Annotated in this window: 59 protein-coding genes (2 of these 59 only partly in view); 13 read left to right on the top strand and 46 right to left on the bottom strand. The window is 63.0% G+C overall.

Features of this window, described 5'->3' with window-relative positions:
- Window positions 1–705, bottom strand: the 5' portion of a protein-coding gene (locus P0D70_RS11325; protein WP_408184542.1) for an SURF1 family protein. Its footprint begins 12 nt before the window's first position; 705 of the gene's 717 nt are visible here — the first part of the coding sequence; the start codon lies at window positions 703–705; its stop codon lies off the left edge, out of view.
- Window positions 706–816: 111 nt separating this feature from the next.
- Between P0D70_RS11325 and P0D70_RS11320 the strand changes: the two genes are divergently transcribed.
- Complete coding sequence (locus P0D70_RS11320; protein WP_007179452.1) at window positions 817–1,026, top strand: twin transmembrane helix small protein; 210 nt, start codon at window positions 817–819, stop codon at window positions 1,024–1,026.
- Between the two features lie 162 nt (window positions 1,027–1,188).
- On the opposite strand, the gene P0D70_RS11315 is transcribed toward P0D70_RS11320, so the two are convergent.
- The 8 genes from P0D70_RS11315 to P0D70_RS11280 all read right to left on the bottom strand — a co-directional run bounded on the left by P0D70_RS11315 (window position 1,189) and on the right by P0D70_RS11280 (window position 8,408).
- Complete coding sequence (locus tag P0D70_RS11315; RefSeq protein ID WP_091796856.1) at window positions 1,189–2,046, bottom strand: cytochrome c oxidase subunit 3; 858 nt, start codon at window positions 2,044–2,046, stop codon at window positions 1,189–1,191.
- A 131-nt stretch (window positions 2,047–2,177) separates the two neighbouring features.
- Window positions 2,178–2,387 (bottom strand): DUF2970 domain-containing protein, encoded by a 210-nt coding sequence (locus P0D70_RS11310; protein ID WP_091796857.1) that lies wholly within the window; start codon window positions 2,385–2,387, stop codon window positions 2,178–2,180.
- 35 nt (window positions 2,388–2,422) lie between these two features.
- Entirely contained in the window at window positions 2,423–3,037 is a 615-nt protein-coding gene (locus tag P0D70_RS11305) for a cytochrome c oxidase assembly protein (protein ID WP_408184541.1), read from the bottom strand.
- Window positions 3,038–3,079: 42 nt separating this feature from the next.
- Window positions 3,080–3,214, bottom strand: a complete 135-nt coding sequence (locus P0D70_RS11300) for a cytochrome oxidase small assembly protein (RefSeq protein ID WP_091796859.1) — start codon at window positions 3,212–3,214, stop codon at window positions 3,080–3,082.
- 115 nt (window positions 3,215–3,329) lie between these two features.
- On the bottom strand, window positions 3,330–4,943 hold the full coding sequence (gene ctaD, locus P0D70_RS11295; protein WP_091796860.1) for a cytochrome c oxidase subunit I: 1,614 nt from the start codon (window positions 4,941–4,943) through the stop codon (window positions 3,330–3,332).
- 44 nt (window positions 4,944–4,987) lie between these two features.
- Window positions 4,988–6,589, bottom strand: a complete 1,602-nt coding sequence (gene coxB, locus P0D70_RS11290) for a cytochrome c oxidase subunit II (protein ID WP_408184540.1) — start codon at window positions 6,587–6,589, stop codon at window positions 4,988–4,990.
- Between the two features lie 66 nt (window positions 6,590–6,655).
- Complete coding sequence (locus P0D70_RS11285) at window positions 6,656–7,129, bottom strand: DUF2244 domain-containing protein (RefSeq protein WP_091796862.1); 474 nt, start codon at window positions 7,127–7,129, stop codon at window positions 6,656–6,658.
- Window positions 7,130–7,442: 313 nt separating this feature from the next.
- A complete protein-coding gene (locus P0D70_RS11280) occupies window positions 7,443–8,408 on the bottom strand; it encodes a methyltransferase domain-containing protein (RefSeq protein ID WP_091796863.1) in 966 nt (321 codons plus the stop codon).
- 84 nt (window positions 8,409–8,492) lie between these two features.
- Here P0D70_RS11280 and P0D70_RS11275 point away from each other — a divergent pair, with 84 nt between their 5' ends.
- Window positions 8,493–9,278 carry a phosphoribosyltransferase family protein gene (locus P0D70_RS11275; protein WP_408184539.1) on the top strand — a complete coding sequence of 262 codons (786 nt, stop codon included), beginning with the start codon at window positions 8,493–8,495 and terminating at the stop codon, window positions 9,276–9,278.
- Between the two features lie 18 nt (window positions 9,279–9,296).
- Window positions 9,297–9,767 (top strand): tRNA (uridine(34)/cytosine(34)/5-carboxymethylaminomethyluridine(34)-2'-O)-methyltransferase TrmL, encoded by a 471-nt coding sequence (gene trmL / locus P0D70_RS11270; protein WP_091796865.1) that lies wholly within the window; start codon window positions 9,297–9,299, stop codon window positions 9,765–9,767.
- On the opposite strand, the gene P0D70_RS11265 is transcribed toward trmL, so the two are convergent.
- From P0D70_RS11265 to P0D70_RS11245, 5 genes are all read right to left on the bottom strand, one after another.
- Window positions 9,740–9,865: a hypothetical protein gene (locus P0D70_RS11265; protein ID WP_286161996.1), complete on the bottom strand. Its 126-nt coding sequence runs from the start codon at window positions 9,863–9,865 to the stop codon at window positions 9,740–9,742. The genes trmL and P0D70_RS11265 overlap by 28 nt on opposite strands.
- A 97-nt stretch (window positions 9,866–9,962) precedes the next feature.
- Window positions 9,963–10,961, bottom strand: a complete 999-nt coding sequence (locus tag P0D70_RS11260) for an NAD(P)H-dependent glycerol-3-phosphate dehydrogenase (RefSeq protein WP_091796866.1) — start codon at window positions 10,959–10,961, stop codon at window positions 9,963–9,965.
- 22 nt (window positions 10,962–10,983) lie between these two features.
- Complete coding sequence (secB, locus tag P0D70_RS11255; RefSeq protein WP_007179465.1) at window positions 10,984–11,454, bottom strand: protein-export chaperone SecB; 471 nt, start codon at window positions 11,452–11,454, stop codon at window positions 10,984–10,986.
- A 151-nt stretch (window positions 11,455–11,605) separates the two neighbouring features.
- Window positions 11,606–11,869, bottom strand: a complete 264-nt coding sequence (grxC, locus tag P0D70_RS11250) for a glutaredoxin 3 (RefSeq protein ID WP_007179466.1) — start codon at window positions 11,867–11,869, stop codon at window positions 11,606–11,608.
- On the bottom strand, window positions 11,866–12,291 hold the full coding sequence (locus P0D70_RS11245; RefSeq protein WP_012431601.1) for a rhodanese-like domain-containing protein: 426 nt from the start codon (window positions 12,289–12,291) through the stop codon (window positions 11,866–11,868). The genes grxC and P0D70_RS11245 overlap by 4 nt, the downstream gene beginning before the upstream one ends.
- Before the next feature lie 137 nt (window positions 12,292–12,428).
- Here P0D70_RS11245 and gpmA point away from each other — a divergent pair, with 137 nt between their 5' ends.
- From gpmA to P0D70_RS11230, 3 genes are all read left to right on the top strand, one after another.
- Complete coding sequence (gene gpmA / locus P0D70_RS11240) at window positions 12,429–13,175, top strand: 2,3-diphosphoglycerate-dependent phosphoglycerate mutase (protein ID WP_408184538.1); 747 nt, start codon at window positions 12,429–12,431, stop codon at window positions 13,173–13,175.
- 342 nt (window positions 13,176–13,517) lie between these two features.
- Window positions 13,518–15,104: a S41 family peptidase gene (locus P0D70_RS11235; protein WP_091796868.1), complete on the top strand. Its 1,587-nt coding sequence runs from the start codon at window positions 13,518–13,520 to the stop codon at window positions 15,102–15,104.
- Window positions 15,105–15,266: 162 nt separating this feature from the next.
- Window positions 15,267–16,025 carry a HesA/MoeB/ThiF family protein gene (locus tag P0D70_RS11230; RefSeq protein ID WP_091796869.1) on the top strand — a complete coding sequence of 253 codons (759 nt, stop codon included), beginning with the start codon at window positions 15,267–15,269 and terminating at the stop codon, window positions 16,023–16,025.
- Window positions 16,026–16,090: 65 nt separating this feature from the next.
- On the opposite strand, the gene ptsP is transcribed toward P0D70_RS11230, so the two are convergent.
- From ptsP to P0D70_RS11195, 7 genes are all read right to left on the bottom strand, one after another.
- Entirely contained in the window at window positions 16,091–17,839 is a 1,749-nt protein-coding gene (gene ptsP, locus P0D70_RS11225; RefSeq protein WP_091796870.1) for a phosphoenolpyruvate--protein phosphotransferase, read from the bottom strand.
- Window positions 17,840–18,133: 294 nt separating this feature from the next.
- Complete coding sequence (locus P0D70_RS11220; protein WP_007179472.1) at window positions 18,134–18,403, bottom strand: HPr family phosphocarrier protein; 270 nt, start codon at window positions 18,401–18,403, stop codon at window positions 18,134–18,136.
- A 94-nt stretch (window positions 18,404–18,497) separates the two neighbouring features.
- Window positions 18,498–19,028 carry a PTS sugar transporter subunit IIA gene (locus tag P0D70_RS11215; RefSeq protein WP_091796871.1) on the bottom strand — a complete coding sequence of 177 codons (531 nt, stop codon included), beginning with the start codon at window positions 19,026–19,028 and terminating at the stop codon, window positions 18,498–18,500.
- 341 nt (window positions 19,029–19,369) lie between these two features.
- Window positions 19,370–20,326 (bottom strand): glutathione synthase, encoded by a 957-nt coding sequence (gene gshB, locus P0D70_RS11210; RefSeq protein ID WP_408184537.1) that lies wholly within the window; start codon window positions 20,324–20,326, stop codon window positions 19,370–19,372.
- Window positions 20,327–20,428: 102 nt separating this feature from the next.
- Window positions 20,429–21,718 (bottom strand): glutamate--cysteine ligase, encoded by a 1,290-nt coding sequence (gene gshA / locus P0D70_RS11205; RefSeq protein ID WP_408161807.1) that lies wholly within the window; start codon window positions 21,716–21,718, stop codon window positions 20,429–20,431.
- 236 nt (window positions 21,719–21,954) lie between these two features.
- Window positions 21,955–23,463 carry an ammonium transporter gene (locus P0D70_RS11200; protein WP_408184536.1) on the bottom strand — a complete coding sequence of 503 codons (1,509 nt, stop codon included), beginning with the start codon at window positions 23,461–23,463 and terminating at the stop codon, window positions 21,955–21,957.
- Window positions 23,464–23,507: 44 nt separating this feature from the next.
- Complete coding sequence (locus P0D70_RS11195; RefSeq protein WP_006048089.1) at window positions 23,508–23,846, bottom strand: P-II family nitrogen regulator; 339 nt, start codon at window positions 23,844–23,846, stop codon at window positions 23,508–23,510.
- A 398-nt stretch (window positions 23,847–24,244) separates the two neighbouring features.
- Here P0D70_RS11195 and P0D70_RS11190 point away from each other — a divergent pair, with 398 nt between their 5' ends.
- Entirely contained in the window at window positions 24,245–24,499 is a 255-nt protein-coding gene (locus tag P0D70_RS11190; protein WP_012431591.1) for an accessory factor UbiK family protein, read from the top strand.
- Between the two features lie 123 nt (window positions 24,500–24,622).
- On the top strand, window positions 24,623–26,206 hold the full coding sequence (locus tag P0D70_RS11185; RefSeq protein ID WP_408184535.1) for a YifB family Mg chelatase-like AAA ATPase: 1,584 nt from the start codon (window positions 24,623–24,625) through the stop codon (window positions 26,204–26,206).
- A gap of 343 nt (window positions 26,207–26,549) precedes the next feature.
- Here P0D70_RS11185 and P0D70_RS11180 read toward each other — a convergent pair whose 3' ends face one another.
- Complete coding sequence (locus P0D70_RS11180) at window positions 26,550–27,227, bottom strand: hypothetical protein (RefSeq protein ID WP_408184534.1); 678 nt, start codon at window positions 27,225–27,227, stop codon at window positions 26,550–26,552.
- Between the two features lie 182 nt (window positions 27,228–27,409).
- On the opposite strand from P0D70_RS11180, the gene P0D70_RS11175 reads away from it, so the two are divergent.
- Window positions 27,410–27,940: a TlpA disulfide reductase family protein gene (locus P0D70_RS11175; RefSeq protein WP_091796876.1), complete on the top strand. Its 531-nt coding sequence runs from the start codon at window positions 27,410–27,412 to the stop codon at window positions 27,938–27,940.
- Between the two features lie 79 nt (window positions 27,941–28,019).
- Here P0D70_RS11175 and P0D70_RS11170 read toward each other — a convergent pair whose 3' ends face one another.
- From P0D70_RS11170 to P0D70_RS11130, 9 genes are all read right to left on the bottom strand, one after another.
- Window positions 28,020–29,372: a sigma-54-dependent transcriptional regulator gene (locus tag P0D70_RS11170; RefSeq protein WP_177205036.1), complete on the bottom strand. Its 1,353-nt coding sequence runs from the start codon at window positions 29,370–29,372 to the stop codon at window positions 28,020–28,022.
- A 17-nt stretch (window positions 29,373–29,389) separates the two neighbouring features.
- On the bottom strand, window positions 29,390–31,390 hold the full coding sequence (locus P0D70_RS11165) for a sensor histidine kinase (protein ID WP_091796877.1): 2,001 nt from the start codon (window positions 31,388–31,390) through the stop codon (window positions 29,390–29,392).
- Between the two features lie 55 nt (window positions 31,391–31,445).
- On the bottom strand, window positions 31,446–32,726 hold the full coding sequence (locus tag P0D70_RS11160) for a dicarboxylate/amino acid:cation symporter (protein ID WP_091796878.1): 1,281 nt from the start codon (window positions 32,724–32,726) through the stop codon (window positions 31,446–31,448).
- Between the two features lie 406 nt (window positions 32,727–33,132).
- A complete protein-coding gene (locus tag P0D70_RS11155) occupies window positions 33,133–34,203 on the bottom strand; it encodes an ABC transporter ATP-binding protein (protein WP_091796879.1) in 1,071 nt (356 codons plus the stop codon).
- Window positions 34,204–34,262: 59 nt separating this feature from the next.
- Window positions 34,263–35,054, bottom strand: coding sequence for an ABC transporter permease (locus P0D70_RS11150; RefSeq protein ID WP_408184533.1), 792 nt, complete (start codon window positions 35,052–35,054; stop codon window positions 34,263–34,265).
- The gene (locus P0D70_RS11145; protein ID WP_091796881.1) at window positions 35,051–35,989 is read right to left on the bottom strand and encodes an ABC transporter permease; all 939 of its coding nucleotides are present in this window, start codon (window positions 35,987–35,989) and stop codon (window positions 35,051–35,053) included. The genes P0D70_RS11150 and P0D70_RS11145 overlap by 4 nt, the downstream gene beginning before the upstream one ends.
- A gap of 146 nt (window positions 35,990–36,135) precedes the next feature.
- A complete protein-coding gene (locus P0D70_RS11140; RefSeq protein WP_408184532.1) occupies window positions 36,136–37,251 on the bottom strand; it encodes an ABC transporter substrate-binding protein in 1,116 nt (371 codons plus the stop codon).
- 102 nt (window positions 37,252–37,353) lie between these two features.
- Window positions 37,354–38,139 carry a glycerophosphodiester phosphodiesterase gene (gene ugpQ / locus P0D70_RS11135; RefSeq protein WP_408184531.1) on the bottom strand — a complete coding sequence of 262 codons (786 nt, stop codon included), beginning with the start codon at window positions 38,137–38,139 and terminating at the stop codon, window positions 37,354–37,356.
- Window positions 38,140–38,152: 13 nt separating this feature from the next.
- Window positions 38,153–38,488, bottom strand: a complete 336-nt coding sequence (locus P0D70_RS11130; protein WP_408184530.1) for a hypothetical protein — start codon at window positions 38,486–38,488, stop codon at window positions 38,153–38,155.
- Between the two features lie 217 nt (window positions 38,489–38,705).
- Between P0D70_RS11130 and P0D70_RS11125 the strand changes: the two genes are divergently transcribed.
- The gene (locus P0D70_RS11125) at window positions 38,706–39,476 is read left to right on the top strand and encodes a DeoR/GlpR family DNA-binding transcription regulator (RefSeq protein WP_091796884.1); all 771 of its coding nucleotides are present in this window, start codon (window positions 38,706–38,708) and stop codon (window positions 39,474–39,476) included.
- 52 nt (window positions 39,477–39,528) lie between these two features.
- Here the strand turns inward: P0D70_RS11125 and P0D70_RS11120 are convergent, their stop codons facing one another.
- Window positions 39,529–41,196: a Na/Pi cotransporter family protein gene (locus tag P0D70_RS11120; protein WP_408184529.1), complete on the bottom strand. Its 1,668-nt coding sequence runs from the start codon at window positions 41,194–41,196 to the stop codon at window positions 39,529–39,531.
- 219 nt (window positions 41,197–41,415) lie between these two features.
- Here P0D70_RS11120 and P0D70_RS11115 point away from each other — a divergent pair, with 219 nt between their 5' ends.
- Window positions 41,416–42,099 carry a histidinol-phosphatase gene (locus P0D70_RS11115; RefSeq protein ID WP_408184528.1) on the top strand — a complete coding sequence of 228 codons (684 nt, stop codon included), beginning with the start codon at window positions 41,416–41,418 and terminating at the stop codon, window positions 42,097–42,099.
- 43 nt (window positions 42,100–42,142) lie between these two features.
- Here P0D70_RS11115 and P0D70_RS11110 read toward each other — a convergent pair whose 3' ends face one another.
- The 3 genes from P0D70_RS11110 to tauA are packed head-to-tail and all read right to left on the bottom strand — an operon-like array spanning window position 42,143 to window position 44,870.
- The gene (locus P0D70_RS11110; RefSeq protein ID WP_408184527.1) at window positions 42,143–43,012 is read right to left on the bottom strand and encodes an ABC transporter permease subunit; all 870 of its coding nucleotides are present in this window, start codon (window positions 43,010–43,012) and stop codon (window positions 42,143–42,145) included.
- Window positions 43,009–43,806: a taurine ABC transporter ATP-binding protein gene (locus tag P0D70_RS11105; RefSeq protein WP_408184526.1), complete on the bottom strand. Its 798-nt coding sequence runs from the start codon at window positions 43,804–43,806 to the stop codon at window positions 43,009–43,011. The genes P0D70_RS11110 and P0D70_RS11105 overlap by 4 nt, the downstream gene beginning before the upstream one ends.
- Before the next feature lie 41 nt (window positions 43,807–43,847).
- Window positions 43,848–44,870 carry a taurine ABC transporter substrate-binding protein gene (tauA, locus tag P0D70_RS11100; protein WP_408184525.1) on the bottom strand — a complete coding sequence of 341 codons (1,023 nt, stop codon included), beginning with the start codon at window positions 44,868–44,870 and terminating at the stop codon, window positions 43,848–43,850.
- 385 nt (window positions 44,871–45,255) lie between these two features.
- Here tauA and P0D70_RS11095 point away from each other — a divergent pair, with 385 nt between their 5' ends.
- Entirely contained in the window at window positions 45,256–45,390 is a 135-nt protein-coding gene (locus P0D70_RS11095; RefSeq protein ID WP_286161997.1) for a hypothetical protein, read from the top strand.
- A gap of 114 nt (window positions 45,391–45,504) precedes the next feature.
- Here the strand turns inward: P0D70_RS11095 and lipA are convergent, their stop codons facing one another.
- From lipA to P0D70_RS11080, 3 genes are all read right to left on the bottom strand, one after another.
- On the bottom strand, window positions 45,505–46,509 hold the full coding sequence (lipA, locus tag P0D70_RS11090; RefSeq protein ID WP_091796890.1) for a lipoyl synthase: 1,005 nt from the start codon (window positions 46,507–46,509) through the stop codon (window positions 45,505–45,507).
- Between the two features lie 13 nt (window positions 46,510–46,522).
- Window positions 46,523–47,248, bottom strand: a complete 726-nt coding sequence (gene lipB, locus P0D70_RS11085; RefSeq protein ID WP_408184524.1) for a lipoyl(octanoyl) transferase LipB — start codon at window positions 47,246–47,248, stop codon at window positions 46,523–46,525.
- 230 nt (window positions 47,249–47,478) lie between these two features.
- The gene (locus P0D70_RS11080) at window positions 47,479–47,805 is read right to left on the bottom strand and encodes a DUF2917 domain-containing protein (protein ID WP_091796892.1); all 327 of its coding nucleotides are present in this window, start codon (window positions 47,803–47,805) and stop codon (window positions 47,479–47,481) included.
- Window positions 47,806–47,903: 98 nt separating this feature from the next.
- Here P0D70_RS11080 and P0D70_RS11075 point away from each other — a divergent pair, with 98 nt between their 5' ends.
- Complete coding sequence (locus tag P0D70_RS11075; protein ID WP_091796893.1) at window positions 47,904–48,872, top strand: transcriptional regulator GcvA; 969 nt, start codon at window positions 47,904–47,906, stop codon at window positions 48,870–48,872.
- A 20-nt stretch (window positions 48,873–48,892) separates the two neighbouring features.
- Here the strand turns inward: P0D70_RS11075 and P0D70_RS11070 are convergent, their stop codons facing one another.
- The 8 genes from P0D70_RS11070 to P0D70_RS11035 all read right to left on the bottom strand — a co-directional run.
- A complete protein-coding gene (locus P0D70_RS11070) occupies window positions 48,893–49,162 on the bottom strand; it encodes a DUF493 family protein (RefSeq protein ID WP_408184523.1) in 270 nt (89 codons plus the stop codon).
- The gene (locus P0D70_RS11065; RefSeq protein ID WP_408184522.1) at window positions 49,134–50,099 is read right to left on the bottom strand and encodes a D-amino acid aminotransferase; all 966 of its coding nucleotides are present in this window, start codon (window positions 50,097–50,099) and stop codon (window positions 49,134–49,136) included. The genes P0D70_RS11070 and P0D70_RS11065 overlap by 29 nt, the downstream gene beginning before the upstream one ends.
- A gap of 13 nt (window positions 50,100–50,112) precedes the next feature.
- On the bottom strand, window positions 50,113–51,342 hold the full coding sequence (locus P0D70_RS11060; protein WP_091796896.1) for a D-alanyl-D-alanine carboxypeptidase family protein: 1,230 nt from the start codon (window positions 51,340–51,342) through the stop codon (window positions 50,113–50,115).
- A 316-nt stretch (window positions 51,343–51,658) separates the two neighbouring features.
- Window positions 51,659–52,303, bottom strand: coding sequence for an alpha/beta hydrolase (locus P0D70_RS11055; protein WP_091796897.1), 645 nt, complete (start codon window positions 52,301–52,303; stop codon window positions 51,659–51,661).
- Between the two features lie 8 nt (window positions 52,304–52,311).
- Window positions 52,312–52,635 (bottom strand): (2Fe-2S) ferredoxin domain-containing protein, encoded by a 324-nt coding sequence (locus tag P0D70_RS11050; protein ID WP_408184521.1) that lies wholly within the window; start codon window positions 52,633–52,635, stop codon window positions 52,312–52,314.
- 124 nt (window positions 52,636–52,759) lie between these two features.
- Window positions 52,760–53,917, bottom strand: coding sequence for a VanZ family protein (locus P0D70_RS11045; RefSeq protein WP_408184520.1), 1,158 nt, complete (start codon window positions 53,915–53,917; stop codon window positions 52,760–52,762).
- Window positions 53,918–53,948: 31 nt separating this feature from the next.
- Window positions 53,949–54,575 carry an ABC-type transport auxiliary lipoprotein family protein gene (locus tag P0D70_RS11040; protein WP_408184519.1) on the bottom strand — a complete coding sequence of 209 codons (627 nt, stop codon included), beginning with the start codon at window positions 54,573–54,575 and terminating at the stop codon, window positions 53,949–53,951.
- 30 nt (window positions 54,576–54,605) lie between these two features.
- Window positions 54,606–55,116, bottom strand: the 3' portion of a protein-coding gene (locus tag P0D70_RS11035; RefSeq protein WP_408184518.1) for an MlaD family protein. Its footprint extends 452 nt past the window's final position; the window shows 511 of its 963 coding nt (coding positions 453–963); the start codon falls outside the window, past its right edge — the gene reads right to left on this strand; it ends in the stop codon at window positions 54,606–54,608.

Below are 55,116 nucleotides of genomic sequence, written 5' to 3'. Positions count from 1 at the left end.
CGCGTGCTCTTTCTTCGCCGCACGACGCGCGGCATAAAGGCCGAAGACGAGCGCCGCGGCCGCCATGCCCCACCACTGGAACATATAGCCATAGTTGCGCTCGACACCGTTGGTGGGCGCGGGCCAATCGCGCACCAGCTTGTCGCCGTCGTCGCTCAACTGCTGGATCACGAACGACTGCAGCGGCAAACCGGTTTCCGCGGCGTACGCGGCGGTATCCAGATTCTGGCGGATCAGTTGATGCTCGGCTGAACCACCCTGCCCCAACTCGTATGCGCGCGACGCGTCGGCCCGCGCAATGCCTTCGATCTCGATTTCACCTTGCGGCGTCGTATACGGCGCGATGGTCTCGCGATTGTTCATGTTGCGCGGCAGCCAGCCGCGATTGACCAGCACGTAGCCGCCGTCGGCCAGTTTAAAAGGCATCACGACGTAAAAGCCCGGCTGGTCGTTATACGGACGATTATCGAGGTAGACGACTTTATCCGCGACGAAACTGCCGCGTGCCTTCACGCGATGAAACTCGATGTCCTTCAATGCGACCGGCGCGGCGCTCACCGGTTGGGCGGGCGCGTTCTCGAACTGCGTGATGTGCGCTTCGAGCGCTTCTTTCTGATGCGCGCGGTCACGTTGCCAGAAACCCAACCGTACCGTCACCACGATCACCAACAGAATCAACAGCGCAGGAACGAGGCGGATCTTCATCGGGTACGCTCCACCACCACTCGCGGCGCGACGGGGAACGTGCGGCAAACGCCGGCGCGCGGTGCGATAATAAATGCCTTGCCCCTGCGCTTCCTGATTTCAGCTGGTTCCATGCACATTCTCGTTCCCATCGCCTTCGTCCTGATCATCGCCAGCATGGTGTCGGCGCTGTACTTCATGATGCATGACAAGGGCAAAACCAAGCGGATGGTCTGGTCGCTCGCCACGCGGGTGGGCCTGTCGATCTCGCTATTCCTGTTCATCCTGTTCGCTCACTGGATGGGCTGGATTCAATCGACCGGCATTCCTTACGGGCGCTGAGCCCGGCGGAAAATCCCCACGCCGCCAAACAAAACGCCGCCCTGACAGGGTCGAGGGCGGCGCTGCATAAGCCTTGCATACTGCTCGTGCGCCGCGTCCCGAAGGACGTTGCGCGAACGGCCTGCACATTCCGGGTTGCCGGTCGGCGCAGGCCAGACTGCGTTACAGCCAGTACACGACGACGTACAGCCCGAGCCACACGACGTCCACAAAGTGCCAATACCAGGCCGCGCCTTCGAACGCGAAGTGATGGTCCGCCGTGAAGTGACCGCGGATCATACGCACCAGCACGACTGCCAGCATCGTGCCGCCGAGGAACACGTGGAAGCCGTGGAAGCCCGTCAACAGGAAGAACGTCGAACCATACACGCCCGACGACAGCGTCAGGTTCAGTTCGTTGTACGCGTGGAAATATTCGAAGCCTTGCAGGAACAGGAAGCAGACGCCGAGCACGAGCGTTGCAGCCAGCCAGACAATCGCCTTCTTGCGATGATTTTCACGCAGCGCGTGGTGCGAGACGGTCAGCGTCGCGCCCGAGGAAAGCAGCAGCGCCGTGTTGATGGTCGGCACAGGCCACGGTTGCATCGACTTGAAGGTCGAGACCAGCGCTGCCGGACCGTTGTTCGGCCACACGGCCGAGAAGTCCGGCCAGATCAGCTTGTAATCGAGGCTGCCCAATTGATGCAACGCGATTTCGCGCGCGTAGAACAATGCGCCGAAGAACGCGCCGAAGAACATGACTTCGGAGAAGATGAACCAGCTCATGCTCCAGCGGTAAGACTTGTCGACATTCTTGCCATACATGCCGCCTTCCGACTCGGCGATTGCGTCGCCGAACCAGTGCCACAGCGTAAAGAGCAGCCACAACAAACCGGCGACGACGCCGATCGGCGCCCAGTCATGTTCGTTGATCCAGGCCGCAAGCGATCCGAGCATGACCAGCAACCCGGCGGCGGCGCTGATCGGATGCCGCGACGGATGCGGTACGAAATAGTACGGGCTCTCGTTTTGACCGCTCATTCTTGATTCTCCACTTCAGTCCAGTTGTTCCGGAATCTCCGGCTGTATCTTCGGCGGCGCGTCGATACCGCACCGCTTCGCTCTAATTGTTGGGCGCTGCTTCGCCCGGTGCTACGTGTGCGCCCGCTGCGTCAACCTACCACGGCACGCACGATCAGAATCAACGCCACGATAAAAATGGCCGCGCAGATCAATGCTGCCGCGATCACGTGCAGCGGGTTCAGCTGCGTGGCGTCCGCCTCCAGATCGCGGCGCTTGCGCACACCGAAAAACGACCAGAAGACCGCACGCATCGACTGACCAAAGCTGCTCTTGCGCGGGCTGCCGCCGTTATCGCTCATCTTGTTTCGTCTTCCTTCGTCTGCGGCACGAGCCGTCAGGCGGGATTGCCGGTGGTGGCCGCCGTATTGGCCGTGGGTGCTGCGTTTCCGGCCTTTGCCGCCGCCGGCGTATTCAATTCAAAAAACGTGTACGACAACGTGATCGTCTTGACGTCCTTCGGCAACTTCGGATCGACCACGAACACCACCGGCATCCGCTTCGTCTGATTCGCCGTCAAGGTTTGCTGCGTGAAGCAAAAACACTCGATCTTCTTGAAGTACTCGGTGGCCTGCTTCGGCGCGTAGCTCGGAATGGCTTGCGCCTGAATCGTGCGCGCCTGTTCATTGCTCACCTCGTACATCACCGTTGTCACTTCGCCAGGGTGCACGTCGAGACTACGCTGCTCCGGCTTGAATCCCAGCGGGCCGCGCGCGTTCGCATCGAATTCGATCGAAATCGTGCGGCTCATGTCGACCTGCGTATTCTTCGCCTCGCGCGCCGTGGAATCACGCTGCACGAGGTTGTTGATGCCGGTGATCTGGCAGATCGCACGGTACATCGGCACCAGCGCGAAGCCGAAACCGAACATCATCAAGGCGACGATGAACAGCTTGATCAGCATCGAACGGTTAAAAGAGCGGTCGGCTTGAGCCGGCGGTTGCGTCGACATCTCAATCCTCAACAAACCTGCAAACTGACTCGAACCGCTTTGTCAGGAGAACCACTTCTGATGAATGATGACGCTCGCGAAAAAGACCGCGGCGATCAACAACATCACGAAACCGATCCGCCGGTTACCCGCGCGAATCTGCTCGGGCGTACGTCTTTCTTGAGGATTGCGCGTCATGCTCGACTTTCTAAATACTTTTCGTGACTACGGATGCCGCCACTACCTTCGTGATCGCCGGCTCAGGTAACCAACTGCTGCGCTGCCCGAGCCGGCAATCTCACCAACTTATCGATTACTCGACGGTCGGCGGGTTTTCGAACGTGTGGAACGGAGCCGGGCTCGGCACGGTCCACTCGAGACCCGTTGCGCCGTCCCACGGCTTGTCGCCAGCTTTTTCGAGTTCGCCGCCGCCACGGTAGGCCGGCAGTGCAACCGCGAACAGGAAGTAGACCTGCGCCAGACCGAAGCCGAACGCGCCGATCGAGATGACCTGGTTCCAGTCGGTGAACTGCGCCGGGTAGTCAGCATAACGACGCGGCATACCTGCGAGGCCGACGAAGTGCATCGGCAGGAACGCGAGGTTGAAGAAGAACATCGACGCCCAGAAGTGAATCTTGCCGCGCGTTTCGTTGTACATCCAGCCGGTCCACTTCGGCGCCCAGTAGTACCAGCCGGAGAACAGCGCGAAGAGCGAGCCCGCCACCAGCACGTAGTGGAAGTGCGCCACCACGAAATAAGTACCGTGATACTGAATGTCGAGCGGCGCCATGGCCAGCATCAGACCCGACAGGCCGCCGAACGTGAACACCAGCAGGAAGCCGACTGCGAACAGCATAGGCGTTTCGAAGCTCAGCGAACCGCGCCACATCGTCGCGACCCAGTTGAACACCTTCACGCCCGTCGGCACGGCGATCAGCATGGTGGCGTACATGAAGAACAACTGGCCCGTCACCGGCATGCCGGTTGCGAACATGTGGTGCGCCCACACCATGAACGACAGAATCGCGATCGACGAGGTTGCGTACACCATCGAGCTGTAGCCGAACAGCGGCTTGCGCGAGAACGCCGGAATCACCTGCGAGACGATCCCGAACGCCGGCAAGATCATGATGTACACCTCGGGGTGCCCGAAGAACCAGAAGATGTGCTGGTACATGACCGGGTCGCCGCCGCCTGCCGCGTTGAAGAACGACGTGCCGAAGTGGCGATCGAACAGCACCATGGTGATCGCGCCTGCCAGAACCGGCATCACGGCGATCAGCAGGTACGCGGTGATCAGCCACGTCCAGACGAACATCGGCATCTTCATCAGCGTGAGGCCGGGCGCGCGCATGTTCAGGATCGTCACGACGATGTTGATCCCGCCCATGATCGACGAAGCACCCATCAAGTGGACCGCGAAAATCGCGAAGTCCATGCCCGGGCCCATCTGCGTGGACAGCGGCGCGTACAGCGTCCAGCCTGCGGCGGTCGCGCCGCCCGGCGAGAAGAACGAACCGACCAGCAGAACAGCCGCCACCGGCAGGAGCCAGAAGCTGAAGTTGTTCATGCGGGCGAAAGCCATGTCCGATGCGCCGATCTGCAGCGGCACCATCCAGTTCGCGAAGCCGACGAAAGCCGGCATGATCGCGCCGAACACCATGATCAGGCCGTGCATGGTGGTCAACTGGTTGAAGAACTCGGGACGCATGATCTGCAGACCCGGCTCGAACAGTTCGGCACGGATCATCAGCGCCATCACGCCCCCGGAGAGGAACATGGTGAACGAGAAGATCAGGTACAGCGTACCGATGTCCTTGTGATTGGTTGCGAACAGCCAACGGCGCCAACCATGCGGCGTTTCGTGGGCATGGTCGCCGTGCACGTGCTCGTGGCCCGCGACTACATCGTGTCCGATGCTAGACATGACAATCTCCTAAAGCGAATACTGCGGTGCTGACCATGAACACGTCAGGCAGCCGGGCTGATCTGAACACGCCGGGCTTCTTTCGCGTCGCTGCCGCCCGTGATCGTTTCCGGCTTCTTCAAAATAATATGGTCTTCGGCAATGCCGGCTGCTTTCAACGCGTCGCGCACGGCTTCGGCACGGCTCTTCGCGAGTTTCGCGTTGAGGTCGGCGGAGCCGGTGGCGTCGGTGAAGCCCGACAGCGTGAATTTCGCGTCCGGATGTGCTTTCGCATAGGCCGCAGCTGCGTCGACCGCCGCTTTCGCGTCGGCCGGCAGCGTGCTCTTGCCGGTGTCGAAGTAGATGCTGGCCGGAAGTGTTGCCGGCGATGCCGCGCTGTCCGCTGCCGCACCCGAGGCGCCCGAAGCCGCCTCAGCGCCGCTCGCAGCCGCGCCTGCGTCGGCCAGATGGTTGCCACCTTCCGGCAGCTTGCCGTTGCGCGCGTCCGCAACCTGCTTCGGCTGGAGAATGTCGCCCGTGTGGTTGCCCCACGAATTACGTTCGTACGTGACGACCGATGCGATTTCGACGTCGTTCAACGTAGGCGCCCACGAAGGCATCGCGTTCTTGCCCTTCAGCACCAGGCTCACATGCTCGGCAATCGCGCCGTTGGCGATCTTGCTGCCGTCGAGCGCCGGGAATGCGCCCACGCCCTTGCCGGTCGGCTGGTGGCAGACCGCGCAGTTCGCCGCGTACACCTTGCCGCCGCGTTCCATCAGCTCGGCCATCGTGTAGGTCTTGTTCGGATCGTCCTGGCCTGCGGCCATTTTCTTCTTCTGGGTATCGACCCACTTCGCGTAGTCGTCGGCGGACAGCACTTCAACCACCACCGGCATGAACGCGTGCTCCTTGCCGCACAACTCGGTACAGAAGCCCCGGAACGTGCCGATCTTGTCAGCCTTGAACCACGTATCGCGCACGAAACCCGGAATCGCGTCCTGCTTCACGCCGAAGGCCGGCACGTACCAGGAGTGGACCACGTCGTTCGCGGTGGTGATGATGCGGATTTTCTTGTCGACCGGCACGACCAGCGGATTGTCCACTTCCTGCAGGTACGTGGTGGAAATCGGCTGGCGGCCATCGGTTTCCGCACGCGGCGTGGTCAGCGTGGACAGGAAGTTGATGCCCTCGCCCGGGCCCTTCACGTAGTCGTAGCCCCACTTCCACTGATAGCCCGTGACCTTGATGGTGACGTCGGCGTTGGTGGTGTCTTTCATCGCCACGACGGTCTTGGTGGCGGGCAGCGCCATCAACACGACGATGATGAACGGCACGATCGTCCAGATGATTTCGACGGTGGTGCTTTCGTGGAAATTCGATGCCTTGTGGCCTTTCGATTTGCGGTGGGCGAAGATCGAATAGAACATCACGGCGAACACGCCGACGAAAATCACCGTGCAAAGCACCAGCATGAACATGTGGAGGCTGAAGAGCTCCTCAGCGATTTTCGTCGCAGGCGGCTGGAGATTGATCTCGTTGACGGCAGGGCCGCCCGGAACATCGCCCACTGCCAGGGCGGCACCGGCGAAAAGCAGTCCGCTCATCGCCAGCACGCCCATGAGGGCTCGCTTGATTGTTTTCATAGCTTCCTTACCCAAAATTTCCATTCAAACCCTCGACCCCGCTGGCAGGTAACCTCGCGCTCCCCGTGAACGCCGCGCTTCTCAACACGTCTAACAACGTGTGAGCCACATACGCAATTCGCCTGCGAACTGCGCGCGCCGATACTGCGCGAGATGTTGCCCGATCATGATCGTCTGGCCGCGTGAGACCAGTTTGATCCGGTCACGTGGCGTTGCGCCTGCCTCGATCCGCACCCAGCGCGGATTGAACTCGAACTGCGTGAGCTGCTCGGCGCTGACCTGCTCGACCACGAGCCGGTTCTGAAACAGCCGGATGCGCTCGTAGTCCACAGCATGACGCGCATATATGGCAAACGCGATGCCCACCGCCAGCAATTCGACACCGGTGAACGGCAACACCAGCCAGGCGCCGACCAGAACCAGCATGAATGCAATTGCCAACGAGAACAACGCAAGCGACACGTAGAAACAGACGAACTGCCGCGGCGATATCGAACAGTTGCGTTTCATCGTCCAGTCTTTGAGAACCGGTTCTGAATCCGCCAGCAGATCTGATGCTTCCATCGCTGCCTCCCGCCGATTGTCTCCAATCGCCGCCTGCGGCCATTTCTTGCGACCGCTAATCCGGTCACCCGATCACCGCCGCGTCATCTTATCTTGCTGCCCTATGCCTCGGGGCTGCCGCCCCAAATGTGGGAACTCCGGGCGACAAACTGACGCATTATAGGCGCGATCCATAGCATCCACAAGCAAGCGTCAATTGGCCCACAACCCAGGCGTGACAAGCCTCCGCGCCGTTTTGACGCAGCTTTTGCGCGTCTTTTGAAGCGGTAATTTCAGACATAACAGATGTCCTCTTTACCGCCTCACTGATTCCTCAACGATTCCTCGCCGAACCTCGCCCGATGTCCTCGATCCGCACGATCCCATGACCTTCGGCAGTCGTGCGCGGCACGGCTTTCCATGCGTGCCCGTAGATCACCTCGAAGGTCAGCGCGATCGTGCCGTCGGCGCGCCGACGGGCTTCGAGCGCTGCCAGCAAAGCCTTGTGCAGCCTGCGCGCGACGGCGCCCGACGAGGCCTCGCGCTCGAACGGATAGGCGCCCCAGCGGCGCACGTCGGCGAGCAGCGACTCGGGCGACTTATAGGTAATGGTCAGCACTTCCTGGTCCATCACCGGAATCTCGAAACCGCTTTCCACCAGCATGTCGCCCAGGTCGTGCATGTCGACGAAATCGATCACATGCTTGCGCGAGGCAACGCCGTGCGCGGCTTCGACTTCGGCGTAGGCGCCGCGCAACTCCTTGAGCGAGTCGGGGCCGAGCGTGCTGAACATCAAGAGGCCGTTGACCTTCAGCACACGCTGCCACTCGGGAAACACGAGATCGGGCCGCGAGTGCCAATGCAGCGCAAGATTGGACCAGATGAATTCGAAGGCGCCGGCCGCGAACGGCAGCGCCGAAAAGTCGGCTTGCGCGAAGCGCGGCCCGCGGGCGCCGAGCGCTTTGCCGAGCGTGGCCGGCAGAAAGCGCCGCCAGCTCGTGTCACCCGAATCGTGCTGCAGCGCGCGCGTGAGCATGCCGTGCGACAGGTCGGAGCCGAACACCGGCGCCTCGGGAAAGCGCTCGCGCAAAGCAGGGATGTCTTCGCCCATCCCGCAACCGGCGTCGAGCACGCTCGCCGGCGTGACCTTGATGTAGTCGAGACGCTCGCGCATGCGCTGCGCGATTTCGCGCGGCAGGAACGCGACGTCGCCAAAGGTCGCCGCGCGGCGGTCGAAGATCCGCTGGAGGCGCTGGGAATCATAGGCCGGACGGCCTGATTGAGCGGAAGTTGAGGACATGAGTGTCGTACTGGCGTAGAGCCCGAAGTATACTCGCTCGCTCCCCTCCATTCAGTGTGAAAGGCCTTCGCGGGCGGTCCAGCCATGCCACTCCGACCCATTTCGTCATCTTCCGGCGCCCGCTTCGCGCGTTTCGCGCGTGCTGCAAATTCCGCATGGCCGCGGGTGGCGCAGGCTGCGTTGCCGAACCTGTGCGCGTTGTGCGGCAATTTGTCGCACGCGACGCTTTGTGCCGGTTGCGACGAGGCCTACTGGAATGAAGGCCGGTTGCGATGCACTGTCTGCGCGGTACCGTTATCCACCACGCGATCGCCGATCCACGCGCAATACCGGTGTGCGGATTGCATTGGCGAGCCGCCACCGTTCGACGCCACGTTCGCCCTTGCGGACTACCGGGCACCGCTCGACACGCTGGCCGTCGGCCTGAAATTCCGCGCCCGGCTGATGCTGGCGCGCGAGTTCGGGCAACGCCTCGCGCGCCTCGCTCGGGATTCCTGGCAAGAGCTGGCTGAATGGCCCGATGTGATCGCACCCGTGCCGCTTGCCAAAAAACGTCTCATTGAGCGCGGCTACAACCAGGCCTGGCAGATCGCGAGGCCACTGGCTCGCACGCTCAATGTACGCAGCGACGCAACCCTGCTGCATCGAATGATTCACACCGCACCGCAGTCGCGGCTCGATCTCGCCGCCCGCCGCCTGAACGTAGGCCGCGCCTTCGAGGTCGCCGGATCCGTGCAAGGTCTGCACGTCGGCATTGTCGACGACGTGATGACCACCGGCGCGACACTCGAAGCGCTGGCTCGCACGCTCAAGGCCGCCGGAGCAAGGCGCATCACCAACTTCGTCGCGCTGCGCACGCCGAAAAACTAGTCTCAACCTGAGCTCACCATGTTCAATGTCGTTCTCGTAGAACCGGAAATCCCGCCGAACACCGGCAACGTGATCCGTCTGTGCGCCAACACCGGCGCGCGCCTCCATCTGATCGAACCGCTCGGCTTCCCGCTCGACGATGCCAAGCTGCGCCGCGCCGGTCTCGACTATCACGAGTACGCGCAAATGAACGTGCATGCCGACTGGGCAGCGTTTATCGGCAAGGAATCGCCAGATCCGGCGCGCATGTTCGCCTTCACCACGCGAGGTTCGGGCCGCTTTCACGAGCACGCGTTTCAGTCGGGCGACTGGTTCGTGTTCGGCGCCGAAACGCGCGGCCTGCCCGACTCCGTGCTCGACCAGTTCGCTAACGAGCAGCGCGTACGCCTACCCATGCGGCCGGGCAACCGCAGCCTGAACCTGTCGAATACCGTTGCGGTCGTGGTGTTCGAGGCCTGGCGTCAGACGGGCTTCGAAGGCGGGGCCTGACGGCGCTGCAATTCCGCCTCGTAGCGCGCGAACATGGTGTCGCTGAAACAGGCGAACACCATCCGCTCGTCCAGCGTGCAACGATTGAGACGGAGCATGGCAATCTCGCTGATGCGAAGCGTCGATAAAAACGTGGACAGCGACAGCGGGCAGCCGTTCAGCGCTTTGGCGCGCTAAACGGCTGAAAGACAAGGCTTATTCAGCTTTGGAGTCGCGCCGCAGCAGGGCGCTGACGGCGTCGCGAGGAGCCACGCCGTCGAACAGCACGGCACAGACCGCCTGCGTGATCGGCATGTCGATTGCATGAGCACGGGCGATCGCGAGGACCGCTTGCGCACAACGCACCCCTTCGGCCACATGACCGAGGCCGCCGAGAATATCGTCGAGCGTACGGCCCGCGGCGAGTTGCAGGCCGACCGTACGATTGCGCGACAGATCGCCGGTTGCGGTCAGGATCAGATCGCCCAGACCGGTCAAGCCGGTGAACGTCTCCGCGCGCCCGCCGAGCGTCACGCCGAGGCGCGACATTTCAGCGAGGCCGCGCGTGATCAATGCCGCGCGCGCGTTCAGACCGAGCCCGAGGCCATCGGCAATGCCCGTTGCAATGGCGAGCACGTTTTTCACCGCGCCGCCCACTTCCACGCCGACGACGTCGTCGCCGGTATAGATGCGCATGGCGCCGTGATGGAACGCAGCGACCGTGCGCTCCCGGCACGCCGCCGAAGCACTCGCGATGGTCAACGCGACCGGCAAGCCCTGCGCGACTTCGCGCGCGAAGCTCGGACCGGACAGCACACCGTTGCTGCCATGTTCCGGCAGCTCGGCCGCGACCACCTGATGCGGCATCAACTGCGAATCGGCCTCGAAGCCTTTGCACAGCCACACCACATGCGCCGGCACTTTGCCCGCATCGCGCATGGCCCGAAAGAGACTACGCAGTCCGGCCACGGGCGTTGCCACGACGCATAACGCGTCGCCGGCGAGCGCGTGCTCGAGCGCTGCGTTGAGATCCGCCTCGTAGCGCAGCGCGGGCGGCAAAGCAACGCCCGCCAGATAGCGGGCGTTTTCGTGCGAAGCGCGGAGATCGGCGATGAGCGCGGGCTCACGCGCCCACAATACCGTGTCGTGCCGTACGGCCAGATGGCCGGCAAGGGCGGTGCCCCATGCGCCGGCGCCAAGGACAGCAACCTTCATAGCCGGCACTGCTGGCGACACGTTAGTGCGTGACGCCGTTTTGCGCCGCGCCGTCCTGGCCGCCCATCTGCGCGAGGCGTTGCTCGTACAGTGCCTGGAAGTTGATTTCGGCGAGATGGATCGGCGGGAAACCGGCGCGGGTGATCGCGTCGGCGATGTTCGAGCGCAGGTACGGGAACAGAATGGTCGGGCAAGCAATGCCGACCAGCGGGTCGATCTGCTCAGCCGGAATGTTGCGGATGTCGAAAATGCCGGCTTGCTTGGCTTCGATCAGGAACGCAACCTTGTCCGACACCTTGGCCGTGACCGTACCCGTAACGAGGATTTCGAACACGGTGTCGGCGAGGCGCTCGGCCTTCACGTCGACTTCGACTTCGACCGACGGCATTTCCTGCTCGAGGAAGATGCCCGGCGAATTCGGCTGCTCGAGCGACATGTCCTTCAGGTAGATACGCTGGATGTTGAAGAACGGCTGGTTATTCTCGTCGGACATGATGAAGTGATTCCCTGATAGGTATGCATGGCGGCGGCCCATGGTTGCATGGGCCGCCAGATCGTTGCGGCACGCCGCCCGCCCTGATGAGGCGAGACCGCGCCGGCTTGGTGTTCACCCGCCCTTGGCGCGCACCCGCGGGCGCGCGAATTCAGGCGGTTGCTTCGAGCAGCGGCATCAAACCGCCCGCCCGATCGAGCGCGGAGAGGTCATCGTACCCGCCCACATGCGTCTCGCCGATGAACACTTGCGGCACCGTGCGGCGACCGGTCCGGGTCATCATTTCCTCACGACGGGCCGGGTCTTTGTCGATCAGTACCTTTTCAACGTGCTCGACGCCGCGCGACTTTAAAAGACGTTCGGCCATCTGGCAATACGGGCACACCTGGGTGCTGTACATGATCACTTTGTTCACTTGGCTGCTCCTTGTTTCACAACCGGCATGCCGGCTTTCTGCCAGGCGTCGACACCGCCTTCGAGAACATGGACTTCCGCATACCCTGCATCCTGCACGATACGCGCTGCCTTGTTCGACTGCTGGCCGGTCTGGCAAACCAGCAGCACCGGGTTGCTCTTATTCTTCACGAGTTGCGCGACTTTCGCCTGCAACTCCGCAAATTCAAGGTGCCGGGCCGCGGGCAAATGCCCCTTGGCGTAGTCGGCGGACGGACGAAGGTCGATGACCGCCGCATTGCGCCGGTTGATCAGTTGCGTGGCTTCAGCGGCCGACAGGCCACCGCGGCCGCGCCGGCTGATCGTCGGCCACAGCAGCAACCCACCGGAGATGAGGACGATCGCGATCAGTACAAGGTTTGTGTAATCAGTGAAAAACTTCACGGAAAATCCGCCGAAAAAGAGAGAAATCGAAAAGGGCAATCCAGCCATTATAAAATAACCGTCTGACGCGATGGCGGCGCTCCTCCAGAGGACCCCCGCAACGCTTTACCGCTTCCTCACTACCGACCGTCAATCTCATGTACAAACTCGTTCTCATCCGCCACGGCGAATCGACGTGGAACAAGGAAAACCGCTTCACGGGCTGGGTCGACGTCGACCTCACCGAGCAGGGCAACAGTGAAGCGCAGCAAGCCGGCGTGCTGCTGAAGGAATCGGGCTACACGTTCGACATCGCCTACACGTCGGTGCTCAAGCGCGCGATCCGCACCCTGTGGCACGTGCAGGACAAAATGGATCTCATGTACCTGCCGGTGGTGCATTCGTGGCGTCTGAACGAGCGCCACTACGGCGCGTTGTCGGGTCTGAACAAGGCGGAAACGGCCGCCAAATTCGGCGACGAGCAGGTGCTGGTCTGGCGCCGCAGCTACGACACGCCGCCGCCCGCACTCGAGCCGACGGACGAACGCGCGCCCTACAGCGATCCGCGCTATGCCAAGGTGCCGCGCGAGCAACTGCCGCTCACCGAATGCCTGAAAGATACGGTCGCGCGCGTTCTGCCCCTGTGGAACGAGTCGATTGCGCCGGCGATCAAGTCGGGCCGCAAGGTCGTGATCGCCGCCCACGGCAATTCGATCCGCGCGCTGGTGAAATACCTCGACAATATTTCGGACAACGACATCGTCGGTCTGAATATTCCGAACGGCGTGCCGCTCGTCTATGAACTCGACGAAAATCTCAAGCCGCTCAAGCACTACTATCTGGGCGATCAGGACGCGATCGCCAAGGCGCAAGGCGCAGTCGCCAAGCAAGGCAAAGCCGGCTGATTCCGCCATCTCGCCGCCATGCTGCCGCCATCAATACAGCGCAACGGCGGCTACTGGCGCAGATTGGTGACACATGGCGGCTAATGGCCGCGCCGACCGGCAAGACATACCGGTCGGCGCGGCTCGCGCCTGTCAAGTCTGTCAAGCGCGCCATTCTCGCGCCATCAATCCGTTACCGCACATTACTTCAGCGTCGCGGGCCGCATCTCACGAACCAGGCCCGGCTCGCGCTGTCGAATCACGATTGCCTGCGCTACGCCCTGACTCGGCGGGTGTGCAGTTATACTTGTCCGTCCCCATCTCTATCGACGCTGCCACGCGCTTCCGACCGCAACAGACTCTATGCGAAAGAACCTGAAAAATATCGGCCTGATTGCCGCGGGCCTTGCTACCGGTGTATTTGCCACCCTGCAACTTTCCGCTTCGGCGCAGCAACCGGCCAGCGCAGCGTCCAACGCTGTCGCACCGCTGCCGCTGGACCAGCTCAGGCTCTTTGCCGAAGTGTTCGGCCAAATCAAGCACGAGTACGTCGAACCCGTCGACGATAAAAAGCTTCTCACCGCCGCCATCAAAGGCATGGTGTCGAGCCTCGACCCGCACTCGTCATATCTCGACAAGACCGATTACGAGGAACTGCAGGAGCAGACCAAGGGTCGCTTCGCCGGACTCGGTATCGAAATTTCGTCGGAAGACGGCCTGATCAAAGTGATCTCGCCGATCGAAGACACGCCCGCGTTCCGCGCCGGCATCCGTCCGGGCGACCTGATCACGCGTATCAATGACAAGCCCGTGCGCGGCATGACGCTCGACCAGGCGGTCAAGCAGATGCGCGGCGAGCCGGGCACCAAGGTCACGCTCACGATCTTCCGCAAGACCGACGACCGCACCTTCCCGCTCACCGTCACGCGCGCGGTCATCAAGGTCCAGTCGGTCAAGATGAAGATCCTCGCGCCAGGCTACGCCTATGTGCGGATCACGAGCTTCCAGGAACGCACCACGCCTGACCTCGCCGCGAAGCTGCAAGATATCGCGCGTCAGCAGCCGAATCTGAAGGGTCTCGTGCTCGACCTGCGCAACAACGGCGGCGGCCTGCTGCAAAGCGCGGTCGGCGTGGCTGGCGCGTTCCTGCCGCCGAATTCGGTTGTGGTGTCCACCAATGGCCAGATTCCGGATTCGAAGCAGGTCTATCGCGACACCTACGACAACTACCGCCTGCAGTCCTTCGACAGCGATCCTCTGAAGGACGAAGCGCCGATCTTCAAGACCGTGCCGATGATCGTGCTGACCAACGCGTACTCCGCGTCGGCGTCGGAAATCGTCGCGGGCGCGCTGCAGGATCAGCATCGTGCGTTGATCGTCGGCAAGACCACCTTCGGCAAGGGTTCGGTGCAGACCGTGCGACCCATGACGGCGGACACGGCACTGCGTCTGACCACGGCGTACTACTACACGCCGAGCGGCCGTTCGATCCAGAACAAGGGCATCCGTCCTGATATCGCGGTCGATCAATACGCGGAAGGCGATCCGGACGACGCACTCGTGACCCGCGAAGTCGACTACTCGAATCACCTTGCGAACACGCAGGATCCGAACGAGAAGAAGGAAGCGGAACAGCGTGAGCAGGAACGCATGGACCAGTTGCGCCTGCTTGAAGAGCAGAACGACAAGAAGACGCCGGAACAGCGTCAGAAGGATCGTGAGCGCAAGCCGGTGGAATTCGGTTCGACTGACGACTTCATGCTGCAACAGGCGCTGAACAAGCTGGAAGGCAAGCCGGTGCAGGAATCGAAGTCGCTGACCGAGCGTCGTCTCGCGCAGAACAAGCCGGCCACGTCGGCGTCCGCGCCGGTCGCGGTCAAGCCGACGCAACCGGTGCCGGGCGCATCGGGCCCGGCGCCGGCCTCGACGCCCGCTACGCAAAGCAAGTAAGCGTCAAAGCGTGTCTTCGCAGCGCAAGCTGCTGCGAAGACACGCTGCCATACCGGGCATCAGCCAGAACACCCGCTCCCCGCGCGATTAAAATAAAGAAACCGCGCACGGCAGACCCTTCGGTCCTGCATCTCAACGCGCGACACACTCACGCGCCCCGCCATGAACGACGATCAACTGCTTCGCTATTCCCGCCACATCCTCGTCGACGAAATCGGCATCGAGGCTCAGCAGCGCTTTATCGACGCTCACGCGATCATCGTCGGCGCGGGTGGCCTGGGTTCGCCGGCCGCGATGTATCTCGCTGCCGCGGGTGTCGGCCGTTTAACGCTGGTCGATGCCGATACGGTCGACCTGACCAATCTGCAGCGCCAGATCCTGCATGTGACCGCATCTATCGGGCGCAAGAAGGTCGAGTCCGGGCGCGAGGCAATCGCGCGGATCAATCCCGAGGTGGTGGTGAATGCGGTGGCCGAGCGCGTGGACGACGCGTGGCTCGACGCACAAGTGCCGCATGCCACGGTCGTGCTCGACTGCACGGATAACTTCGCGACGCGCCACGCGATCAACCGCGCGTGCGTGAAGCACGGCGTGCCGCTCGTGTCGGGCGCGGCGTTGCGCTTCGACGGCCAGATCAGCACCTTCGACTTCCGCGACGAAGCGTCGCCCTGCTATGCGTGTGTGTTTCCCGAAGACCAGCCGTTCGAGGAAGTCGCGTGTTCGACCATGGGTGTGTTCGCGCCGACAGTCGGTATCGTCGGTTCGATGCAGGCCGCCGAGGCGCTCAAGGTGATCGGCGGAATCGGCACGCCGTTGCTCGGCCGCCTGATGATGCTCGATTCGCTGCGCATGGAGTGGAACACGATGCGTATTGCGCGGCAGCCGGATTGCCCGGTATGTGGGCAGACGCACCCGGCTTGATCTGCTGCCGTAAGGCTAAAAAAACGCCGCCCGTGAGGCGGCGTTTCTTATTCAAAGACGTGAACTCAGGCCAGCGACACGCGCTTTAACGCAGCCTGCACTTCTTCGGGTTCGAACGAAGCCAGCACATCGGCCACCGGCTTTTCGAGCGTCTTCAAATGCGCGCGCAGCACTTCCTGCTTGACCACCAGCAGTTGGCTCGGATGCATAGAAAACTCGGTGAGACCCATGCCGAGCAAGAGACGCGTCAACGCCGGGTCGCCGGCCATCTCACCGCACACCGACACGGGCACGCCCGCGCGCTTCGCCTCGCGCAGCGTGAACGCGATCAGGTGCAGCACCGCCGGATGCAGCGGGTCGTACAGATGCGCGACGGAGTTGTCCGCGCGATCGATCGCCAGCGTGTACTGGATCAGATCGTTCGTGCCGATCGACAGGAAATCGAGCCGCTTGAGAAACAGCGGCAAGGCGATGGCGGCGGCCGGAATCTCGATCATCGCGCCGACCTGCACGTTCGGATCGTAGGCCATGCCGGCGTCGTCGAGCTGACGTTTGGCTTCGCGAATCAGGTCGAGCGTCTGATCGATCTCCTGCGCATGCGCGAGCATCGGAATCAGAATTTTCACCGTACCGAACGCAGACGCGCGCAGTATCGCGCGCAACTGCGTGAGAAACATCTGCGGCTCGGAGAGGCTCCAGCGAATCGCTCTCAGACCCAAGGCCGGGTTCGCGGCGGTTTCATAACCATCGCCCCCGCCCATCGAATCGAGCGGCTTGTCGGCGCCCACGTCGATCGTGCGAATCGTGACCGGCAGGCCGTTCATCAATTCGACCGCGCGACGGTACGCGGCGAATTGCTCTTCCTCTTCGGGCAAACGGTCCTTGTGATTCATGAACAGGAATTCGGAGCGGAACAGACCCACGCCCATGGCTCCCGCGTCGAGCGCGGCGCTCGCGTCTTCCGGCAACTCGATATTCGCGCACAACTCGATACGCGTGCCGCACAGCGTTTGAGTGGGCGAAAACTTAAGCCGTTGCAGCTTGCGCTGCTCGAGCGCTTTTTCGCTTTGCCGGTACGAATACTCCTCCAGCACGATCGGCGCGGGATCGACGATCACAATGCCGTGATCACCGTCGACAATGATCAGGTCGTCCTGGCGAATCAACGCGCTCGCGTGCTGCACGCCGACCGCGGCCGGAATACCGAGACTGCGCGCGACGATCGCCGTATGCGACGTGCGGCCGCCCAGATCCGTGACGAAACCCTGAAACGTTTGCGTTTTGAACTGCATCATGTCGGCCGGCGCGATGTCGTGCGCGACTACGATCATCTCGTCGCAGGCGCCGTGCACGCCGTCCACGAGCGCCACCGACGCGCCCGCGAGCGCCTTCAGCACGCGCTCCACCACCTGTTCGATGTCGGCTTTGCGCTCGCGCAGGTACTCGTCTTCGATATCGTCGAAATGGCGCGACAGGCGCTCGAGTTGTTCGGTCAGCGCCCATTCCACGTTGTAGCGGCGCGTGCGGATCAGGTCGATGGTTTCCTGCACGAGCATCGCATCGTTCAGGATCATTGAATGAACGTTGATAAACGCGCCCATCTCGCTGGGTGCGTCGACGGCGAGATCGGCGCGCAACGCGTCGAGCTCGTGATGCACGTGTTGCTGGGCCGCGCGAAAGCGCTCCACCTCACCTTCGATCTGGGCGGGCTCGATCAGATAGTGGTCTACGTCGAGTGCAGCCGGGGCGATCAGATAAGCCCGCCCGATGGCGATACCGCGTGACACGGGAATTCCATGCAGCGTGAAGGACACGCGCACCTCCTCTAGTTGTGTGATGCCGCGGCAAACCGCTGCAATGCTCTCAGACACTCTGCGCCATTATAAATTCCGCGCCCTTCGCCGGTATGTCGGGCCTGTGTGCAGCGCAGCACGAATTACCGTAAGCGAGCTGCCAACGAGCCTTCATCTGACTCGCGTTCCAGCAACGTGAACCGTATGCGAATGTCGATGTGCGGGCCTCACGCGCTTTCGCCCGACCATTGTCACGCGCTAAAAAAAACGCCGCGGACAGCCGCGGCGTTTGCGCATATCGCAACGTGGAGGTGCTCACTGACCCTCGCCGAATTTATCGGCAATCAGTTTCAGCAATGCGTCCATCGCTTCTTTTTCGTCAGCGCCTTCTGTTTCGATCAGCACCGTGCTGCCGATGCCCGCGGCCAGCATCATCACGCCCATAATGCTCTTGGCATTGATACGGCGGCCGTTACGGCTCATCCAGATTTCCGCCTGGTAGTTGCCTGCGAGTTGCGTCAACTTGGCCGACGCGCGCGCGTGCAGCCCCAGCTTGTTCACGATAGTCGTTTCCTGTTGCAGCATGTGATGGTCCGAAGCGCGGGTAAGTGTGGTTATGAAAGGTGAATCCGCAAACCAGTGGCATTGCGGGCGAAAACCCGGCAACCGGGCGATCCGCTTACAAGCCGGCTGAGTCGGCTTTTTGCGTCAGATCGGCGTCGACCGGCAAGGCCGGCAAACACGCGCCGCCGGATGCCGCATCGGGCGGCAGTGCGGGCAAACAGTCGCCGGACTCCGCGGTGGGCGCGACGGGTGCCGGCGTGGCCGGTCCGATGGCGTGCACGCCCTTGGTGGCGCCGGCGAGTGCCTTGTCGACCAACGTGTCGAGCGGTGTGGCGCGATAACAGACCGCGCGCACCAGCATCGGCAGGTTGACGCCGCACAGCACGCGCACATCCGGTATTGAAGCGAGCCGGCCGGCGATATTCGCCGGCGTGGCGCCAAACATATCCGTGAGGACGAGCGCGCCGTTTTCTTCCTTGAGACGTTCGATCTCCGCGTGCGCGAATGCAACCTGCTGCGCGGGATCGCAATCCGGCGATACGTCGATCACGCCGATGCGCGCCGGCAAGCCACCATAGATGTGCGAAATGCAATCGCGCAACGCGGTGGCGAACGGAGCGTGCGCAATGATCAGAATGCCTGCCATGTCAGCCTTACTGCAAAAGAACGGCCCCAACCGTGGACCGGGACGAAGCCCGGTTCGTCAGCGCCCTCGACCGGCCGTGGGCCATGAGGGCCGGAACGCGTGAACCCATGAGCGCCCCCGCCGCGCGGCACCGAGCCGGCGCTAGCGAAAACCTGCCCGCTCATTGCCCGCGATCCATCTCCATGACACCGTCGAGGTGCCATCGAAACGGGTTGGCGCGAGAGAGCGGGCATTGTATCAGGCTCATTTTCGCGCCAAAGCCGGCGTGCTGCCTGATGCGGATTTAATACACAGTTTGGGGATCATGGCGGCCATTCAAGAGCGCAAATCGGCCCAGATCATCAACCTGCCGCCCGCTCCAAGGCGTCGATGAACATGGCGGCGACGTCGAAACCGGTCTGATCCATGATCTCGCGGAAACATGTCGGGCTGGTCACGTTCACTTCGGTCAGCCAGTCGCCGATCGCGTCCAGTCCGACCAGCAGCAGACCGCGCGCGGCGAGCACCGGCGCCAGCGTATCGGCGATCTTGCGGTCGTGCTCGGTCAGCGGACGCGCTACCCCAAGGCCGCCGGCCGCGAGGTTGCCGCGCACTTCATTACCCTGAGGAATACGGGCCAGCGAATAAGGCACGGCTTCGCCACCGATCAGCAAAATACGCTTGTCGCCCTCCTTGATTTCGGGAATGAATTTCTGCGCCATCACCGAACGCGCGCCGTCGTGGCTCAGCATTTCGATGATCGAACCGAGGTTCATGCCGTCGGCTTTCACGCGGAACACGCCCATGCCGCCCATGCCGTCGAGCGGCTTCAGGATCACGTCGCCGTGTTCCTCGTGGAAGGCACGTAAGCGGGTCGCGTCGCGCGTGACCAGCGTAGGCGCGACGAACTGCGCGAATTCGCCGATGGCGAGTTTTTCCGAGTGGTCGCGAATCGATTGCGGCTTGTTGAAAATGCGCGCGCCGGCGCGTTCGGCCATTTCCAGCAGCCAGGTCGACGTGACATATTCCATGTCGAACGGCGGGTCTTTGCGCATCACCACCGCGCTGAATGTCTTGAGCGCGCGCGGCGTGGCGGCTTCCGCGTCGTACCAGACGTCGCGATGAAGATCGGCGCCGTCGCCGACAATCGCCACGCGCTGCACGTTCGCCTCGACGTCGCCGCCCGTCCACGCCAGATGCTTAGGCTCGCACGTGTAGACCACATGACCGCGGCGCGCCGCCTCGGCCATCATCGCGTAGGTCGAGTCTTTGTAGATCTTGAATTGCGAGAGCGGGTCGGCGATGAAAAGAATGTCCATGAAGGTCCCGGTGCGCCCTGATGGGCTTGGCGTTGATCGTAAATATAGTCGTTGAAAATGGCGATGGCGGCACGCATGCCGCCATCGACCACCCAAGCTTGCTTAGACCTGAATCGCTTCCGGATCGGTCTTTTCCAGTTCGACCGAGGCGGCCAGCAGCCCCAGCCGCGCCACCACACCGTACATATAGAAGCGGTTCGGCGGCGCCGCGCCGGGTTTGGCGTGCGCGTCGGGCAGCGCCGTGTGCTCGAAGCCGAGCGGCACGAAGTGCATTCCGGGTGCGTTCAGATTCTGATCGCGCTCGCGGCTGCCGTGCACGCGGTAGAAGCCGCCCACGACATATCGGTCGATCATGTACACGACCGGCTCGGCCACTTCCTCGCCAATGCGCTCGAAGGTGTACACGCCTTCCTGCACGATCACGTCGTGCACTTCCAGGCCGTCTTTGGTCGCCGCCATCTTGGCGCGTTCGCGCTTGGTGAGCGCGGCAACTTCCGACGCGTCGTGCACGGTCATCACACCCATGCCATAAGTGCCCGCATCCGACTTGATGACGACATACGGTTTCTCGGAGATGCCGTACTCGCGATACTTCTTGGCAATCTTCTTCAGCACGCCGTCGATCGCATCCGCTAGCGCTTCCTCACCGGTGCGTTCCTGGAAATCGACGCCTTCCACATGCGCGAAATACGGATTGATCATCCACGGATCGATCTCGACCATCTTCGCAAACTTCTTCGCGACGTCGTCATAACAGGAAAAATGCGTCGATTTGCGGCGAACGGCCCAGCCGGCATGCAGCGGCGGCAGCAAATATTGTTCGTGCAGATTTTCGAGCACAGGCGGAATGCCGCCCGACAGATCGTTATTCAGCAGAATCGAGCACGGGTCGAAATTCTTCAGACCAAGACGACGCTGCGAGCGCTCGAGCGGTTCGAGCACGAGCTTCTGCCCGTCGGAAAGCGCGATCGTGACCGGCCCGTTGATGGTTTCGTCGAGCGTGCCGAAACGCACGTTCAAGCCGGCCTGGCGCATGATCGCAGCCAGCCGGGCGACATTCTCGAGATAAAACGCGTTGCGCGTGTGGCGCTCGGGAATCACCAGCAAATTCTTGGCGTCCGGGCAGATCTTCTCGATCGAGGCCATGGCGGCCTGCACGGCGAGCGGCAGCACTTCCTGCGGCAGATTGTTGAATGCGCCAGGAAACAGATTGGTGTCGACCGGCGCGAGCTTGAAGCCCGCGTTGCGCAGGTCGACGGAACAGTAGAACGGCGGCGTGTGCTCCTGCCATTCGAGCCGGAACCAGCGTTCGATGGCGGGTGTGGCGTCGAGGATCTTCCGCTCAAGATCGAGCAGCGGGCCGTTTAACGCCGTAACTAGGTGCGGAACCATTGATCACTCGCAGACTGGAGAAAAAAGATTGTAGAGCAAATGCTTTGTCCATTTGGGGACGGTTTCTCCATTCGCAAGCGGACGCGAATGCATTCTCGCTATCGCCATGATAGGCAGGGAAAACTACCGTTTACAAGATAGCGCGCAAGAAAAAAGCCCGCCATGAAGGCGGGCCAAAGTCGCTGTGCTTATTTCTGAACCGGCGAGCCCGGGAGCGCGGGCTCGCGATACGTTGCTTACTCGACGTGTTCGCCGTGCAGGCTCACGTCCAGACCTTCGCGTTCCTGTTCTTCCGTCACGCGGATGCCCATCACCATGTCGATGATCTTCAGCAGGATGAAGCTCACCACGCCGCTGTAGATCAGCGTCGTCAGCACGCCCTTGGCCTGCAGGATCACGCTGCCGTCCGCGCCGCCGATGTCCTTGACCGCGAACACGCCGGTCAGGATCGCACCCACGATACCGCCGATGCAGTGCACGCCGAACGCGTCGAGCGAGTCGTCGTAACCGAGCTTGTGCTTGAGCCACGTTGCCGACCAGAAGCAGATCACGCCTGCCGCGATACCGATCACCAGCGAACCCGCCGTACCGACGAAGCCCGAAGCCGGCGTAATCGCCACCAGACCGGCCACGGCGCCCGACACGATACCGAGTACCGACGGCTTACCCTTGGTTGCCCATTCGGCGAACATCCATGCGAGTGCTGCTGCTGCGGTTGCCACTTGCGTTGCGAACATCGCGAAACCGGCACGGCCGTCTGCCGCCACTGCCGAACCCGCGTTGAAGCCGAACCAGCCCACCCACAGCATGGCGCCACCGATCAGCGTGAGCGTCAGGTTGTGCGGCGCCATGGCTTCCTTGCCGTAGCCGACGCGCTTGCCGAGCACCAGCGCGCAGACCAGCGCCGCGATACCGGCGTTGATGTGCACCACCGTGCCGCCCGCGAAGTCGAGGACGCCCGCGCTAGCCAGCCAGCCGGTCGGTTCCCAGACCATGTGCGCGATCGGCGAGTAGACGATGATCGACCACAGCGTCATGAAAACGAGCATCGCCGAGAACTTCATACGGTCGGCAAACGCGCCCGTGATCAGTGCCGGGGTGATGATCGCGAACGTCATCTGATAGACGACATAGACCGTTTCCGGGATCGTCGGCGCGAGGTGGCTGACGGTCAGCGTCGTGGCCTTGTCGCCCTTGATGTAGTTCATGCCCGCCATGAAGAAGCGCGAGAAACCGCCGATGAACGAATTGCCCGGCGTGAAGGCGAGCGTATAGCCCACCACGACCCAGATGATCGACACGAGGCAGGTGATCGCGAAGCTTTGCATCAGGATCGCGAGCACGCTCTTCTTGCGGACCATGCCGCCGTAGAACAGTGCCAGACCCGGGATCGTCATGAACAGCACGAGCGCGGTGGAGGTCAGCATCCAGGCGGTATCGCCGGAGTTGATCTTCGACGAATCGACCGAGAACGGCGCGGTCGGGGCAGCCGGCGCAGCGTCCGATGCTGCGGGTGCGGCGGCGGCCGCGCTGGCAGCCGGTGCGGCGGACGCGTCCGCGGCCGGTGCCGAAGCCGCGGCGGCAGCGGGTGCGGCCGAAGCGTCCGACGCCGGCGCACTCGCCGTCGTATCGGGAGCAGCGGCCGAAGCGGCTGCGGGGGCGGAAGCGTCGTCCGCGAGGGCGGCGCCGATACCGCCCGCGAGCAGCGAACCGGCCATCAGCAAGGACATCATTAATTTGCGCATCTTTCGTTTCCTCTTGTCGCTATCTGTGTCGCTATCTTTTGGTATTACAGAGCGTCCGCGCCGGTCTCCCCGGTGCGAATCCGAATCACTTGCTCGATCGGCGTGACGAAGATCTTGCCGTCGCCGATCTTGCCGGTGCGTGCCGCGCGCTCGAGCGCCTCGATCGCCTGGTCGACGATGTCGTCCGAGACAGCAGCCTCGATCTTCACCTTCGGCAGGAAATCGACGACGTATTCAGCGCCGCGATACAGCTCCGTGTGGCCTTTCTGGCGACCAAAACCTTTGACTTCGGTCACCGTGATGCCCGAGACGCCGATGGCCGACAAGGCTTCGCGCGCCTCATCGAGCTTGAACGGCTTGATGATTGCGGTAATGAGTTTCATGAAATCCCTCGCTTAGTTGCGTAACCCGTTGCGTAACCCGTTTTGCGTACCCGTAACCCGTTCGCGTGGTCTCGTTTCGCTGCCGGCAAACAGGTGCCGGCAGAGCGCGCGGGGCAGTAACAGCAACTCGCATGCCATGTTGTGTCAGACTCCGCACCGCAGGCCTCGCAAAAGGGGCGCAAAGGGCCCTGGCCGGAAGGCCAGCGCTGGCGGGGCAAGCTGGCGCGGCTTATGGATCGTTGCTAGAGTGTTCGAAGGTTCTGAACGCACGGGCGCGCACCAAAGGGGCCCATACGGCCGCGGCGCGCAACGGGTCATGCACCAACAGCGCCCATTTAACGCGACAAAGCACAGACGCAACGAAACATGCACACTTTTTGTGCAACAAAGGGAACACCATGAAACAACCGAATGATGTTTTTAACGACTTTCAGGCCCGCATGAGCGAGCTGTTCAAGAACTCGCCGGCCAAAGATGTCGAACGCAACGTGAAGGCCATGCTGTCGCAGGGCTTTTCGAAGCTCGACCTCGTCACCCGCGAAGAATTCGATACGCAGACCCAGGTGCTGGTGCGTACCCGCGCGCGCCTCGAAGAACTGGAGCGCCGCGTCGCCGAGCTCGAACAGAAGCTGCCGGTCACGCAAACACCCTAAATAGGTCTGCTCGCGGCTCATCCGCCGCGCAGTGCTGCACATCACAGGCAAGCGAGCCGTGACGTCATCAGCGTTTTAGGGGACTTGCGCGCGCCGCTGGCGCGCCGTCCGACGGGAGAAAACATGTCGCTTGCCGTGGTGCGCAGTCGCGCGCCGGCCGCTGGCCGCGCGCCCGAAGTAACCGTCGAGGTCCACCTCGCGAACGGATTACCCTCTTTTTCGATTGTCGGCCTGCCTGATCTGGAAGTGCGCGAAAGCCGCGAGCGCGTGCGCGCGGCGCTGCAGAACTGCAACTTCGACTTTCCTGTGCGGCGCATTACCGTCAATCTCGCGCCGGCCGATTTACCGAAGGAATCCGGCCGCTTCGATCTGCCGATCGCTTTGGGCATTCTCGCGGCGAGCGGCCAGATTCCCGCGGAGTCCTTGCTGCATCGCGAATTCGCGGGCGAACTCTCGTTGACGGGCGCGCTCCGGCCAATGCGCGGCGCCTTCGCCATGGCCTGCGGAACCGCGCGCGGCGGCGTGGCTCACGCCGGAGCAACTTCGTCTGGCGAGCTTGCTGCATCCGGGCCGGCTGCTCATTCCACTCCACAGCTCTATCTGCCCGCCGCGAGCGCGGCGGAAGCGGCGCTCGTGCCCGGCGTCGACGTCTACGGCGCCGCCGATCTGCCTTCGCTGTGCGCTCACCTGGCCGGTGCGCCCGACGCGCGGCTTTATCCGCTCGCCGCGCCGGATCTCGCCGAGTGCGCCACCGCCGTCGTTCCGGATATGGGTGACGTGATCGGTCAGCGCGGCGCGCGCCGGGCACTCGAAGTCGCTGCGGCCGGCGGGCATCACGTGCTGCTGGTCGGGCCGCCCGGTGCGGGCAAATCGATGCTCGCCGCCCGCCTGCCGAGCCTGTTGCCCCCCATGACCGACGACGAAGCGCTCAGCTCCGCCGCTTTGCTGTCCGCCAGCCGGGCCGGTTTTACGCCGTCGCAATGGCGTCGACGGCCGTTTCGCGCTCCGCATCACTCGTCTAGCGCCGCAGCGCTGGTGGGCGGGCGCAATCCGCCGCAGCCCGGTGAAATCACGCTGGCGCACCTTGGCGTGCTGTTTCTGGACGAGCTACCCGAGTTCCACCGCGACGTGCTCGAAACGCTGCGTGAGCCGCTCGAAGCGGGCCGCATCACGATTTCACGCGCTGCCTTGCAGGTGGACTTTCCGGCTGCCTGCCAGTTGATCGCCGCCATGAATCCGTGTCCGTGCGGCTGGCGCGGCGATCCCCAAGGCCGCTGCCGGTGCACACCCGAGATCGCCGCGCGTTACTTGCGCAAGCTCTCCGGGCCCCTGCTCGACCGGATCGACATCCAACTCGAAATTCCGGCGCTCACACCGTCGGAACTGTCCGCCCGTTCGACAGCCGCCGGGGAGACAAGCGCGGCCATTGCCGTGCGCGTGAACCGCGCACGCGAGCGCCAGTTGAGCCGCCAGGGCAAAACCAATCGGGAATTGGGAGGACGGGAAGTAGACGAGGTCTGCCGCCCCGACGCAGCGGGCGAAGGTTTGCTACGCGAAGCCGGAGAGCGCTTCGGATGGTCCGCGCGTGCGTACTACCGGGTCCTGAAGGTGGCGCGCACCATTGCCGACCTTGCCGGCACAGCCATGCCGAACGCCGCGCAGATCGGCGAAGCGATCCAATATCGGCGGGCTTTTGGCTCTCTATGAGGCGAAAAACTTGCTGTCAAGACTTGACTTATGCACATGCTCACGTTCCAGACAGATTTTGATACATCTGAAAGGTCCACCGCGAGCAGCATCCAAAAGGCATTGATTTGACTGGCTTTTTTCAGCGCCGTCGAACCGGGCGAATCTGACAGAGTGCCCATAGAATGGGCATCTCCGCGCGATTCGGGCGAGTTCTCAACAGAGTTATCCACAGCCACTGTGAGTAATAGAAAAACTTCAACGTAAACCGTGAATTAGCGTGCAATTCTGCGAAGGAACTTTCACTGTGCGGCGCGCACGCGCCGCGATCCATCAGGCGTCGCATCGGCCAAAAATACCGCTCTCAATACAGTTGGAACGACGAAAAAAACTGGTCGACCTGTTCCTGCTGCATCGGCTTGGGTGAAATGATGGCCGCCTGGTAGACATGCCGCCCGCGCGCCACCAGCCGGGCGTAGACAGTGCGGGCTTCGTGCTGCGAGCCTGCCTCGCCGCTCAGCTTCATTTCCAGACCGAGCACCCGGCCGCCGGCCGCCAGTGGGATCTGCACCGCGCGAGCTTCCGGCGCGGCGCCCACGTTGCGGGCAAGACCGTTGCGCAGGAACTCGAGTGCGGCGCGCTGCGTGGCTTCCCTGTCGTTGGGCAACATCACCGTGCCGACCGCGAAGACAGCGTCGCCGGCTTCGGCCGTCTGCATCGCCATCTGCATAGGCGTGCCGTCGATCTGGACGGCACGCTGATCGTTGCCCGGTTTCGCCGGCAGGTCGACGGTGTAGCCGTTGTCGTTGTTCGTGATGGTGCGCCAGTCGAAGGTCGGCGAGCATGCGCTCAACGCGCAGCCCAACGCGATACTGCAAGCCAGCGTGCTCAACACTGCCCGCGCGCTTTGCGTCCGGGAAGCGTCAACGGCCGCAGCTTGGCTCGAAAGCCGGCTCAGCGAGCGGCCCGCCCGGGGACTGCGAGACAGAATTCGTGCAAGGAAGGGACGGATTTGATCAAGGCAAAAAACGGTTTGGAGCATGGGGACAGAAGATCGGACGGACGGGGACGTAAAACCCTATTATCCGCTCCCGGCGCGGCTCCTGCCGTGCCGCCGGAATGGGGCTACAATAGCGACGCTGTCGCGCCGCCTCCAGCACAGGGCCGTAAGCCCGAAGCGACGCACTGTTCCGCGCGTTCCGCGCGACTCTCGAGGTTCCGTTCATGAGTTCCACTCCGACCACCGCATCGCGGCGCGCGAATCCGCTTCGCTACCTCATCATTGCCGCCGTGGCCCTTGCGATCGCCGTCGCCGGTTATTTCGCCTTTGCCGGCCAGCAGCGTGTGCCCGATGCGACCTTCACGTTGCTGTCCGGCCAGAAAGTCTCGACTGCCGACCTGAAAGGCAAGGTCTACCTCGTCAACTTCTGGGCGACGAGCTGCGATACCTGCATGAAGGAAATGCCGCAGATGGTCCAGACGTATAACCGCTTCAAGGACCAGGGCCTCGAATTCGTCGCCGTGGCGATGAACTACGACGCGCCCATGTACGTGGCCAACTACACGCAAACCCGCCAGTTGCCGTTCAAGGTTGCCATGGACGACGGCTCGGCCGCCAAGCAGTTCGGCAACGTCCAGCTCACGCCGACCACTTTCCTGATCGACAAGGACGGCCGGATTCTCAAGCGCTATGTCGGCGAGCCGCAATTCGCGGAACTCGACCAGCTGCTGGAAAAGGCGCTGAAACCGGCCTGAACGCGCGGCGTCGCCCGACCGGATTCATACTGATTCAAACACGCCGGCGTCGCACTTCGACGCCGGCGTTTTCATATCCTCACCGCTCCGCTTCCCCTTTGGCCGCGAGGCCATATCGCTTGATTTTCTCGTAGAGCGTGGCTTTGCCGAGCTGCAGCTTGTCTGCCGCGACCGCGACCGCGCCGCCGGCCTGCTCCAGCGCCTCCGCGATCACCGCCCGCTCGAATTGTTCGACGCGCTCTTTCAAAGGCTGCGTGGCCGCGCCGTCGTCGCCGAAAGACATGACGGGATCGTCGGCGACGCCGAGCACGAAGCGGTCGGCGGCATTGCGCAGCTCCCGCACGTTGCCCGGCCAGTCACGCTGCATCAGGCCGGCGCGTTGACGATCGGTGAGGATCGGCGCGGGACGCTGATAACGCACCGCCGCGTCCAGCAGGAAGTGTTCGAAGAGCGGCACGATGTCCTCGCGCCGCTCGCCGAGCGGCGGCAGTGCGATCGTCACCACATTCAGCCGGTACAGCAGATCGCGCCGGAACGAGCCGTCCGCGACGTGCTCGGCCATGTCGCCCTTGGCGGCGGCGACCACGCGGCAATTCACGCGGATCGGCTGATTCGAGCCGAGCCGTTCCAGCACGCCGTCCTGTAGCACGCGCAGCAGCTTGACCTGCAACGCGAGCGGCATGCTTTCGATTTCATCCAGAAACAGCGTGCCGCCCGACGCATGCTCGAGCTTGCCGATGCGCCGTTTCGCAGCGCCCGTGAAAGCGCCCGGCTCGTAGCCGAACATTTCCGACTCAAACATTGGCTCCGGCAGTGCGCCACAATTCACCGCGATAAACGGCTTGTCACGCCGCGGCGACAGTTCATGCAGGCTGCGCGCGATCAGCTCCTTGCCCGCGCCGGTGTCGCCGTTGATCAGCACGGAGGCATCCGTCGGCGCGATATTGGCGATTAGCCGCCGCACCTGTTCGATAGCCGGACTTCTGCCGATAATCCGCGGCGCCACCGAGTTCTGCTCCGCCAGTTCGCGGCGCAACGCGAGATTCTCCAGCACCAGCTTGCGGCGCTCCAACGCGCGCCGCACGGTTTCGATCAGACGTTCGGACGCGAACGGCTTTTCGATGAAGTCATACGCGCCGTCGCGCATGGCCTGAACGGCCATTGAAATGTCGCCGTGACCCGTCACCAGAATCACCGGCACATCGGGCGCGCGCTCGTGGCATTGCGCAAGCAGTTCGAGGCCGCTTGCGCCCGGCAAGCGAATATCGCTGACGATCACGCCGGAGAAGTCCGCGCCGATCATCTTCGCCGCGGACTCCGCCGACGCATGGCCGATCACGTCGAAGCCCGCCAGTTGCAGACTCTGCACGCTGGCGCGCCGCACCAGTTCGTCATCTTCGATATACAGCACTTGCAGGCCGTGGTTCAGCATGGCGTTTTCCGTGTGATTCAGGAGCCCGTTGTCAGCGGGTCCGGTGTGTGGCTCGTCTGCACGCGCGCGCGGCGCAGCGTCAACACGAATAATGCACCGCCGTGCGGCGCGTTGCGCGCCACCAGCGAGCCACCGCAGTCGCGCGCGATAGACGACGATATCGCGAGGCCAAGCCCCAACCCCTGGCCCATTTCTTTGGTGGTGAAGAACGGTTCGAACAGCCGCGGCAGAACATCCTCGGCAATGCCGGGGCCGTTGTCGCTCACGGCGAACGACAGATTCGCATCGGCGACTTCGATCTCGATCGAAATGCGTGGCGCGCTGATGTCGGCCGTCGCATCGAGGGCGTTGCCGAGCAGGTTGATCAGCACCTGTTCGAGCCGCAGATCGTCGCAATGCGCAATCAGTTCGGGATGGTCGTCGGCGAGACTCAGCGGCGTGCGCGTGCCGCTTTGCGCGTCGAGCAGAGCGAACTCCACCTCGACGCCTGCCAGGCGCTTCTGCAACAGCGCGACCACGTTGCGCAACGCCCGCATGATCGGCGCTCGCGCACTGCGCGGCCGCGCGCGTCCGACGAACAGCTTCAATTGGTTGGTGATCTTGCCCATGCGCTCCGTGAGCGCCGCGATCGCTTCGAGATTTTCGCGCGCCGACGCCTGGTCGCCGCGTTCGAGCAGCACTCGCGTGTTGTCCGAGAAACCGCGCAACGCGGCGAGCGGCTGGTTCAGCTCATGCGTGATGCCGGCGGCCATCTGACCGAGCGCGGCAAGCTTGCTCGCCTGAATCAGTTCGTCGTGCGCCGCGCGCAATTCCTGTTCGGCGCGGGTTCGTTCGGCCACTTCCTTTTGCAACTGTTCGTTCGCCTCTGAGAGATCCGCCGTGCGCTCGGCGACCCGCCGGTTCAATTCCGCGTAGGCTTTTTGCAGCAGCGCCCGGCTGCGCATCACTTCGCGCACGCGAGCCCGGCGCATTCTCCAGTAGAACGCCAGCAACACGAGCGACACGTAGCCGAAGCCGGTGACGATGGTCGCCTTGCGCGCGTCGGCGTCGACCGGATCGACGGGCGACATGGTGATCAGATGCCAGTCCGGCTCGCCCATGCCGCGGCGCGACGCGAGATAGCGCGGTGCATAGCGGCCGCCGCCGATGCGCACGATCTGCGCGTTGCCTTCGAGCGTGCGTTCGATCGTCACCGGCAGCGGCGCGATCGGCTGCTGCGCGTATTGACGCGCCTGGTAGATCGAATCCGCGACCGGCCCCGACAGCGGCCGGATCGTGTGGTATTTCCACGCCGGCATCGACGACAGGAAAATCACGCCGTGGTCGTCGGTCACGACAAGCGGCTCGGACGCATCCGCGCCCTGAAACCATTCGAGATCGAGTTTGACGACCGCCGCGCCGACGATCTTGCCGTCGCGCCGCACCGGCTGAGAGATGTAATAACCCGGCGCTTGCGAGATCGTGCCGATGCCGAAGAAGCGGCCCACGCCGCCTTTCACCGCGTCGAGAAAATACGGCCGGAACTGATAGCCGGCGCCAATGAAACTGCCCGGCCCGCGCCAGTTGCTCGCCGCGACGCAAAAGCCGTCGAGTGGAATGATGTAGGTGACCGTGGCGCGCGCGTGGCGGTTCAGGTCTTCGAGATAAAGATTGGCGCGCGCAACATTGGCCGCACTGGGATTGACCAGCACGTCCTGCACGATCGGATGTTCCGCGAGCAGATAAGGTAGCGATTCGTAGCGTTCGAGCGTGCTCTTCAGCGCGCTGGTCGTACGGTCGACCCGCACTGAGGCGTTGCGCCGCAAATGGTCGATGCCGCTTTGCCAAGCGATGCTGTACGTGAGCCCGCATGCTGCGACGAGCCCGGCGACGAGCGCGAAGAGGATCAGCAGGCGTCGCGTCACGTTGGCAATATCCGATCGGTAAGGATCGTTTATTGTGGCATAAGGCGACGCGTCGCCGGCGTCAGCCTCGTCGGCCGACGAGGCGGGGGTTTGGCGCGCGGACACCGGTTTCATACGCTGGTGTCCGCGGCTGTGAGGATGACGTTAAAAGGCGTTGCCGATGCGCGGTTCAGACGCCGGCCGGCTCTTTGATCGCCACGTCGCCACGCAAGGCGGCGTTCAGCTTGTTGCGATCCAGTTCCTTTTCCCATGCCGACACGACCACCGTCGCCACGCCGTTGCCGACAATGTTCGTCAGCGCGCGGCATTCGCTCATGAAGCGGTCGATACCGAGAATCAGCACCATGCCCGACAGCGGAATGGTCGGCACCACCGCAAGCGTCGCGGCCAGCGTGATGAAGCCCGCGCCCGTCACGCCACTCGCGCCCTTCGACGTGAGCATGGTCACCGCCAGCAGCGTGAGCTGCTGCGTCCAGGTGAGGTCGGTGTTGGTGGCTTGCGCGATGAACAGCACGGCCATCGTCATGTAGATGTTGGTGCCGTCGAGGTTGAACGAATAACCGGTCGGCACCACGAGGCCCACCACCGAGCGCGAGCAGCCGAGCTTTTCGAGCTTCAGCATGAGTTGCGGCAGCGCGGCTTCGGACGAGCTCGTGCCGAGCACGATCAGCATCTCTTCCTTGATGTACGCAACGAAGCGCAGGATGTTGAAACCCACCGCACGCGCAATGATGCCGAGCACGACCACCACGAACACGATCGAGGTCAGATAGAACGTGCCGATCAGCTTGAGCATCGGCAGCAACGAGCCGATACCGTACTTGCCGATCGTGAACGCCATTGCGCCGAACGCGCCGATCGGCGCCAGCTTCGTGATGATGCGCACAATGCCGAACAGCACATGCGAGAGCCCGTCGATGAAGCTCGTTACGACCTTGCCTTTCTCACCGGCGGTCGCGAGCACCGCGCCGAACAGCAGCGCGATCAGCAGGATCTGCAGGATTTCACCCTGCGCGAACGCTGACACGAGCGTGTCCGGAATGAGGTGCATCAGGAAGTCGACCGTGGTCTGCCCGTGCGCTTTCGCGGCATACGAGGCGACCGCCTTGCCGTCGAGCGTGGCCGGGTCGATGTTGAAGCCGACGCCCGGTTTGAGCACGTGCGTGGCGATCAGGCCGAGCACCAGTGCGAAGGTCGAGACGATTTCGAAGTACAGCAACGCCTTGCCGCCGACGCGCCCAACCTTCTTCATGTCCTCCATGCCGGCGATACCCGTCACCACCGTACAGAAGATGATCGGTCCGATCACCATCTTGATCAGCTTGATGAAGCCGTCGCCGAGCGGCTTCATGTCGACGGCGAGATTCGGATAGAAATGTCCGAGCGCGATACCTATAAGGATCGCCACGATCACCTGGACGTACAGTACTTTGTGGATAGGTTTCTTCACGATGGTTCCTGCGATGTGGATGAGCTCAATGGCCTGCCACGCTGCGCATCATGCGAACGAATAGTCGTCACGCCTGTGCACGGCATTAGGCCGCGACAAGGGACGAATTCAGAAATACCGGGAAGGGAAATCGGACATCGTTGTCTCCTTGCTTTAGTTGTCGGACCGTTGCGGCCGCGATATCTATTTCGCAAGGTCGATGCCAGCTCAAAGCCGGACTCGGGGCTTTGATTTATATGGGTTTTTTGGCGCCACACGGGATGCGCTGTCCGGGATTCCGGAAATCCGGACGAGGAGTGTCGGGGAATCCGGAACCGAACGCGGCGGCGGCTACGGGATAACCCGTAAGGCTTTCTACGACGACGCGCGCTGGCCAGAGGCCTGCGCGCCGTCCAACGTGCGGCCTCTAAACCGCGCCCTCTTCCAACACCAGCAGATTCTCGTGCGAGAACCCCAGCGACACCGGCTGCCCGCGTTCGGGCAAACCGCGATTCGGGTCGTTGAACACGTCGAGAGAAATCACGGCGTCTTTCACGCGCGTTCTGATGCGCACCACCGCACCGAGGAAATTGACCTCTTCGACGGTCGCGTTCAGCGTGTTGCGGCCGGGCGCGGCCGGCTCCAGCACGATGGCCTCGGGACGCAGCGCGAGCAAACGCTTCTTGCCCGCATCGGCCGACGGCAACTCCTGCGTGGTGATCAACTCCTGACCGTCCACCACCATCTTGCCGGTCGCCGGATCGACCACGTGCCCGGCCAGAATGTTCAGCGTGCCGACGAACGACGCGACAAAGCGGGTGCGCGGATAGTTATAGATTTCGGACGGCGTACCGATCTGCTCGACGCGGCCCTCGTTCATCACGACGATACGATCGGAGATCGACAGCGCTTCTTCCTGATCGTGGGTGACGAAAATCGACGTGATACCCAACTCGCGCTGCAACGCGCGAATATCCTGGCGCAACGAAATGCGGATCTTGGCATCCAGCGCGGAAAGCGGTTCGTCGAGCAGCAACACTTGCGGCTTGCCGGCAAGCGCCCGCGCGAGCGCCACGCGTTGCTGCTGGCCACCCGACAATTGCCACGGATAACGGCCGCCCAGGTGCGGCAGCTTGATCAGTTGCAGCATCTCGTCGACGCGCTGATTGATCTCCGCCTGCGGCCGATGCGTAATCTTCAGCCCAAAGCCGATGTTCTCGGCCACGGTCATGTTCGGAAACAGCGCATACGACTGGAACACCATGCCGACCTTGCGTTGCCGCGTGCGAAGGTGCGTGACGTCCTTGTTGTCCAGCCGGATGATGCCGCGCGTGGGCGTTTCGAAGCCGGCGATCATGCGCAGCACCGTCGTCTTGCCGCAGCCGGACGGCCCGAGGAAAGTGATGAACTCGCCCCGTTCGATCTTCATATCGAAGTGATGCAGCGCCGTGTTCGCCCCGAAGGACTTATGCAGATTTTCGATTTCCAGGAATGCCATGATTCGCTGCCCCAGTCCGTCAAACTCATTGGATCAAACTTATCGGCCAAACTCGTTGGTCACACTTTCTGGCCGCTCATGGCGCGGGCCGAGCCGAACACCTGTATCAAACCCATCGACGCCCACGTGATCACGAACGCGATGATCGCGAGCGCCGAGGGTTCATACGCGCGGTTCGCGCCGATCAATTGCAGATACGGGCCGAACGCGGGACGGTCCAGCAGACTCGCCAGTGTGAACTCGCCGATCACCACCGCAAAGGTGAGAAACGCGCCGGACAGAATGCCCGAGCGGATATTCGGGAAGATCACTTTGAAGAGAATGGTCGGCCAGTTCGCGCCGAGACACTCGGCCGCCTCGGTGAGCGAGCGCACGTCGACCGCGCGCAGGCCGGCGTCGACGGCGCGGTACATGTACGGCAGCGAGAGCGTGACGTAGCCGAACACCAGCAATAGATCCGTGGCGCGCTCATTGCCGGTGAGCGGCAGAATCGAACTGCTGTTATAGATGCGCAGATAACCGAATACGATCACGATGGCCGGCACGACCAACGGCAACAGCGTGATGAATTCGACGACCGGCCGCAGCTTCGGCAAGCGCAACTGCACCCAGTAAGCCGTCGGCACCACCAGCAGCACGCCGACCACGATCGTCAGCAGCGCCATCAGAATCGAGTAGCCGAACGAGGCCTGAAAGCGCGGATCGCCGAGTACGACGCTATACGCTTCGAAACTGTAGGAGCCGCGCTTCATGCGCAGGCTGAATTCGAACGTCGCGATCAAGGGAATGAGAAAGTACAGCGAACCGACGATCATCGCGGTCCACGCACCCACGCGCGATTGGCTTTTCATCGACGCCCCCTTTCAGCGCGCGAGCGCAGCCAGATGTAGCCGCCATTCGACAGACCGGTGACGAGCACCATGCCGAGCGCGAGTGCATAACCGAGATTCTGGTTATGCATGACGTCGCCGCGAATCTGCGCATACAGCAGGATCGTGACGATGTTCAGCGAACTGCCGGTCAGCGCATAAGCCGTGGCGACCGCACCGAACGAATTGGCGAACAGCAGCAGCGCGGCGCCGAGCACGCTCGGCCAAAGCACCGGCAGCGCGACGTAGCGCCAGTATTGATACGAGGTCCCGCCGAGGCAGTCACAGGCCTCGCGCCACTCACGTTTCAGACCGTCGAGCGCGGGCGTGACGATCAGCACCATCAACGGAATCTGGAAATACAGATAGGTCAGCGTCAGGCCGGAAAAGCTCAGGATGCTGAAGCCCGTCGAGTACAGATTGAAGCCGAGGTACTTCTTCAGCAATACGGTGACGAGCCCGACGCGTCCCAACGTGCAGATGAAAGCGAATGCGAGCGGCACGCCGGCAAAGTTCGACGCGACGCCGGAAAACGTCATCAGGGTCGGGCGAATCCAGCCGGGCAGCTTGCCCTGCACCGCCGCCCATGCGAGCAGCGAGCCGATCACCGCGCCGCCGAGCGACGAGGCCGCGCTCACCTTGAAGCTGATCCAGTACGCGTCCAGCACGGTCGGCTGGAGCAGGTCGCGAAAGTTGGCGAGCGTGAAGTGGCCTTGCGAATCCTGAAACGCGCCGACCATCAGGAAGCCGGTCGGCAGAATCAGGAACAGCAGCGCAAAAGTAAAAAACGGCACCACGCCGATCCAGGCGAGGAACTGCGACGCGCGGCCCGGACCGTCGACGCGAGGCGTTGGGGTGGGTACAGGCGGAACCAGCAATTCCGGCTGCACCGATCCAGCATCCGATGAAGCGCTCATAGCTCACCCTTGGGGCAATCTGGCAAACGCACCAGGCACGCCGCGCTCATGACGAAGAGCGGCGCGCCGGAGCGGCAAAACTTCAGGCTACTGTTCGGCGTCGCGGCTCGCGTGTTCCCCTGCGGCCGCGACATCCACTACGCCGCTTACTTGACGTTCGCGCCGACCGTTTCGTCCCAGTGCTTCGTAATGGTTTCCTTGTACGCGTCCTGTTGCGAGAGCGTCGGGAACACGACATTCTTGTACGACGAAGGCGGGGGCAGCTTGTCCAGCAATGCCTGCGGCACTTTCTTGCCGGTCACCAGTTCGTTGTAGCGCATCGGATGGCAGTAGCCCTTCAGCCAGCCAATCTGACCTTCGTCCGAGTACAGATATTCCATCCACAACTTGGCTGCGTTCGGGTGCGGCGCATACGCGCTGATCGCCTGAACGTACACACCCGCGACCACGCCCGTTTGCGGAATCACCACCTGCACCTTCGGGTTGCCCTTCAGCGTGTCGCGATCGGCCAGCGCGTTGTAATCCCAACGCACGACGATCGGCGTGGTGCCTTGCGCGAGCGAGGCGGCCTTGCCGATCACCGGCACGAAGTTGCCGTTCTTGTTCAGGTTGGCGAAATAAGTGAGGCCGGCCTGCCCGGCTTTGCTCGCATCGCCCTTGCTTTGCGAGAGGCCCGCGGCATAGACGGCCTGAATTGCCTGATTGGCCGAGCGCGGATCGCCCGCGAGCGAGACGGCGTTCTTGTACTCCGGCTTGAGCAGATCGCTCCAGTCGGACGGCGCCTTGTCGATCATGTCGGCGTTCACTTCAAACGAGAGCACGCCGTAGTAATCGCCATACCAATAGCCGTCGGCGTCTTTCGACTCTTTCGGGATCGAGTTCCACGAGGCGACCTTGTACGGCTGCAGCAGCCCTTCGGCCTTCGCGGACGGACCGAACGAGAGGCCCACGTCGATCACGTCGGGCGCTTGCGGGCCCTTGTTGCCCTTGTTCGCCTTGATGGCTTCGACTTCGTCGCCCGAACCCGCATCCGGATTCAGTTCGTTGATCTTGATGCCGTACTTCTTCTGAAAGCCGGCGACCAGTTCACCGTAGTTGCACCAGTCGTGGGGCAACGCGATCACGGTGAGTTGGCCTTCCTGCTTGGCGGCGGCGATCAGTGCATCGAGCGGCGCGGCCGAAGCGCTGCTGCTGACGCCGGCGGCGGTGACACCCGCAACGGCCGACATCGAGAGTATGCGAGCTAACGCGGTGCGGTTCATAGTCTTCCCCATCCTCTGCCGAAATTGCTACGTTTGGAAAATTTCTATTTCGAGCCTCAGGACGCGCCCGTGCACCCTTGCACTTGCGCGGCCTCGCCATGTTCAGGCCGGGTTGGCCGGCATGGAGAACATGTCGTGTCGCAGTGTATCGATGCGATCTGTACAAATCATGTCGACGCCCCATTGCGCGAGCAGTTGCGCGCGCGCCGGATCGTTGACGGTGTAGGCGAGCACGCGCAGGCCGGCGGCATGAATCTCCTCGATCAGCGGCTCGGTCAGGTACCGGTGGTTCGCGTGAAAGGACACGCAGTCGAGTTCGCGCACCACGCGCAGCCAGTCCGCCGGCACCTCGTCGAACAGCATGCCGCGTTGCAATGACGGCGCCGCCTCACGCGCGGCGGCGAGCGCCTCGAATGAAAACGACGAGAGCAGCGGCGGCGTCTGGCCTTGCCATAGTGTCAGCGCGCCGCTTGCGACCAGAGTCCCGGTGATCTCGTCACGGCCGGGGCACGGTTTGATTTCGATGTTGGCGGCAATGCCGTCGCGCGCACAGCGCCCCGCCGCCTCGGCGAGCGTCGGCAAACGCGTGCCGGCGAATTGCGGCCCGTACCATGCACCGGCGTCGAGCGCGGCCAGTTGCTGCCACGTGTGTTCCGCAGCGGCGCCATGGCCGTTGGTGGTGCGCTCGAGGGTGTCGTCGTGCAGCAGAAAGAGTTGGTTGTCGGCGGAAAGCTTGGCGTCGAACTCGACCATGCGGTAGCCATAGCGCACGCAGGCGTCGAAACCGGCGAGCGTGTTCTCCGGCGCCAGCGTGCCGCCGCAGCGATGCGCGGCTAGTCGCGGATAAGGCCAGTCTGCGGATAAAGCGCGATTAATCCCGTTTCCCACGTCTCGCTACCTTTCAGATAGAGCGGTTGACCATGCTCTCGACACGTTCCCAGCCGTCACTGCCGCCTTGACCTTCATGATCCACGCAGGTCTCTAGTTGTCCGTTCACGCGCGAGCCTGGCGCGTAGTATCGCGCTAAGGCAGGCGCTGCGATAGTCGGACGTACGCTCCAGGCATTCACCGCGCCGGACCCCGCTGCGTCTTTGTCAGGATGACGAAGCGTGCCGCCACCGTGCAGTTCGACACCGGGCGTGCTTCGCTCAGGCGGCCGATCCCAAGATCCATTATGGCGGCGACACTTGCCAATCAGATTGCCAAAAAACGCCGCAAAATGCTCGAAATCGGACATTTCAATTCCTTTTCGAACATTTGATGTTCGAAACGGGCTTGGCGCTTCGATCTGCGAAGGCTAAAGTTAAATACACAAACTTGCAAGCTGCCAAAAAAATACAACACAATTCGACTAAAGTAGTACGCTTGACATCGTCCGGACACACATTCGTGAGCACGATGTCGCAGTTAACAACAAGCTAAATAAACGCGCGTACGCAGCCAAGGAAACATGCATGTGGCAGGAAGACCGTCATCAGAGAATTCGCGCGTTGCTGTCCACGCTTCAACGTGTGTCCACGGAACGGATCATGGCGGACCTCGGGGTGTCGCGCGAAACAGTACGGCGCGATCTGCTCGACCTCGAAGCGCTAGGTGAACTACGGCGCGTGCACGGCGGCGCGATCAAACCAGCCGACGAAGCGCCGATCGCCGAGCGAGCGCACATGCGCGTCAAGTCTAAAACCGCGATCGCAAAGGCGGCCACGGGCTTGATCGCGAGCGGCCAGACACTGTTCATCGACGCGGGCACCACCACCGCCGCGCTGGCCGAAGAACTGGCGAAACTCGCGAACCTCACCATCGTCACCAACTCGATCGATGTCGCGCTGAAAATGCGCGGCGGCGTCGATCAAACCGAAGCCGCCAACGAGGTCATCCTGCTCGGCGGTTCGATCAGCGACCGCGCCATGGCGACCACCGGCGCCACCACCGTGCTCGATATCCAGCGCTATCGCGCGGACCTCGCGCTGCTATCGCCGGTCGGCATCGATCACCGGCACGGTGCGACCAATTACGACCACGCTGAAACCGAAGTGGCGCGCGCCATGGTCGCCAATGCGGACCGCGTGGCGATCCTCGCCGATTACAGCAAGATCGGCCAACGCAGCCGCATCTCCTACTGCCCGGTCGATCGGATCGACGTGCTCGTCACCAACAAAAAGGCGGCCGAAGCCGCCGATTTTGCATCGCTGAAGAAGAAGCTCGAAGAGATCGTTCTTGCCTGACGCACCAGACACAAGGCCCGAGGCTCCATGCCCGAGCCTTGAGGTCTGATGTCTATTCCTTCACATGCATCGTATCGAGCGAGCGCTTGCGCAAGCGAGTGTCGTGCAACGCGCCGGCTGCATCGAGCACCGGATAGGCGGTCGAACAGAACAGCGAATTGAGGCGCTTCATGTCGCTGATCAGATCGAGATGCAGTGCGCTGGTCTCGATGCTTCGCAAGGTCTGACCGGCAAGCCGGTCCAGATGCCGGTATGAATAGGCCCGCTCCAGATCGCGAAAGCGTTCCTTCTCCGCAAGCAGGCGCTCTGCGCATCGCAGATCGTTGTTCAGAAACACCGACAGCCCAAGCTGCAGATTGCTGACGAGGCGTGCCTGCAAGTCGTCCAGCTCACCCAGCCCCTCTTCCGAAAACGACAGCCGGTGGGCGATCTTCTTTTCCTCGATGTCGCCCACGATCCGCTCGATGATGTCGCCCGCGTGTTCGAGATTGATCGTCAGTGAAATGATGTCGGTCCAGCGGCGGCTATCGGCTTCGTCGAGTTGTTCGCGCGAGATCAGCGTCAGATAGGTTTTGACCGCGGCGTAGAGTTCGTCGACATCGTCGTCCATGCGGACGGTTTCCCGCGCCTTGTCCAGATTGTTGTGATGAATCAGGTCTGAAACATTGTCGAGCATGGTGCGCACGATGTCGCCGATGCGCAGCACCTCGCGTGCGGCATGCGCAAGCGCGAGCGTAGGCGTGGACAGCGCCGCGGCATCCAGGTGAAGCGGCCGAAGCTCACCATTCGGCAGCGGCCGGTTCGGCAGAAGGCGCACACAGATGCGCGACACCGGATCGATCAGCGACAGGCACGCGCAGCAGCGCAGCGTGTTGTAGATCAGGTGAAATCCGACGGTCGCTTCACGCGGATTCGCGATCAACACCGGCAGCCCGCGCGCGAGCAGCGAAGTGAACGGCAAAATCAGCAACGCGCCGGCCAGCTTGAACGCAAAGCTGCCCAACGCGAGACGCCGCGCGGCCGCGTTCTGCGCGACGGTGCCGAGAAGCGCGAGCAAGCCGCTGCCAAGATTCGCGCCGATCACGAGGCACAGCGCGACCTTCAGCGAAATCACACCGGATGAGGCGAGCGTCGCGGTCAGCAGCACGGCGGCAAGGCTCGAATAGGACAGCATGGCGAACGCGGCGCCGACCAGTGCGTCGAGCATCGTATCGCCGGTCAGCGCACCGAACATTACGCGCACGCCGGCGCCTTGCATCATGGGTTGGGCGGCTTCGACGATCAAACGCAGCGCCAGCAGGATCAAGCCGAGACCGATCAACGTGCGCCCGGCCTGGCCGAGACGGGTTTGCTTGCGCGACAGGAAGAGCGGCACGCCGAGCAGAATCAGGATCGGCGACAACCAGGATAGATCGAGAGTGAGAACCCGCGCCATCAATGCGGTGCCGACGTCGGCGCCGAGCATGATCGCGAGACCGCTGGTGAGCGGCAAGAGGCCCTGCGCCGCGAACGACGTGACGATCACCGCGGTGGCGTTGCTGCTCTGCACGAGGCTCGTAACGCCGACACCCGAGAGAAAGGCCCGCCAGCGGCTACTGGTGCTGCGCCCCAGCACGCTGCGCAGATCGGCGCCGAGAACCCGCAGGATGCCGGTGCGCACAATGTGCGAGCCCCACACGAGGAGCGCCACACCGGCCAGAAGGTTTAGGAGAATCAACATAAGGCGCTGCGCATCCGTTCCTGCTGCCATGACCCGAACCGCATGCCGCGTGAACCGGCACCGGGGCGTATATGACAGTAGTGTTGCACATTTTTGCCATATTGTAATTTTGTGCGTTTAAATATACGCTCGTGTCAAGCTGTGGATGACTGTGTGCCGGCTCGTGGTCAGTCATGCATCGGGTTCGACGGCTTGACCACTTAATCATGAGGACTCTGGATGAGCCGCAACCTTGCGCTGTTCGACCTGGACCACACGTTGCTGCCGCTCGATAGCGATCAGGCGTGGGCCCACTTCATCGCCGGATTGGGTATAGAAGGCGCCGTGCGGCACGCGCAGGAAATCGACGATTACTACCGGCAGTATGTGGCCGGCACGCTCGACATGACCGCCTATCTGAACTACACGCTAGCACCGCTTGCTCGCCACTCGCGCGAGCAGCTCGACGCATGGCATGCGCAGTTCATGCAAGAGGTGATTGCGCCCGCCATCCTGCCGGCTGCGCGCGAACTCGTGCAACGCCATCTTGATACGGGCGACCTGTGCTGCATCGTCACCGCTACGAACGTGTTCATCACGGAGCCGATCGGCAAGGCACTCGGTTTCGAGCATCTGCTGGGCATCGAGCTCGGCACCGAAGGCGGCGATCCGTTGGCGCGCTTTACGGGAACGGCTGTCGGCACGCCAACCTTCCGCGAAGGCAAGATCACGCGCACCGAGAGTTGGCTCGCGTCGCTTGGGCACCGCCTGCAGGATTTTCCGCAGAGCTGGTTCTATAGCGACTCGATCAACGACGTCCCCTTGCTGGAACGCGTCACGCATCCGGTCGCGACCAATCCCGATCCACGCTTGCGTGCGGTCGCCGCGGAACGCGGCTGGCCGGTGATCGAACTATTTGCCTGAGCTTGTGTTTTATTGAGTTCGATGCGGCGCGGCAGCCGCCGCGCTACACGCGCCCTTTCCACGGCACGAGCCGCCGCTCGAGCGCTCGCATACCCAGATCGAAGAACCACGCGATCAGACCGATCAGCACGATGCCCATCACCACCACGTCGGTACGCAGAAAGCTCGACGCGTTCAGCACCATCTGACCCAGGCCCGCGGTGGCCGCGACCATTTCGGCGGCGACCAGCGTGGTCCAGCCGAAGCCGATTGCGATCCGCAGGCCCGTCAGAATCTCCGGTAGCGCGGCGGGCAGGACCACGTGCCGCACGATCTGCGAGAAGCGGCCGCCCAGTGAATACGCCGCATGAATCTGCTCGATCGTTGCGCTGCGCACGCCGGCGCGTGCGGCCATGGCAATCGGCGCGAAGCAGGCGAGATAGATCACGACGATCTTCGCCGTTTCGTCGATGCCGAACCAGATCACCACCAGCGGCAGATAAGCGAGCGGCGGCAGCGGCCGGTAGAACTCCAGCGGCGGATCGAGAAGGCCGCGCGCGACCCGGCTCACGCCCATCAGGATACCGACCGGCACGGCCGTGACTGCGGCGAGCGCAAACGCACCGAACACGCGCAACGCACTCCATGCGAGATGCGCTGAAAGCGGCAAGCCGCCTTGAATGCGGCCGTGCCACGCGTCGACAAAGGCGGCCCAGACGGCTTCGGGCGCCGGCAGAAAGAGCGGCGGCAGCCAATGCAGATGCGTGGCAAGCCACCACAACGCCGCGAGCGTCGTGACCGAGAGCGCGCTGAGTGCCGCGCTCGGGCCTTCGCCCGGCAAACGCCAGCCGCGTACGGGGCGCGCGGTACGCCGCGGCCGCTTGCCGGTCCCTGCGAGCGGCACATTGCCCAATGATTCACGCGAAGCCGTCACGACACCACCTCTTCCTGATTACGCTCGTGCAGACGATGCACCAACCGCTCGCGCCACTCGATGAAATCCGCCGACGACTTCACCGCGCGTGCATCGCGCGTCTGCAGGAAACGCTGTGCGAACGGCAAGTCGTAGCTATCGGCGATGCGGCCCGGACCCGGCGTCATGACGACGAGGCGGGTCGCGAGAAAGAGCGCCTCTTCGACGCTGTGGGTAATGAAAAACACCGTCTTGCGCGTGCGGCCCCAGACGTCGAGTACGAGTTCCTGCATCGACTCGCGCGTCATGGCGTCGAGTGCGCCCATCGGCTCGTCCATTAGCAGCACTTGCGGATCGCTGGCCAGCGCGCGGGCGATTCCCACACGCTGCTGCATGCCGCCCGACAGCGCATAGACTTGCGAGCGCGCATGCTTTTCGAGTCCGACGAGCTTCAGCATGTCGAGCGCAATGCGCTCGCGCTCCGCCTTGGGTACGCGTTGAAAACGCAAGCCGAGTGCGACGTTGTCGAGCACGTCGAGCCACGGCATCAACGCATACTTCTGGAACACCACACCGCGGTCCGCACCCGGCCCGATGACGGGTTCGCCGTTCAGCCGCACCTCGCCTTCAGTCGGCTGGATAAAGCCCGCAATGCAGTTGAGCAAAGTCGTTTTGCCACAGCCGGACGCGCCCAGCGCGACCACGAACTCACCGGGTTCGATACGCAGATCGACATCGGCCAGCGCGACATGCGGCGCCGCGCCGCGCGTACCTTCGTAGGCGACTTGCAATTGCCGTATTTCAAGACCGCTCATCGCCGGACCTCATGATGCTGATTGAAAACTGGCTGCGCCGATCAGTGCGCCGCGCGTTGCACGAACTGCGGATCGACACCGGTCGAGTAATCGGCCAGGACGTTCTGGATCGTGCCTTGCGTCTTCAGAAACGCCGCGGTCGCAGCCAGCGACTTCGCCGCACCCGATTGCGCGCCGCCGCCAAGCCATGCATTCGAAGCCTGCTGGGCCGGCGTCGGGAACGCGTACAACGCGAGGCTCGCCGGCACTTCCTGCGCGTTCGCGCCGGACTCTTTCGCGACCGCCTCGACCTGCGGCGACGAAGCCGTCCATGCGGAGGTGTGGTCGCGATAATTCGCGTCGGTTGCGGCCAGCACCTTCACGAAGCGCGTGACAAATTCGGCGTTCTGACTGGCGAACTTGCGATCGACCACGAACCCGTCGAACGTCGCCTTGCCGGTTTGCTGCGCGACCTGCCCCGAGGTGATGAGCACCTTGCCGCTCTTCTTGACCTTGGCCAGTACCGGATCCCAGATGTACGTTGCGTCGATGTCGCCCCGCTCCCACGCCGCCGCGACTTCAGGCGGGCGCAGGTTGACGATCTTGACGTCGGCCGGATTCACGCCTGCGCTCTGCAACGCGACCAATGTATGAAAGTGCGAGGTGGACACGAACGGCACGCCGATTTTCTTGCCTTTAAGGCCCGCGATGCTCGTGACATTGGAGCCGTCGCGGGCGACCAGCGCTTCGGCGTCGTTGATATTGTCGAGAATCCAGAACAGCGAAATATCCACGCCCTGCGACAGCCCGGCAGCGATGGGGCTGGAGCCGGCTTCACCGAGTTCCACCGAACCGGACGCCAACGCGCGGATCACGTCGGCGCCGCTGCCGAGTTTGCGGTAAGTGATCTTGTAGCCGGTGGCTTTCTCCACTTCGCCGGTGGCCTGCGCGTAGCGCCACGGCACCACCATGTCCTGATACGCAATCACGACTTCTTTGGTGTCGGCGTGCGCCACGGAAGCAAACGGCGCGGACAGCGCGAGCAGCGTGGCGAACGCGGTAAGCGAACGGCGAAAGCGGTTCATCGTGAAGCCTCATGAGTAGGTAGGGTTCGGGAGGCTTTCGACTATAGGCAGTTTGCTCGCGGCCGGTTCTAATTAATCCGCGATTGCTAATCACGCTGTTTTAGCATTGCTTTTCATGTTCGGTTGGTTAGCGGCGACTGCTGCTGCGTCATTTCGATGTGCGCCAGGCGGCGTCTATCCTCGTGTCGTTCGGCGCGGCTGACTCATCGCCACACCTTGAATACCGTAGCGGCGACACAGCACAGGAAGGCAGGCTGATGTGGCCTTCGCTAATCATGACCGCGACCGTCGCCGCCTCATTCGCACCACCTCATTATTCGTTAACCTAACTAATTTTTAATTGCCCCGGCTATACTTCCATGCACGTCCAACAGGGATATCCAATATGCCCAATCTGATCGACTACATTATCGAGAACCGCGAGCTGCGCTATCGCATTATCGAGCTCAGCATTCCTTTTTCCATCATCGGCGGAACGATGTCCTCGATCTGCATGCTGCTTGCACGGTACTACCGGTAACTCGCGGGAGCAGAACAACAGCGCGCGATTCCTGTTCTCGATCTTTCGCCGCCCCAAAGAAAAAAGCCTGCAACACGTGCAGGCTTTTCTCAATCCAACCGCTAGCGAAAATACTCAGACCACACCGGCTCCATGCGCCTGCAAATCTGCGTGGTAGCTCGAACGAACCATTGCGCCCACTGCGGCGTGCGTGAAACCCATCTTGTACGCTTCTTCCTCGTACATCTTGAACGTGTCCGGGTGCACGTACGAGCGCACCGGCAGATGGTGCTCAGACGGCTGCAGGTATTGACCGATCGTCAGCATGTCCACGTCGTGCTCGCGCAGGTCGCGCATCACTTGCAGAATCTCTTCTTCGGTTTCGCCAAGGCCAACCATCAGACCGGACTTGGTGGCCACGTCAGGATGCAGCGCCTTGAAGTCTTTCAGCAGCTTCAGCGAATGCGCGTAGTCCGAACCCGGCCGCGCTTCCTTGTACAGACGCGGCACCGTTTCGAGGTTGTGATTCATCACATCGGGCGGTGCGGCGTTCAGGATGCCGAGCGCGCGATCCAGGCGGCCGCGGAAATCCGGCGTCAGAATTTCAATGCGCGTCTCCGGCGAAAGCTCACGCGTCTGACGGATACATTCCACGAAGTGGGCCGCGCCACCATCACGCAAATCGTCGCGGTCAACGCTGGTGATCACCACGTACTTCAATTTCAGCGCAGCAATTGTGCGCGCGAGATTACCCGGCTCATCCGCGTCGAGCGGATCTGGGCGGCCGTGGCCGACGTCGCAGAACGGGCAACGGCGCGTGCACTTGTCGCCCATGATCATGAAGGTCGCGGTGCCCTTGCCGAAGCATTCGCCAATGTTCGGGCAGCTCGCTTCTTCACACACCGTGTGAAGATTGTGCTCGCGCAAAATCTGCTTGATTTCGTAGAAACGCGAATTGCCGGTGGCCGCCTTGACGCGAATCCAGTCCGGTTTCTTCAGCTTCTCGATCGGGATGACCTTGATGGGAATACGGGCGGTCTTGGCTTGGGCTTTCTGCTTCGCGGTAGCGTCGTAGGCGGCGGGGGCCGGCACGGCATCAGGAGCGGGAGAAGCTGCGAGGTTCGCGGTAACGTCAGTCATTCGTTCGGTCCAGTCAGGCGGTGAGTGCACCGGCCTGTGGTTGGGCGACGGCCGCGGGACTGCCGTCGAGGTTTGCGGTGAGGCGTGCTGCAAAGGTATGGGCCACGTCGTCCCAGCCGGCGGTAACGCCTAGCGTTGCCATATCGACCGTTTCGAGCCCTGCGTAGCCGCACGGATTGATGGCCAGAAACGGTCGCAAATCCATGCTCACGTTCAGGCTCACGCCGTGATAGCTGCAGCCGTTGCGGATTTTCAAACCCAGCGCCGCGATCTTGGCGCCGGCATGCAACCCGGCGTCCGGCCCGGGCGCCACGTAGATACCGGGTGCGCCCGCCTTTCGTTCTCCGGCGAGATTATACGCCGCAAGCGTGTCGATCACGGCTTGCTCGATCCGCGTGACCAACTCGCGCACCATCAGCTTGCGACGGCGCAAATCGAGCAGCAGATAAGCCACGACCTGGCCGGGCCCGTGATACGTGATTTGCCCGCCCCGGTCGACTTTGACCAGAGGAATGCCGCTGTCGGCGGCCAGCAGATGGGCGGGATCGCCCGCCTGGCCTAGCGTAAAGACGGGAGGGTGTTCGACCAGCCAGATTTCGTCGGGGGTATCGGCCGTGCGCTCGTCGGTGAACGCGCGCATGGCGTCGAAACTGGTCTGGTAGGGTTCGCTGCCACGCCAACGCAGCGTAAGCGGCACAGAGGCAGGCAAGGGGTTGGGTAAAACCGGGGTGGCGCACATGATTTCGCCAGTTTACCGAAATACGGGAATCCTCGCCGGAACTGGGCGCGTTGGGCGCGTCGCGTCGGGGCCGACTCGTTCCCCCATGAAGGGCAAAACCGGTGTGGTCCAGCCTCGCCGGTCTTGCCAGCCGCCGTCGCGTGGCTCAGCCAGCAGCGTGCTCAGGCCAGAGGCGACGCTCAACCGTTCAGCGGCATCGTTCGCCGAACCTGGCGCGCCCGTGGTATCCGTCAAACCGTCCGCCAGCCGCCCCGCACGCGCGCCGCCAGCCGTTCGCCGATCCGCGCGAACCAGTTCAGCGCGCGCTCATCGCAACGCGTCGGCACGGAAAACGCCACCTTTGCCTGCGTGTCGCCTTCAGCGCTCAGCCACAACCGTTCTCCGCGCCGAAGTCGCAGCGTGTGACCGGGTTGCAGCCAGTAATCCTCGATGTCGTCGCTGCGTGTGACCCATACCGCGCCGCCGCGAACGACCAGCTTGGTACTGCGCGCCACCTTCAACGGAAGTGTTTCGCCACTGCGGATTTCAAACGCGATGCTAGAGGAAATTTCTCGCATGATGCCCTCGCCAAAAAACGTTTCGTGACTACAATCCTAGGCGTAGCAAGGGTTTACGCAAAACGATCTATTTTCACCTCTATGTGAGAAATATTGGCATGGACCTCCGGCAACTCCCCGCACTGAACGCGATCAAGGCGTTCGAGGCCGCCGCCCGTCACGAAAGCTTCTCGCGCGCGGCCGACGAACTCTTCGTCACCCACGGCGCCGTCAGCCACCAGATCCGCGCGCTCGAGGCCGAACTGGGCGTCTCGCTGTTCGCGCGCGACGGCAAGCGCGTGCGGCTCACCGAGACCGGCCGGCGCTATGCCACGCACGTGCGCTCCGCGCTGATGGCGCTCGCCGACGCCACCCGCCAGATCCGCGCCGGCGACCGCGAGCGGCGGCTTGTCGTGTCCATGCTGTCGTCGTTTGCGGCGCGCTGGGTGACGCCGCGCGTCGGCAGCTTTATCGAGGCGCATCCGCAGTGGGACCTCGAACTGCTGTCCACCAACGCACTAACGGATTTCGCGCGTGACGACGTCGACGTGGCGATCCGTTTTGGCTTCGGCAAATATTCGGGGTTGCATTCGGAATTGTTGCTGGAGGAGATTTTCTTTCCCGCCTGCGCGCCGAATTTCAACGGCGGCAAGCTGCCGCAAACGCCGGCCGATCTGGCCAACGTCCCGCTGCTGCGTTCCGACGACGAGCTATGGCGCCCCTGGTTCGACGCCGCCGGCCTCACCGACTGGCCCGAGCCGAAGCGCGGCGTGTTGTACCAGGATTCGTCGAATCTGCTGCAAGCGGCCATCGACGGCCAGGGCGTCGCGCTCACGCGCCGCTCACTGGCCATGCACGAGATCGCGGCAGGCCGCCTTGTGCGTCTATTCGATGTGGATGGACCGAGCCCGTGGCAGTACTACTTCATCTGCCCGCCGCAGATGCTCGAAACCGCCCGGGTCAGGGCGTTTCGCGACTGGGTGTTCGAGGAAGTGGGACGCTTCAAGCAGCTTTTCGACCGGGCTTGCGAGGCGGGACCCGGCTCAAGCGCGGGAAGGACGGCGGACGCATTGCGCATCACGCCGTAAATCAGACGCGGGGAGAAGCGTTACAGCACGACCTTCACCATTGGGTGGCCGGTGAGTGCGCGGTAGATATCGTCGAGCTGATCGCGGCTCGTGGCGCGCACCGTGACGGTCAGGCCGGTGTAGTTGCCACCGCTGGACGGCCGCATCTCCACGCGCGATTCGTCGACTTCACTGTCGAACCGCCGGACCACCGTAACGATCGTCTCGGCGAACTCGGGATGCGATTTGCCCATGATCTTGATCGGGAAATCGCAGGGAAACTCAAACAGTGATTCGTTCACGGGACTCATTTTCTACTCCTTGCTGCGCCTCGCGCGCTTCCTGGGCCTTGGCTCGCTGATAAGCCGCGTACAGCGCCGCAAAGACCGCACCCGGTTTGCCCTCGCCGACAGGCTCGCCGTCGAGCCGCGTGACCGGCAGCACTTCCTTGGTTGCCGAACTGACAATGATCTCGTCCGCCGCGCGCAGTTCGGCCTCGCCAATCTCACGCGCTTCGAAACGGATGCCGCATTCGCCCGCCAGTTCCTCGATCAGGCCGTACCGAATCCCTTCGAGAATCTTGTGGCTGCGCGGCGGCGCGGACAACACGCCGTCCTTCACCATCCACACATTCGACGACGACCCTTCGGTCAGCATGCCGTCGCGAAACTGGATGGTCTCAAACGCGTCGTTCTCCGCGGCGTATTGCGCCATCAGCACGTTGCCGAGCAACGAGACCGACTTGATATCGCAATTGAGCCAGCGACGATCTTCCGCGGTGACGCAACGCACGCCTTGCGCGCGCTGCGCCGCGTCCGGCAGGTTCAGCGGCGTGACCATCACGAACACGGTCGGCTGAATGCCGGCCGGAAACGCATGACCGCGTTTCGCGACACCGCGCGTGACCTGAATATAGGCAATTGCGTCCTGATCGGCGCGCAAACCGCCATCCGCCTCGTTCGCCGCGACCACCTGCCCGATCAGCGCGCGCCAGCCGGCGTCGTCGAACGGATTGGCGATGCCGATCTTGCCGACCGAGCGCGCGAGCCGCGCCAGGTGCTGCTGGAAACGAAACGGCGTACGGCCGCCCGCTTGCGCGGGATGAGCGTAGAGCGGCGCGACTTCGTAGATACCGTCGCCGAAAATAAAGCCGCGGTCGAGAACAGGCACGCGCGCTTCGGACAACGGCACCAACTCGCCGTTCAGATAGACAATCGGATCAGGCGAAACATCGGTAACAGCGGTCATTGCAATCGGGCTCTTACTTCTTCTTGTTGAACATGAGCATCAGCGAATCCCACACGCGGCCAACCACGCCGGCTTGCGGAACGGCCTGCAAGGCCACCACCGGGAACTGCGCCAGCACCTTGCCGTCGGCGACCAGCTTCACCGTGCCGACCTGCTGACCGTTCGCGAGCGGCGCGATCAGCGGATCGATCTGCTCGATCTGCGGCTTCACCTTGTCGCCCATGCCCTTCGGCACGGTGATGTACTGATCGCCCTTCACGCCGATCTGCACGGTGTCCTGCGCACCCTTATAGACGCGCGGCGTGCCCACCACCTGATTCGCCTTGTACAGACGCACCGTGTCGTACGCGGTGTAGCCGTAGTTCAGCATCTTCAGGCTGTCCTGCACGCGGTCGTGCTCCTTGGTCTCGCCCATCATGACCGAGACGAGACGGCGCGATGCGTCCGTCGTGCCCGGCAGCGAACGCTTCGCGCTGGCGATCAGGCAGTAACCGGCGGCTTGCGTGTGACCGGTTTTCAGACCGTCCACCGTCGGGTCGATCCACAGCAGGCGATTGCGGTTCGGCTGCTTGATCTTGTTGTACGTGAATTCCTTGACCGAGAAAATGTTGTAGTAGTCGGGGAAGTCGCGAATCAGACGCGCCGACAGGATCGCGAGGTCGCCCGCGGTCGTGTAGTGCTGCGGGTCGGGCATGCCGTTCACGTCGGCGAAATGCGTGTGCTTCATGCCGAGGCGCTGCGCTTCGGTGTTCATCATGTTGACGAACTGCGCTTCGCTGCCGCCGACCAGTTCGGCCAGCGCGATCGCCGCGTCGTTACCCGACTGGATGATCATGCCGTAGACCAGATCGTGCACGGTCACCGGCTTGTTCGCTTCGATGAACATGCGCGATTCGTCGGTGCGCACGCGGCGCACGGCTTCGCTCGGCATGACCGTCTGTTCCATCGTGATCTTCTTCGTCTGCAGTGCTTCGAAGACGAGGTACGCCGTCATCAGCTTGGTGAGCGACGCGGGTTCCACGCGTTCGTCGGCGTTGCCCGAGGCGAGCACCTGATTGCTGGTGGCGTCGACGAGCACCCACGAGCGCGCGTTCACCGCCGGCGGCGGCACCTGCGCGAACGCCGTGCTGGCGGCGAGCGTGGCCGGCAACACGATGCCGAGAGTCACGGCACGGCTAAGCGTAGGGGAAACGAAGGAAGCAACAGAAGGGAACGACGTGCGGCCGGAGGTGGAGAAACGCATAGGGTCGATTCGTGCAGAAAAGTACATCGCGCGCAGGGCGCATTGTTTGGAAGAGCCGGTCGGCGGCGTCTGGCCGTAAAACGACACAGCGCCATTGGACTTCCGGCCACGCGATCGGTTCGCGCAGCACGCCCTGCATCCGGCACCGCTGCGGCGAAAAGACGCTACGCGTCGCGCGAACTGCCGGATGGGCGGCGCTGCGCCCAAAAAAGAGTCGCCATTATACGCGTGCTCTCCCGGTAACTTTGCGCAAAGGCCGGCGATTAATTTGCGTTTGCGCGTACCTGTACCCCGGAAAACACACGGCGCATGCCGATCACCGCCACGCGTCGACAATGATCCGCTTCAGAACGTGCAGCTTGCGATGCAGAAAATGTTCCGCCCCCGGAATCACGACCACGGGCAATTCCTGCGGACGCGCCCAGTCGTAAACGGATTGAATGGGAACCGTCTCGTCGGTCTCGCCGTGAATCACGAGCGTGTTTTCCGGCACGGGCGCGACCTCCCAGCGGCTCGCCGCCGTGCCGACCAGCACCATTCGCTCGACCTCCTGACCTTCTTCGCGCAGCTTCGCGGCCACGTGAGACAGCACGAAAGTGCCGAACGAAAAACCCGCGAGCACGAGCGGCAGATCGGCCTGGCCCGGTTCGGCCCGCATGTGATCGAGCACGGCGCGCAGGTCGTCGCGCTCGCCGATGCCCGCGTCATGCTCCCCTTGCGTTTCGCCGACGCCGCGAAAATTCGAGCGATAGGTCACGTAGTTCAACTGCACGAGCGTGCGCGCTAGCGTTTGCGCGACCTTGTTGTCCATCGTGCCGCCGAACAACGGATGCGGATGCGCGACCAGCGCGATGCCGCGCGGCGCGGCGCCACTCTCGCGCGTTGCGTCGGGCAGATCCAGCGCGACCTCGATCTTGCCGACCGGGCCGTCGATCAGATACTTCTTGGTATGTGTGTTCATGGCGAGGCTTATTGATCGATTTTCAGACGCTCGACAATCTTGCCGTTCACGAGATGCGAGTCGACGATTTCGTCGATGTCGCTCTCGTCGACATACGTGTACCAGACGCCTTCCGGATACACGACGAGCGTTGGGCCGAGCTCGCAGCGGTCGAGGCAACCGGCCTTGTTGATGCGTACCTGACCCGGACCTGCGAGACCGAGTTTCTTCACGCGTTTTTTCGCATATTCCTGCATCTCCTGCGCGTTGCAGTTCGCGCAGCTCGGGCGCTCGGCGCCGGGCTCGCGCTGATTGAGACAGAAGAAGACGTGGTACTTGTAGAAGGAGTCCATGATGTCCGGGGCGAAACTGCCAGGGTGGGAATGGCGCTGAATGCACGACGGCGCGCCTGTTGTGCGAACGATTATAACGAGCGGGACCGGCGGCCGCCGATGCCGGCTGCGCTTCGCTCGGGCTTTATGCGTGCTTCACGCGCCGCCTGAGCCACGCCTGCTCGACCACATACGCCAGCCACACCAGCGCCGCGTACGGCCAGATCCATGCGAGCCAGTGCGCCAGACCGTTGAAGTGCAGATAGCGCCCTTGCCGCCAGTCGGCGAGCACGGCATCGAAATAAGGATTCACGGGCAACAGATTGACGAACACCAGCGCGACCGTCAGCGCGACACCTGCCAGCATCGCGCGGGACCGGCGCCGCAGTCGCAGCGCGCACAGTGCGGCCGCGGCGCCGCACACGAGCCCCGCGAGCGCGCCGGGCGTGGCCCAGTCGAACGCGAGACCGGACTGCGACTGCAAAAACGTCGCGCCGACCTTCACGCACAAGGTCATGAAAATGAACAGGAGCAACAAACGCACGCGCGGCGCATGCCGACGCACCGGCAACGACGCCAGCGCGAGCGCCGCGAACAGGTTGAGCGTGGTGATCACCGCTTCCCACACGTCGTCGGGCATCCAGGCGGCGACGACGGCCGGCCAGGCGCCAACGTGCCAGCCCGGCGGCGTCCACGAGAGCAACGCATCCTGGGTGGTCGAATCGAAACGCAGCCAGAGCGCGCGCGGCCAGTTGCCGAGACCGAACAGGCGTGGCGCCGGGTACATCGTCGCGAACGGCCACGCCGCGACCAGACACGCGAGCGCGGCGCGATCGCGCTCGAACCACACGAGCCGCAAGCGCCGCAGCAAACCGCGGTCGAGCAGCGCGCCCGTGGCCGGCGACATGATGGCCGCGCCGAGCAGCGCGCCGAGCGCATTGGCGGCGAGATCGAGGTTGGAGGCGACACGCGTCGGCAGATAAGTTTGCACGGCTTCCATCGCGCCTGACAGCAGCCCGCCGAGCACGAAGGCGAGCGCGACTGCCAGCGTGCCGCGCCAGCGCGGATAGAGCGCAAGCACCACCAGCGCGCCGAACGGCATATAGCCGAGCACATTGGTGACGACGTCGAACGCCGTCAGGTACTGCGGCATGGGATCGGACAGGAAAGCAAACGGACCGAGGCCGAGCGAACGCCAGCCCGAAAACGGATACCACGAACCGTAGACGATCAACGCGGCATACAGCACCAGCGCTTGCCGGGCGAGCGCCGACGGACGGCGCAGCCAGGACCGTTCGCTCATGCAGCGCTCCGTTGCGTGCGCTGCGAGCCGGTCATTGCGCGGCGACCAGCGCCTGCACGCCGAGCCACGCGCCAATCTGCGCGACCAGATCGTCGCTGGCGCTGGCGAGCGCCTGCGCACCGCCGGCGGCGTCCGCCGACCTGGACGGCGCGCGCGCGATAAAGGTGCGCTGACCGATCACCTTGCCGCTCTGAATCAGCGTGGCGCGCGCGGTAACCGCGGCGTGACTTTCGGACTGGCTGTCGAAAACCTGTTCGAACTCGCTCAGATCGACCTTCAACACCGGCGCGGACACGCCGTCGGCGCCCGTCAGCACGGTGCCGCGCGAGCTGAGCGCGCCACGCAGACGCTGCGTCAGCAACTGCGAAGGCATCATGGTCCAGTGGCTGTTCGCGTAAGCAGCGGTCTGCTGTGCGTCGGCGAAGCTAAGACGGTAAACCAGCTTGTCCGATTCGAGCACGTCCGGTGCGCTGACGTCGAGCACCTTCACAGCCGGTGACGTACCCGCGGACGCCGCCGGAGCCGGCGGCCCGAAGTCGTAGCGAATGTCCGAGAGCGCCGCGGGGTTACCGGCGCAGCCCGCGGCCAGCACGCCGAATGCGAGCAACACCGCTAGCGCGGCGCTCGAGGAGAACAATCGGTGAATCGAGCGTGACATGACAATCTTCCTTTCTTCAAACCTTCAAAATCATTTGGCGGCGCGAGCGGCAGGCCACTGGAATCCTGCTTCGCCAGGGCCTGGCGCCACACCAGGCGCGCCGAACAGCACACTGCGCGGACTGGTGCTGAACGTATCGGCTGCGCGATCCACCGAGCGGGCGGCGGAGCGCACGTCTTCAGCGAGCGAATTGACGCGCGGCAAGGTGTCGTAGCCGACCCGCGCCGACAGTTCCTGCAACGAGCCGTTCATCGACGTCAGCGCATCACCCGCCTGTTGCGCGGCCGTGCCGACCTTGTTCAGGTTGGTCTCGAACGGACCGTTCGGGCGGTTCAGCCCGGTGATCAACTGATTGGTCGACGCCAGCGTGCGGTCCAACTGATCCAGCGTGCCGGGCAACTTGCCGGCGGCCGGCGCGATCTGCTGGGTCAGCGTGGCGACGCCGTCCGCAGCCTTCTGAAGGCTCGCCGCCGTGCCTTGCAACTGCGCGGCCATTTCCGGCGACAACAGATTGTCGACGTCGTTTGCGACTTTTTCGAGT

Origin of the sequence: Paraburkholderia sp. RL17-381-BIF-C (assembly GCF_046026435.1) — a bacterium.
Lineage (GTDB): Bacteria > Pseudomonadota > Gammaproteobacteria > Burkholderiales > Burkholderiaceae > Paraburkholderia.
The sequence above is the reverse complement of the archived record's forward strand: the minus strand, read 5'-3'. Positions and strand labels throughout refer to the sequence as shown.

Excerpts from the sequence above, each read along its gene's own strand:
- P0D70_RS11165 (WP_091796877.1), bottom strand. The coding sequence starts at position 31,390 with ATGAAACCGGTGTCCGCGCGCCAAACCCCCGCCTCGTCGGCCGACGAG.
- P0D70_RS11125 (WP_091796884.1), top strand. The coding sequence starts at position 38,706 with ATGTGGCAGGAAGACCGTCATCAGAGAATTCGCGCGTTGCTGTCCACG.
- lipA (WP_091796890.1), bottom strand. The coding sequence starts at position 46,509 with ATGACTGACGTTACCGCGAACCTCGCAGCTTCTCCCGCTCCTGATGCC.
- P0D70_RS11180 (WP_408184534.1), bottom strand. The coding sequence starts at position 27,227 with ATGCTCCAAACCGTTTTTTGCCTTGATCAAATCCGTCCCTTCCTTGCA.
- gpmA (WP_408184538.1), top strand. The coding sequence starts at position 12,429 with ATGTACAAACTCGTTCTCATCCGCCACGGCGAATCGACGTGGAACAAG.
- P0D70_RS11265 (WP_286161996.1), bottom strand. The coding sequence starts at position 9,865 with ATGCTCCGTCTCAATCGTTGCACGCTGGACGAGCGGATGGTGTTCGCC.
- P0D70_RS11260 (WP_091796866.1), bottom strand. The coding sequence starts at position 10,961 with ATGAAGGTTGCTGTCCTTGGCGCCGGCGCATGGGGCACCGCCCTTGCC.
- P0D70_RS11320 (WP_007179452.1), top strand. The coding sequence starts at position 817 with ATGCACATTCTCGTTCCCATCGCCTTCGTCCTGATCATCGCCAGCATG.
- P0D70_RS11220 (WP_007179472.1), bottom strand. The coding sequence starts at position 18,403 with ATGCTGCAACAGGAAACGACTATCGTGAACAAGCTGGGGCTGCACGCG.
- P0D70_RS11095 (WP_286161997.1), top strand. The coding sequence starts at position 45,256 with ATGCCCAATCTGATCGACTACATTATCGAGAACCGCGAGCTGCGCTAT.
- P0D70_RS11120 (WP_408184529.1), bottom strand. The coding sequence starts at position 41,196 with ATGTTGATTCTCCTAAACCTTCTGGCCGGTGTGGCGCTCCTCGTGTGG.
- tauA (WP_408184525.1), bottom strand. The coding sequence starts at position 44,870 with ATGAACCGCTTTCGCCGTTCGCTTACCGCGTTCGCCACGCTGCTCGCG.
- P0D70_RS11275 (WP_408184539.1), top strand. The coding sequence starts at position 8,493 with ATGCCACTCCGACCCATTTCGTCATCTTCCGGCGCCCGCTTCGCGCGT.
- P0D70_RS11145 (WP_091796881.1), bottom strand. The coding sequence starts at position 35,989 with ATGAGCGCTTCATCGGATGCTGGATCGGTGCAGCCGGAATTGCTGGTT.
- P0D70_RS11300 (WP_091796859.1), bottom strand. The coding sequence starts at position 3,214 with ATGACGCGCAATCCTCAAGAAAGACGTACGCCCGAGCAGATTCGCGCG.
- P0D70_RS11080 (WP_091796892.1), bottom strand. The coding sequence starts at position 47,805 with ATGCGAGAAATTTCCTCTAGCATCGCGTTTGAAATCCGCAGTGGCGAA.
- P0D70_RS11235 (WP_091796868.1), top strand. The coding sequence starts at position 13,518 with ATGCGAAAGAACCTGAAAAATATCGGCCTGATTGCCGCGGGCCTTGCT.
- secB (WP_007179465.1), bottom strand. The coding sequence starts at position 11,454 with ATGTCCGACGAGAATAACCAGCCGTTCTTCAACATCCAGCGTATCTAC.
- P0D70_RS11155 (WP_091796879.1), bottom strand. The coding sequence starts at position 34,203 with ATGGCATTCCTGGAAATCGAAAATCTGCATAAGTCCTTCGGGGCGAAC.
- P0D70_RS11185 (WP_408184535.1), top strand. The coding sequence starts at position 24,623 with ATGTCGCTTGCCGTGGTGCGCAGTCGCGCGCCGGCCGCTGGCCGCGCG.
- P0D70_RS11315 (WP_091796856.1), bottom strand. The coding sequence starts at position 2,046 with ATGAGCGGTCAAAACGAGAGCCCGTACTATTTCGTACCGCATCCGTCG.
- P0D70_RS11195 (WP_006048089.1), bottom strand. The coding sequence starts at position 23,846 with ATGAAACTCATTACCGCAATCATCAAGCCGTTCAAGCTCGATGAGGCG.
- P0D70_RS11045 (WP_408184520.1), bottom strand. The coding sequence starts at position 53,917 with ATGAGCGAACGGTCCTGGCTGCGCCGTCCGTCGGCGCTCGCCCGGCAA.
- P0D70_RS11065 (WP_408184522.1), bottom strand. The coding sequence starts at position 50,099 with ATGACCGCTGTTACCGATGTTTCGCCTGATCCGATTGTCTATCTGAAC.
- gshB (WP_408184537.1), bottom strand. The coding sequence starts at position 20,326 with ATGGACATTCTTTTCATCGCCGACCCGCTCTCGCAATTCAAGATCTAC.
- P0D70_RS11305 (WP_408184541.1), bottom strand. The coding sequence starts at position 3,037 with ATGTCGACGCAACCGCCGGCTCAAGCCGACCGCTCTTTTAACCGTTCG.
- P0D70_RS11105 (WP_408184526.1), bottom strand. The coding sequence starts at position 43,806 with ATGAGCGGTCTTGAAATACGGCAATTGCAAGTCGCCTACGAAGGTACG.
- P0D70_RS11285 (WP_091796862.1), bottom strand. The coding sequence starts at position 7,129 with ATGGAAGCATCAGATCTGCTGGCGGATTCAGAACCGGTTCTCAAAGAC.
- gshA (WP_408161807.1), bottom strand. The coding sequence starts at position 21,718 with ATGGTTCCGCACCTAGTTACGGCGTTAAACGGCCCGCTGCTCGATCTT.
- P0D70_RS11130 (WP_408184530.1), bottom strand. The coding sequence starts at position 38,488 with ATGTCCGATTTCGAGCATTTTGCGGCGTTTTTTGGCAATCTGATTGGC.
- P0D70_RS11175 (WP_091796876.1), top strand. The coding sequence starts at position 27,410 with ATGAGTTCCACTCCGACCACCGCATCGCGGCGCGCGAATCCGCTTCGC.
- P0D70_RS11230 (WP_091796869.1), top strand. The coding sequence starts at position 15,267 with ATGAACGACGATCAACTGCTTCGCTATTCCCGCCACATCCTCGTCGAC.
- P0D70_RS11055 (WP_091796897.1), bottom strand. The coding sequence starts at position 52,303 with ATGAACACACATACCAAGAAGTATCTGATCGACGGCCCGGTCGGCAAG.
- P0D70_RS11075 (WP_091796893.1), top strand. The coding sequence starts at position 47,904 with ATGGACCTCCGGCAACTCCCCGCACTGAACGCGATCAAGGCGTTCGAG.
- P0D70_RS11150 (WP_408184533.1), bottom strand. The coding sequence starts at position 35,054 with ATGAAAAGCCAATCGCGCGTGGGTGCGTGGACCGCGATGATCGTCGGT.
- P0D70_RS11200 (WP_408184536.1), bottom strand. The coding sequence starts at position 23,463 with ATGCGCAAATTAATGATGTCCTTGCTGATGGCCGGTTCGCTGCTCGCG.
- P0D70_RS11070 (WP_408184523.1), bottom strand. The coding sequence starts at position 49,162 with ATGAGTCCCGTGAACGAATCACTGTTTGAGTTTCCCTGCGATTTCCCG.
- ctaD (WP_091796860.1), bottom strand. The coding sequence starts at position 4,943 with ATGTCTAGCATCGGACACGATGTAGTCGCGGGCCACGAGCACGTGCAC.
- P0D70_RS11280 (WP_091796863.1), bottom strand. The coding sequence starts at position 8,408 with ATGTCCTCAACTTCCGCTCAATCAGGCCGTCCGGCCTATGATTCCCAG.
- P0D70_RS11140 (WP_408184532.1), bottom strand. The coding sequence starts at position 37,251 with ATGAACCGCACCGCGTTAGCTCGCATACTCTCGATGTCGGCCGTTGCG.
- P0D70_RS11060 (WP_091796896.1), bottom strand. The coding sequence starts at position 51,342 with ATGCGTTTCTCCACCTCCGGCCGCACGTCGTTCCCTTCTGTTGCTTCC.
- lipB (WP_408184524.1), bottom strand. The coding sequence starts at position 47,248 with ATGTGCGCCACCCCGGTTTTACCCAACCCCTTGCCTGCCTCTGTGCCG.
- P0D70_RS11170 (WP_177205036.1), bottom strand. The coding sequence starts at position 29,372 with ATGCTGAACCACGGCCTGCAAGTGCTGTATATCGAAGATGACGAACTG.
- P0D70_RS11050 (WP_408184521.1), bottom strand. The coding sequence starts at position 52,635 with ATGGACTCCTTCTACAAGTACCACGTCTTCTTCTGTCTCAATCAGCGC.
- P0D70_RS11215 (WP_091796871.1), bottom strand. The coding sequence starts at position 19,028 with ATGGCAGGCATTCTGATCATTGCGCACGCTCCGTTCGCCACCGCGTTG.
- coxB (WP_408184540.1), bottom strand. The coding sequence starts at position 6,589 with ATGGAAATTTTGGGTAAGGAAGCTATGAAAACAATCAAGCGAGCCCTC.
- P0D70_RS11040 (WP_408184519.1), bottom strand. The coding sequence starts at position 54,575 with ATGTCACGCTCGATTCACCGATTGTTCTCCTCGAGCGCCGCGCTAGCG.
- P0D70_RS11115 (WP_408184528.1), top strand. The coding sequence starts at position 41,416 with ATGAGCCGCAACCTTGCGCTGTTCGACCTGGACCACACGTTGCTGCCG.
- trmL (WP_091796865.1), top strand. The coding sequence starts at position 9,297 with ATGTTCAATGTCGTTCTCGTAGAACCGGAAATCCCGCCGAACACCGGC.
- P0D70_RS11190 (WP_012431591.1), top strand. The coding sequence starts at position 24,245 with ATGAAACAACCGAATGATGTTTTTAACGACTTTCAGGCCCGCATGAGC.
- P0D70_RS11310 (WP_091796857.1), bottom strand. The coding sequence starts at position 2,387 with ATGAGCGATAACGGCGGCAGCCCGCGCAAGAGCAGCTTTGGTCAGTCG.